The sequence below is a fragment of the Streptomyces sp. NPDC001843 genome (genome assembly GCF_042891955.1).
Taxonomy (GTDB): Bacteria; Actinomycetota; Actinomycetes; order Streptomycetales; family Streptomycetaceae; genus Streptomyces.
Map to the genome: position 1 here is coordinate 55114 of NZ_JBIATQ010000012.1, position 57671 is coordinate 112784.

The following is a 57671-nucleotide window of genomic DNA, read 5'->3' on the forward strand; positions in this document are numbered from 1 at the left end:
GGCACGGCTCCGGCACGCAAGTAGCCACCCTCCGCATCTGCGTGGGCCAGGGCCGCGCTCTCGTCCTCGAACACTAGGACCCCACCATGTCCCTCACCCAGCACGACATCGACCAGGAGATCGCGGCCGAGCACGCCGCGTACGAGAAGCGTGTCGCCGACGGGGCGCCTGTGGAGCACCACCCGCGCCGCGACTACGCGCCGTACCGCTCCTCCGTCCTGCGCCACCCGAAGCAGCCGCCGGTCACCATCGACGTGACCAACGACCCGGAGCTGGTGGAGCTGCACTCCCCCGCCTTCGGGGAGCGCGACATCACGGAGATCGACAACGACCTCACCCGGCAGCACACCGGCGAGCCGATCGGCGAGCGCATCACCGTCTCCGGCCGCCTCCTCGACCGCGACGGCCGCCCGGTACGCGCCCAGCTGATCGAGATCTGGCAGGCCAACTCGGCCGGCCGCTACGCCCACCAGCGGGAACAACACGACGCCCCGCTCGATCCGAACTTCACCGGCGTCGGCCGCACGATCACCGACGCGGAGGGCCGCTACCACTTCACGACCATCCAGCCGGGCCCCTATCCCTGGCGCAACCACCTCAACGCCTGGCGTCCGGCGCACATCCACTTCTCGATGTTCGGCACGGCGTTCACGCAGCGGCTGGTGACGCAGATGTACTTTCCGAGCGACCCGCTGTTCCCGTACGACCCCATCATCCAGTCGGTGACGGACGACGCGGCACGGCAGCGGCTGGTCGCCACCTACGACCACGGTCTGTCCGTACCGGAGTTCTCGATGGGCTACCACTGGGACATCGTGCTGGACGGCCCGAACGCCACCTGGATCGAGGAAGGGCGCTGACCCGCCATGACGAAGACCGACACCAGCAGGCCGGAGAGTGTGCTGCCCACCCCCTCGCACACGGTGGGCCCCTTCTACGGGTACGCGCTGCCCTTCCGCGGCGGCGAGGAGATCGCGCCCCTCGGGCACCCGGACACGATCACGGTGCACGGCTACATCCTCGACGGCGCGGGCAAGCCGCTGCCCGACGCGTTCGTGGAGCTGTGGGGGGCGGACCCCGACGGCAATGTGCCGACCACCGACGGCTCGATCCGGCGTGACCCGGCGACCGGCGGCTATCTGGGCCGCAACGGCGTGGAGTTCACCGGCTGGGGCCGCATCCAGACGGACGCCGACGGCCACTGGTACGCGCGCACGCTGCGGCCGGGTGCCCGGGGGCGGAGTGCGCCGTACATCAGCGTGTGCGTGTTCGCGCGCGGGTTGCTGGTGCATCTGTTCACCCGGATCTACCTGCCGGGCGACGAGGCGGCGCACGCCACCGACCCGCTGCTGTCCCGGCTGACGGACGAGCGACGCGCCACGCTGGTCGCCACCGGCGAGGGCAACGCCACCTACCGTTTCGACATCCGCCTTCAGGGCGAAGGTGAGACGGTCTTCCTGGAGTTCCAGTGACTTCTGCCGGTCCCGACGACCCTGGCCTGCTCGCCCCTGGCTGGGCAGGCTCCCCCGCCGCCTCCGCGACCGGCGACACCGCCCAGCTGCGGGCCCTGCTCGACGCGGAGGCGGCCCTGACCCGCGCCCAGGCCGCGCTGGGCCTCGCCCCTGCCGAGGCCGCGACGGCGGTCACCGAGGCGGCGCGGGCCGACCGCTTCGACGTACGTTCCCTCGCCGAGCGCGCCCGTGCCGGCGGCAACCCGGTCATCCCCCTGGTGGCCGACCTGACGAAGGCCGTCGGCGAGGAGTACGGCCCCTACGTCCACCGGGGCGCGACCAGCCAGGACATCATGGACACCGCGACGATGCTGGTCGCCTCGCGCACCCTGGAGCTGATCCTGGCCGACCTGGCGCGCGCGGAGCGGGCGCTGGCCGCGCTGGCCGCGGAGCACCGCGGCACACCGATGCCGGGCCGGACACTGACCCAGCACGCCGTGCCGACGACGTTCGGGCTGAAGGCGGCCGGGTGGCGGTCGCTGGTGCTGGACGCCCGGGACCGGGCGACGGCGGTGCGGAACTCACTGCCGGTTCAACTCGGCGGCGCCGCCGGGACACTGGCGGCCTTCGCGGCCTACGGCGCCCAGGACCCCGTCGCCCTGCCCGCCGCCTATGCGAGGGAGACCGGCCTGCGCGAGCCCCTGCTGCCGTGGCACACCCTGCGCACGCCGATCGCCGACCTCGCCGGGTGCCTGGCCTTCACGGCGGGGGCGCTGGGCAAGATCGCCGCGGATGTGCTCACGCTGTCCCGCACCGAGATCGGCGAGGTCACCGAGGGGGCCGGTGGCGGTTCCTCGGCCATGCCGCACAAGGCGAACCCTGTACGGACGACGATGCTGGCGGCCGTGGGCCGGCGGGCACCGCAGCTCGCGGCCACGTTGTACGGGTCGCTGGCCGCCGGCGACGAGCGGCCGGCCGGGGCGTGGCACGCCGAGTGGGAGCCGCTGCGGGACCTGCTGCGAATGGTGGGCGGCGCCACCCGGGACCTCGCCGAACTGGCCGACGGGCTGCGGGTCCACCCGGAGGCCATGCGTGAACACCTCGGCCTCACCCGCGGGTTGATCGTCTCCGAGCGGCTCTCCGCCGAACTGACCCCGCTCCTCGGCCGGGCCCGCGCGAAGGAACTGCTCACCGAACTCGCCCGCCGTGCGCACGCCGAGGACCGCGACCTTGGCGGTCTTCTCGCCGATCAGCCGGAGCTGAAGGACGCCGACCTCGACGAGCTCACCGACCCCGCCCGTTACACCGGCTCCGCCGGAGCCCTCACCGACCGTGCCCTGGAGCGACGTTGACTGGCGCACTGCTCAACTGCATCGCGGAAGGCCCCGCTTCCGCTCCCCCGCTGCTGCTCGGGCCCTCGCTCGGCACCTCCCACGCCCTGTGGGACGCCCTCGCCCCCGAACTGTCCGTCACCCACCGGGTGGTCCGCTGGGATCTGCCCGGGCACGGCGGTTCGGCGGCCGACCTGATCGGGCCGGGGGCGACCGTCGGCGACCTGGCCGGGCTGGTGCTCGCGCTCGCCGACTCCCTCGGCATCGAGCGGTTCACGTACGCCGGAGTGTCCCTCGGCGGCGCGGTGGGGCTGCACCTCGCCGTGCACCATCCGGAACGACTCACGTCCCTCGCCGTCATCTGCTCCTCGGCCCACTTCGGCGGCGAACAGCCGTGGCGGGAGCGGGCCGAGCGGGTCCGCCGGGAAGGCCTTGAGTGGCTTGCGGAGAACGCCGACGCCCGCTGGTTCACGCCCGGTTTCACGGTACCGCGGCTCGTGGCCGACCACCGCGATGCCGCCCCGGAGGCGTACGCGGCCTGCTGCGACGCGCTGGCCGCCTTCGACCTGCGCGACCGGCTCGCCGACATCGCGGTGCCGACCCTGCTCGTCGCGGGCCGGCAGGATCCGGCCACCCCGCCCGCCCATCTGCGGGAGATCGCGGACGCGGTGCCCGGTGCCACGCTCGTCGAACTCCCCGGCGCCTCCCACCTGGCGCCCGCCGAGTGCCCCGATGCGGTACTGACCGCCCTGCGCGGCCACATCGGTGAGGCGGCCGGGCGAGGCATGGCGGTGCGGCGGGAGGTGCTCGGGGACGCGCACGTGGACCGGGCGCAGGCCCGGCAGACCCCGTTCACGGCGCGGTTCCAGGACTTCATCTCACGCTATGCGTGGGGCGAGATCTGGAGCGACCCGACGCTCTCCCGCCGTGAGCGCAGCATGGTCACGCTCACGGCACTGGTCGCGCACGGCCACTACGAGGAACTCGCCATGCATGTGCGGGCGGCGCGGCGCAACGGGCTCACACCGGAGGAGATCGGTGCGGTGCTGCTGCAGACGGCCGTGTACTGCGGGGTGCCGGCGGCCAACCAGGCGTTCGCCACGGCCCAGCGGGTGCTGGCGGAGGAGGACGGCGCCGCCGGGTGACGCCTGTATGCGAGAAACGTATACAAGGAACGTATGCGGGGACGTATGCGAAAAACGTATACGAAGGTGTATACGAAGGTGTATACGAAAAACGCGTGCAAAAGTCGTATGCAAGATCGTATGCGATCTACCGCAGCCCGCGTCCCGTCTCCAGTACCTCCCGGGCCCGTGCCACCAGCCCGTCCGCCCCGCACGACCGCGCGAGCGCGAGGCCCCGGTTGAGCTCCGCGACCGACCGGGCGGCGATGCCGTACTCGACGCGGGCGGCCGCGTGTTCGTACTGGCAGGGTGAGGCCTCCAGATAGGCGACGGCCTGGGCGGCGAGGCGGACCGCGCGCTGGCCGGTCTCGAGTGCGGCGGCGCAGCGCAGGGCCTCGCCGATGGCGGTGTCCGTGCCGAACCGCTCGGCGTCCCGGCGAGCGTCGGTGGCGAGCCGGGCGGCGCGGGCCGGGTCCTCGGTGGCGAGCGCCCGGGCGAGGTCGACGGCCCACGGGACCATCACGGGGTTGTGGTGGCCGCGGGCGGCGGCCGCCTTCTCGGCGGCCTCCAGCTCGTTGACGCCCTCCTTGGTGCGGCCGACGGCGAGCAGCAGCCGTCCTCGTACGGAGCGCGGGTCGGGCAGCACGATGGTGGACGGGTACGGCGGCGCGAAGCCGTACTGTTCGGCGACCTCCCAGGCCTCCCCGGCATGGCCGCGGGCGAGCAGCGTGTCGACCAGGTTGCAGGTGGCCGACCAGTACAGGGGCAGACCGCGTCCGACGCGTTCGGCGAGGCGCAGCGACTCCCGCAGGGACGCCTCCGCCTCCCTGAGCCGGCCCCGCCTGCGATGGCCGAGGCCGAGGTAGGCGTGGGCCAGGGCGAGGTGGCCGCCGCTCCAGCCGGCGGTCTCGTAGGCGCGCAGGGCGTCCGTGTAGAGGGCCTCGGCGCGGTCGAGGCGGTCGGTGTAGACGTAGGCGTTGGCCAGCATCAGCAGCAGTTCGATGCCCCACTCGGTGTCGGTCCAGCCGAGTCCGGGGGCGAGGCGGCCGTTCACGAGGGCCCGGTCGCACAGTTCGACGACCTCCTCGGCGCTCTCGCCGTGCGTCATGGCGTCGAAGCCGCGCAGGATCAGCAGGGCACGCTCGGAGTTGTCCCGGCCGGTGCAGGTGCGGGCGAGCGCGGCGAGGTTCTCGGAGCGGCCCGGGGTGGCCGCGTCCGATGCGTGGAGCCCCTCCCACATGTAGTGCACGGCCTGCAGCCGCATTTTGGCGGGCCCCGGCTCCTGCCGGGCGGCCTCCGCCTCGACGGTGCGGACGGCCTCCTCCAACTGGTCGTTGTGGAGCAGGGCCTGGGAGAGGCGGACGACGGCGTCGATGCGTTTGTCGCCGTCGAGGCCCGGCATGGCGAGGGCGGCCTGCAGGTGGTCGATGGTGGTCGCGGGCGCCGTCAGAAGGGTGGCGCAGCCCAGTTCGTACAGTACGTGCGCGTGGACGTCGGGCCGGGGCGGCTCCACCAGGGCGCGTTCCAGACAGCGCCGGGCCGCGTCCGGCGCGCCGACGGCAAGGTGTTCGCGGGCGGCTTCGCGCAGCTGCTCGACGAGCTCCTCGTCTTCGTCCGGGTGCACCTCCAGAAGGTGCCGGGAGGCTGCGGCGGCGCCCCGGCCGGTCTCGCTGACGACCTGGGCGGCGATGCCGTGCATCGCGGTGCGCATCGCCGGCGGGATGGAGTTGTAGACGGCGGTCGCGATGAGCGGGTGGACGAACTCCAGCTCGCCGTCGTCGACGCGGGCGGCGGCGGGGTGGGGTTCGGTGAGGATACGGGCGCCCACCAGCTGTTCGGCGCAGCGCCGGGCGTCGTCGTCGCGCATGGTGGCGAGGTGGGCGACCAGGTCGACGGTGATGCCGGTGCCGAGGATGGCGGCCGCCCAGGCGACCTTGGTCGCCTCGACGCCGAGGTCCTCCAGGCGGGCGACGATCCCGCCGCCGCGGGCCGAGCGGTTCAGGGCGCGCAGTTCACCGGCGTGGGTCTCGACCGGTTCGAACTCGCCGTCCCGCACCTTGGCGAGGAGTTCGACCGTCTCGTACGGGTTGCCGCCCGTGACGGCCCAGACCTCCCGGCAGAACGGGGCGTCGGCGTGCCGTCCGAGGGTGGCGCGGGTGAGGCCGGCGGTGGCGTCGGGGGTGAGGGCGCTCAGACTCCTGACGGGGGCGCCCTCGGCCACCGCGTCGAGGTGGCGGGCGCTGTCGCCGCTGACCTCGCCGGGCCGGCGGGCCACGACGACCAGCACGGACAGGTCGTCGAGGCGTTCGGTGAACGCGGCGAGCCAGCGCAGGGTCTCCTGGTCGGCCCAGTGCGCGTCGTCGATCAGCAGGACGAGCGGCCACCAACGCCCGGCGAGCCTGCGGACGGCGGCGACCAGTCCGTCGCACACGCCCTGCGGGTCGGCGTGTCCTTCGCCGGGTTCGGCTATGCCGAGCGCGGGACCGGCGATGCCGTACCAGTCGCCGAGGTACTCGCGGGCCTCCTCGGGCAGCAGCGAGACCAGCGCGGGCTGCAGCAGCTGCCGTAACACGTTGAAGGGGACGGACCTCAGTGTCTCGCCGCCGCGGGTGGACCACACGGTGCAGCCGCGGCGTTCGGCGATGCGGCGGGTCTCGGCCAGCAGCGCCGTCTTGCCGAGGCCCGCCTCGCCGCGGAACACCAGCAGCTTCCCGGAGGACGAACGGTCCGAGCACAGGTCGTCCAGCGCCTGCGTGACGGTGGCGAGCTCCGCGTCGCGCTCCCACAGTGGCGCCGAGGCGACCGCAGGGGGCCGTGCCTCCGTCATCCCGTTACCTCCCCAGTCGCCCGAACGAAGTACAGATCTCGAGCGTAGCCCTCCCGTCGGCCGACCGGAGGCCGGTCGGGACACCTGTTGCCGTGACGAGTGAACTGCGGTGCGGACGGGCGACGTCCACCGGCTCCCACCAGCCACTCCGGAGTGACGGACCGTCAACGGGCGGTAAAGCGAGACCGGTTGTGCAAGGCGGCGAGCCGCCACCCCTGGGACGCCGCCCCCGAGGAGGGACAGCGGCTGCCGCCGTCCGCGCGGCGGGGAGCGGATCGGCCGGGCCGGAGCGGCCGGAGACACGGCCGAAGGGCCGGGCCGAATGTCGGGGGCTCTCATCCCTCTTTCACCGAGGCCTCATACGGTGGGGGCATGACGCAGGTGACTCCTCCCGGGTGGTACCCCGACCCCGGGCAGACAAGTGACGGTCCCGCCACCGAACGCTGGTGGGACGGCAAGGCATGGACGGAGCAGACCCGTCCCGCCGGGTCGGCCGCCGTATGGGGTCCCCCGACACCAGCACCGCCGACAGGCGTGCATCCGGCCTATCAGGCCTACCCGGCCTATCCCGCCCAGCCGCCGGCCCCTCCCCGGCGCGGGCTTCGCACGGGCATAGCCGTCGCGGTGGCGGCCGCGGTACTCACCAGCATCGGGGTCGGCGTGTACGCGCTCTCCGGCGACGGCGGGAGCGGCGGCGACCGGGCCGGCTCACAGCAGGGCCCCGGCGGCCGGGGCGGGCCCGGCGGCCAGGGAGGATCCGAGGGCCAGGGCGGGCCGTTCGGCGGCCCGGGCGGCGGATCCGGCAACGGCGGCGACGGCGGCCCGGGCGGCCAGTCGCCCTCGCCGGGCCAGTCCGAGGCGCCGAAGGTCAAGGGCGGCGGTACGGTCAGCGACCCGATCGACGGTATCAGCATGCCCGTACCGGACGGCTGGACCGGGCAAGCGCTCGAGGCGGGTGCGCAGGTGACCTCGAACGACTCCTACAAGTGCCCCGGCGACACCTCCAAGACCTGCACCACCGGTGGCGCCTTCTCGGCACCCGCGCTGCTCCTCGGCGACAAGGGCGGGACGGCGGAGGAGGTCGCCAAGGCGGACATCGCGGCGAACGCCAAGGAGTCCTACGGCGGTACCACCTACGGCAGCATCACTTCCCACAAGGTGCTTGCCTCCGAGGCGGTCACGGTCGCCGGGCAGAAGGGTTACCTGGTGCGCTGGCGGGCGGTCACCAGCAAGGGCGCCGACGGCTACGTGGAGTCGCTCGCCTTCCCCTCCCCCACCGACCCGAAGCGGATCGTCGTGGTGCGCTTCGGCGTCGACTTCGGGAAGCGGACGTCGGTCGTCGACGAGATCACCAAGGGCATCAAGGTGTCGTCGGGCGGCGGCAACGGGCAGAACGTCTGACCCGCCGGCCCGAACAGGCAGTTGAGCCGGCCGGGTGGGGTGCCCCTCCGCTCCAGAGGAATCCCACCCGGCCGGCGGTGTGCGCCGCCCCCGTCCCCACGGTGCGGCGCGTACAGGTCACCGTCCAGTCATCCCGTGGACGGCGGCCCGGTTCTCAGGTCAGCCCGAGTGCGGGCAGCACGGCGGCCTCCACGAACCGCAGCAGATAGCCGGAGTCGGCGTGCTCGCCGCACAGCACGGGCCGCGCGCGCAGCACGCCGAACATCATCGCGGGCACGTACTCCAGGGCCGGGTGGTCGGCGCGCACCTCTCCCCGCTCGACACCGCGCGCGAGGATCTGCCGGAGCGCGGCGATCTCGGGGTCGATGAGCGTCTCACGCAGTGCCTGCTGCAGTTCGGGGTCCTGCGTGATCGCGTGACCGAGGGCCTGCATCAGCTGGGCGTCCTTGCCGGACCAGTCCCCCGCGGCGCGCGCTGCCCGGCGCAGGTCCTCGGCGAGCGAGCCGGTGTCGATGCCGGCGAAGCGCACCTTGCGATTGGCGCGCAGCGCCGCCGCCACGAACTGGGGCTTGGTCTTCCACTGCCGGTACAGCGTGGACTTGCTGCACCGGGTGCTGGCGGCGACCCCTTCCATGGTGACCGAGTCGTAGCCGCACTCCCGGATCTGTTCGAGCACGGCGTCGAAGAACTCCCGCTCACGCTCGGGCGTGATCTTGGAGCGGCGCGAGGCGGCGACCGTCTCCGGTCCGTCCGCGGCCTGCGACGTCATGTGCTCTTCTCCTCACTCCGGTCCGGATCACGGCGGGGGCCCTCCGCTCGCGTAAGGCGGTCCGTGAACCCCGTCTCCAGTGTGTCCTATGTCAATCGATACGCCAGTGTACCGGTACGCGAACGTATCGGTACACTGGCGTATCGGTACGGAATCGTATCGATGAGTCAGCAACACCGTCAGTGAAGGGGCCGGGGGATGGATGCCCGTACCGAGCCTGCAGAAGCGGAGTCCGGCGCGATAGCGCGACCGCCGCTCGTCCGTGAGCTCCTGCTCGTCGCGGGGCTCTTCCTCGTCTACAAGCTCGGTCGGCAGCTGGCCACCGGTCACACCGGTGAGGCCCTGCGCAACGCCCGCCGCGTATGGGACCTGGAACGGGCGGTGCACCTTCCGGGCGAGGGCGCCGTGCAGTCCGCACTGCTGCACGGCGACACCCTGGTCCATCTGGCGAACACCTACTACGCGACCGTCCACTTCCCGGCCACCGCCGCCTTCCTGGTCTGGCTGTACCTGCGGCGGCCCGCGCACTACGTCTGGGCCCGCCGGGTCCTCGCCGCGGTCACGGCCGCCGCCCTGGTGCTGCCCTTCACGTTCCCGCTCGCCCCGCCGCGCATGCTGGCCGGCACGGGGCTGGTCGACACCGCGCGCGTGTACGGACCTTCTGTATACGGTCCACCGCAGACCGACCACCTCTCCAACCAGTACGCCGCGATGCCGTCGCTGCACTTCGGCTGGGCCCTGATGGTGGCGATCGGCCTGACCGTCGCGACCCGCTCCCGCTGGCGCCTGCTGTGGCTGCTGCACCCCCTCGTGACCCTGCTGGTGATCGTCGGTACGGCGAACCACTACTGGCTCGACGCGATCGTCGCGACGGCCATGCTCGGCGTGGCGCTCGCCCTGATCCATCCGCCGCATCGCACGGAGAGTACGGCGAGCGGGCCCCGACGCGGCCGGCGGAGGCTCGTCTCCCCCGAGCAGCCGGTCCTGGTCGGAGCGGGCCGATGAACGCGGATCTCGTCGCCGTCGCCCTGTCACTCGTCTCGGCCGTCGCCTACGCCGCGGCCGCCGTCGCCCAGGAACGCCTCGCCTCGCGCGACCTGGGCGTGGGCCTGCTGCGGCTGCTCGGCAGCGGTGCGTGGTGGTCGGCGGTCGGACTGAACGCGGGCGCGGCGCTGCTGCACGTCGTGGCCCTCAAGTACGGTCCGCTGACAGCGGTCCAGCCGCTCGGGGCGCTCACTCTGGTGGCGGCCGTGCCGATGGGGGCGCGGGCCGCCGGGCGAAGGGTCAGCCCGGTCGAGTGGCGCGGCACCGCGCTCACGCTGCTGGGGCTCGCCGCTCTATTGGTCACCGCGTCGGGTCCGGCGCCCGAGCGGGCGCTGAGCCTTGCTCAGGCGCTCGCGGTCGCCGGTGCGACGGCGTCGCTTATCGGCGTGCTGGCCCGGCCCGGCGCCCGGCCGGGACTGCGGCACGCGACGGCGTCCGGTGCCGCCTCGGGCGTGGCGTCGGCGCTCACCCAGACGGTGACGGTGGCGGCGACCGGTCACTCCGGGGCCGGGCTCGGCATCGGGGTGGTCGTGGTCGCGCTGCTCGTCGCCGCGTTCGCCACGGGCGGGCTGCTGCTGTCGCAGACGGCCTACCGAGGCGGCCTGGGCGCCCCGCTGGCAGTGGTGACCCTGGCCAACCCGGTCGCGGCCGCGGTGATCGGGATCAGCCTGCTCGGCCAGGGACTGCGGGGCGGTGTGGCCGGTGTCCTGCTCGCCCTGGCCGGGGCGGGGCTGGCGTCCTGGGGTGTGGTGCTGCTGACCCGGGTGACACCGGCGTCTGAATCCGCCCTCGGGACGGCGGAAGAGCACCCCGTAGCGGCCGTTCTGGCGCTGGAGCCGGGAACGGCGTCGCTGGAGCCGGCGCTGGTGCCTCGTCGGTCGCGCTCAGGACGCCTCACTCCGCTGTAGGGCCTCGGACACGAAGGCGGCGGCCGGTGCGTACGGGATTCCGTACACACCGGCCGCCGTTGCCTGCTCGCCGTCGACCGTCTCCTGCATACGTGATCGCATACAGGAGACCGCGGTCACCCCAGTCCGCGCGAGTCCTGCTTCAGCGCCGTGTCGACGGTCAGGGCCGTCGCCACCACGAGGCTCAGCAGCGGCTCGGGCAGCTGGTAGTGGATCTGCAGGACGTAGTTGTCCGCCGTCGTGAACAGCGTCTTGGCGAGGCCTTCCCAGGTCTTGGTGATCCGGGCGACCTCGTTGTCCGCGTGGTCGACGATGGCGAAGTTCCACGCCCGCCAGTTCTCCGCCTTGATGGCACCGACTTTCTGGCCGCCGGCGTTCATCGCGAAGTTGATCTTCCCGATCATGTTCTGCTGGACGATCTCGCCCACCGGTGAGCCGTCCGGGCGCTCCACGATCACCCGGGACTTGAAGATCTTCCCCGGCCGGGTCAGCAGCAGCTGCGGCTGGCCGTAGGCGTCGCGGATCTCCAGCTTGTGCGTCATGAACTGGTCGAGGCTGGAGAGGAGGCGGACGATCTTCTTGATGAAGCTCTGACCGACCTGGACGACCGAGCCGATCTCCCGGCCGTTCTGATCCATGACCTTGTACTCGTTGGTCACCTCGATCAGCTTGGCCTTCTGGTTCACCACCAGCACCGGCTCGGTGAACAGCGTGCCGCCGCCGGGGCCTCCGGCGGCGACTCCGGCCTGCTGCTGCACCTGCCGCTGCACCTTGGCGTCACCGGCCGGCTGCTGCGGGAACGCGGCCGCCTGCGGGGCGGCCTGCTGGGCGCCCTGGTCCGGGTTGGTGTGGTCGGTCCACTGCGCGCCGTCCCAGTAACGGAGCGTCTGGGGCGCACCGTGCGGATCGGGGTACCAACCTGCAGGAGTGTTCGATTGCGTGGTCACCGGGGCACACTACCCTGAGCTGACCGGTACCTGACCAGTCCCCACGATGCGGTATTCATCGTCCGTTTACTCCGTGACGATCGCCGGGTCGCTGACACCGGGACGCCCGTTCTCGACATGTCCGGCGAACCGTCGCAGAAACGCCGGATCGGTGTCGGACGTGACGGTGAGGTCGTACCAACGGCGACTCGCCGAGAGGTCCACGGTGAGCCGGACGTGCGCCCCGGGCCGCACAGTCACCGTCCTCGGCCGTCCGCCGTAGCCGTCGGCCAGCTTCAACCGGGCGGTGCCGGTGCCCCGGTTGGTGAAGGTGAGCTCGACGTCGTCGCCGGTGTGCCGGGCCGTGACCTCGGGACCGGCCGTCTTGCCGCGGCCCTTGAAGACGCGCAGGAAACCGTTCGGACCGTGCACGGTCAGGTCGTGGGTGCCGCCGGACTGCGCCGCGTCCCAGGTGCCGGAGACCGACTTGCCGGCCTCGGTGGTGTAGCTCCAGGGGCCGTCGGCGCGATTGCCGGAGGTGACGAGGAAGGCGGCGCCCGCGTGGGCTCCGGAGGCGAAGGTGAGCGTGAGCCTGCCGGTCGCCGCGTCCGCCGAACCGTCCACCAACGGTGCGTACTTGAGCGGTCGGGTGACCCGGTGCCCGCGCTCCTGCTTGGGCAGCTCCGGGCTCGCGGGAGGGGTCGGCACGTAGTCGGGGTGGCGGTCGTGGTCCGGGGGCCGGTAGCCGTCGGTGTCCGGCAGGGCGGCCGGCCGGGTGTCCGTGCGGGAGAAGTCGAACGCCGAGGTCAGGTCGCCGCAGATGGCGCGCCGCCAGGGCGAGATGTTCGGCTCGTGCACACCGAAGCGGCGCTCCATGAACCGGATGATCGAGGTGTGGTCCAGCGTCTCCGAGCAGACGTAGCCGCCCTTGCTCCACGGGGAGACGACGAGCATCGGCACCCGCTGCCCCAGCCCGTAGGGCCCGGCGACATGACTGCCGTCGCCCTTGAACAGGTCGGGTCCGACGTCGACCGTCGAGCCGCCCTGCGCGGCGGAGGCCGGCGGGAAGGGCGGGACCAGGTGGTCGAAGAAGCCGTCGTTCTCGTCGTAGGTGATGAACAGGGCCGTCTTCGCCCACACCTTCGGGTCCGCCGTGAGAGCGTCCAGGACCTGGGCGACGTACCAGGCACCGTAGTTCGCGGGCCAGTTGGGGTGCTCCGTGAAGGCTTCGGGGGCCACGATCCAGGAGATCTGCGGCAGCTTGCCGCCCTTGACGTCGGCCTTCAGCTGGTCGAAGAAGCCCTCGCCCTTGCGGGCGTCGGTGCCGGTGCGGGCCTTGTCGTACAGCGGGTCGCCGGGCTTCGCGTCCTGGTACTGCTTGAAGTAGAGCAGCGAGTTGTCACCGTAGTTGCCGCGGTAGGCGTCCTGGATCCAGCCCCAGGAGCCGCTCGCGTCGAGGCCGTCGCCGACGTCCTGGTAGATCTTCCACGAGATCCCGGCCTTCTCCAGGCGCTCGGGGTAGGTGGTCCAGCTGTAGCCCACCTCGTCGTTGCCGAGGACCGGGCCGCCGCCCTTTCCGTCGTTGCCGGTGTAACCCGTCCACATGTAGTAGCGGTTCGGGTCGGTCGAGCCGATGAACGAGCAGTGGTACGCGTCGCAGACGGTGAACGAGTCGGCGAGCGCGTAGTGGAAGGGAATGTCCTCACGCGTCAGGTACGCCATGGTCGTGGAGCCCTTGGACGGCACCCACTTGTCGTACTTGCCCTGGTCGAAGGCGGCGTGTCCGTCGTTCCAGCCGTGCGGAAGGTCCTGGATGAACGCGAGCCCGAGGTCGTCGGCGTCGGGGTGGAAGGGCAGCAGGTCCTTCGTGCCGTCCGACTGGTACCACACCGGCTTCCCGTCCTGGCGGGTGACCACCGGACGCGGGTCACCGAACCCGCGGACACCTCTGAGTGAGCCGAAGTAGTGATCGAAGGAACGGTTCTCCTGCATCAGGACGACGATGTGCTCGACATCCTCGATCGACCCGGTGCGATGGTTGGCGGGCAGCGCGGCGGCGCGCTCGATGCTGTTGGACAGTGCGGTGAACGCCGAGGTGACGCCCGCGAGTTGGAGGAATCGACGCCGGTTGACTTCGGGCATGGCTGAGGGACCTCTCATCCTGGCGTACGGGATGTCCGGAACGTGACGGACGAAGCGCGGTGCGAGTGTTCCAAGAGCACCAAACGTCTGGGAAGGGTGCGGTGGCTGTCATGTGACCGGCGACCGTACGCCAGGCCAAGACCTCACCAAGAAAGCCCCGCGCCGTGCTCCGGGCCGGAATTCGGCGGTCGGCCGCAAAGGTCCCCGCCGCGGGAAGTGCCGACCGTCGTCACGCGCCTGCCCCGCCCGTCCGACACGCCGACAACGCCCGGCGGTCGCAACGCACCGTCACGCCGCACCGTCCAGCGCCGAGCCGCTCGGGCGCGACGCCCGCCGTACGATCCATGCCCTGCGTTCATGCGTGCGGCGACGGCCCACACGATTCCGCACGCACGTCGGCAGCCTGCCTCCCACGCGGACCTTCTGCGGAGGTGGCGGTGCTCGCCCGTTCACGGCCGAAAAGGCCTCAGTACGCCCAGGCGTTGCAACTCCACGATGTGTTCCGCTGCTCGTCGGGGCGCGTCGCCGCCGCTCACCAGCACGCCGGCTTCGATGTTGCGCCTGGCCGCGGACTCGGTCAGATTGGCGCTGCCCAGGAAGAGAGTGCGGCGATCGGCGACCGCGAGCTTGGCGTGCTGGCGTGAGCGGGCCTGCCGGGCCGGATCCCGGGCCCAGGCCCACAGTCGCAGTCCGGGCACCGATGCGAACGCGTCGGCGGGCTCCTTCCCCGAGAGGAGTCCGCCGGCGCCGGCCAGGGTCTCGACCACGACGTGCGTCTGCACACCCCTTTCCGCGGCCTCGGTCAGGGCCCGGGTCAGGGCGGGGTACGGACGAGCCGCGTACGTCATGGCCAGCAGTTCGTGCTGGGCCCCGCCTATGACTTCGATGAGCACCTGAGCGGTGGCGCGGGCGGGTACACCGGGCGTCGGGGGACCACTCCACACCGTACGGACACCGACCGTGTCCCGGGCCAGCCGCCGGGCGGCGACGTAGCCGCGCAGGTAGGCAGCCGCCTCGGCCGACGGCACGGACTCCGACTCCATGACGTCACAGAGCCGGGCGACGGCCTCGCCGACTCCCGGTGTCGCCAGTTCGGTCAGTATCCGTTCCCTGGAGCGTCCCCGGACGAGCAGTCCGACGAGGTCCTTGCTGCGGGAGAGACCGAGGGCCGCGACGGCGGCCTCGGCCGCGGCCTCGAACGCGGGGCGGCTCACGGCAGCAGACCGACCGGAGTCAGCACCGGTTCCTTGTCCCCGGCCAGCGGGACGAGGAAACGCCGGTCCAGGAACCGGTTGCCGCGCTCGCACGTCGTCTCCGACACGAACAGGCAGACGTGGCACGCGGCTCCGTGCAGGAAGTCGGCCGGGTCGTTCGGCAGGCGCTCCGCGCAGAGCGGGTCGGCCGAGCAGTGGCCGGCATCGGCCAGGGCCCGGCGCACGATCCGGTCGAACTCGCGCTCCTCGGCGAGGGAGACCAGACCGCCCAGGGTCCCCTCGGAGTCGGGGACGGCGGTGTAGATGAGGATGCCCGTCCTCGGATTCTGTTCGTCTCCCGCGTAGATCCGTTCGGCGAGTGAGGCGGAGTTGTAGCCGCATTCCAGAGCGATGGTGCGGATCAGCAGGTGGGAGAGGGTGTGCAGGGCGATGTAGCGGGCTCCGGGCCAGCCGGAATAGGGATCGAAGTCACTTGTCTTGCGGTCCGACCTCCGGTTGGCGCGGAACCGCGCGTACGCCTCTCTGTGCGCCTCCATCTGCGGGGACTTCTCCATACGGACAGCCCACTCGGCCATCAGGCCGTCCCGCACCCGCAGGAAGACGCCCTCGCCGCGCACCTCACTCGCCGGCACCCAGTTGCGGGCCCCTCGCGACAGTTCGACGCGTGTGGCGATCTCCGGGGACTCCGGGTCTGGCGCGTCGAGCCGGGTGAACCCGATCAGCGCCCGTGCCTCGCGCAGCCGCTCGACCTGCCTCACGTCGGCGAAGAACTCGCTCAGCCGGGCCGGCACCGGGACCTGCCGCAGAGCGAAGTCGTCGCTGGGGGCGGGGACGGGCCCGGAGAGCGCGTCCCATTCCGGTCCGAAGAGGTCGGCCTGGATGTCGGGCGCCGAGGGAGCCGGTCCGGCCGTCCCCTGCTTGCGCGCCGTGATCGACGCGACCACCGCGTCGGCGTCGAACTCCTTCAGGAAGGTGAACTTCGGCATACGCGCCATGAAGTCGAACTGCCCCCGGTCCTCGATGAGTTCCAGGTCCGGCCAGTGGTCGTCGAGCAGCTTGTCGATGTCTCCCCCCGGTGCCTTCGGCAGGGCCAGCGCGCTCAGGGTGAGTGGGAACCACTGGTTGGAGGCGCCCGCCACCATCAGGACCGGCTCCTGCGCGCAGCCGTTCGGCTCGTAGGTCCCGAGATGCGGGTGCCGTCCGCGGCACGAGGGCAGGTTGCGGCGGCCCCGTTCGCCCATGGCCTCCCGGATGTTGCGCTTCACGCCGCAGGCGACGCACTCGATGGTGACGTTGGCGGCCTGGTTGCCGCCGTGGTCCTTCATCCGCAGCTTCGGGCGCGGTGTTTTGCCGCAGGCCTGGCCGTGGTGGACGTACGCGGTGTACGGGAACTCGTCGAGATGGCCGGCCGTGCAGACGAGGGTGAAGCGGGCGGCCACGGCGAGCGGCTTGCCCCGCTTGCAGTCGTGCACGAACTTCGCCTCGTGCGGTGTCCGTGGATTTGAGTTGACGAAGGCGAACTCACCGGAGTCGATGGCGGCCAGCACGTTGCACGCGGTGCAGCGCAGCCATTGCGGGAAGGGCGTGACGGGCACGCCGACGCCCTGGGCCGCCCAGCCCTTCGGGTCCGCGTCGGCGCCCTCGAGCCAGGGAGCGGCACGCAGTTGCTCGACCTGTCCGCGGCCGTAGCGCTGCAGGGAGCGGTTGACGGCGGCGCGGAGCCGGGGCTCGTCGATGTCGTAGTCGGTGACGCCGGAGTGGCTCCAGGAGTCGATTCCCCGGATGAGGACCGAGAAGTTGGGCAGGTCGACCAGTGCGCCGACACCGGCGGTGAACATGAGGTGGCTCGGCCGTACGGCACCGACCCTGCGGTTGCTGCCATGGGTGCTCATCGCTGTGCCTTTCTGACCGTGTCGGCCGTGACGGGCCCGTACTCGTCGCTGTCCACGGTGGTCGCCGTGTCCGGGTCGGTTTCGGAGTCGGTCGCGGGCGTGCCGAAGTTCCAGTCGGGACCGCTGCCCGAGGGCTCTTCCAGGAACGCCCCGCCGCCGGGCAGGAGCAGGTTGATCTCGTTCTCCGTCTCACGCATCGACATGCCGACGGTCAGCTCGGTCCACCGGGATCCGTCCGCCCGCCTCAGCAGTCCGTTCACGACGGTCGTCTTGTGCTTCTCCTTGCGGTAGCCGAGCGCCGAGCTGCTCTCGTCCCGCTTGCGGCGCCATTCGTCCTTCAGTCGGTCAAGGCGTTCGCTCAGGTACTGGCGGGGCCGGTCACCTCCCACTCGCTCCGCCCGTTCCAGGAACCGCCGTTCGACGTCCTGGGCGAGCGGGCCGTCGAGGTCGACGTGGTGGGCGTCGAGGTTTCGGGAGGTGTCGTACGTCGCGTGCCGGAGCGCGGCGACGTAGGTGGCGGCGACGCCCCGGTCGAGGGCGCGGCGGGTGTACGGGGTGACGGAGAGCGCCTCCACCTGGCGGTAGAACGTCGCGTGGTAGTGCTCGAAGTCCTCGTAGTGCGCGAGGTCGCGGGGGCGCGACCAGTTGTAGAGGGTCACCACCAGACCGGGACGCCTGGCGTCACGGCCGACCCGGGAGGACGCCTGGATGTACTCGGCGGTGTTCTTGGGCTGGCCGACGACCAGCATCAGGCCGAAGCGGGAGACGTCGACGCCGACCTGCAGCATGGAGGTGGCGAGGACCACGTCGACGGCCTGCCGGACGGTCGGGGTCATGGAGGCACGTGGCTCTCGCCTCTCCTTCACGGCTGCCGCGTACTCACGAAGGAAGGCTCGTCGTCGTACCGAGGTGTCACGCTCGGGGTCGAACTCGATCTCCAGTCGCTTGAGGGCCGCGCCGATGTCGGCCGATGAGATGCGTGAGGTCAGCTCCTGGATGCTGAGCGTCCCCGCTCTGCTCACGATGCGGTCCGACAGCGTGTCCTGACCCTTGCGGCTGCCGTTGGCCCGCACCCGGGTGGTGATGTCGTCGTCCACGTACCGCCGCATGCCGGCGAGTTCGCGGGTCGCGTTGAAGTAGCCGACGAGGGTCATGTATGGGTCCGCCGGCCTGCCGTAGTCGTCGAAGAGCTGCTGACCCGCGAGCAGCAGGATCTCCGCGACACGGATTTCGGCGGCCTTCAGTCGCGTTCCGTGGGCGCACACGCCGAGATAGCGGCGGCCGGGGTTCTCCCGGCTGAGCTCCACCTGCCGGGAGAAGAACGTGTCGCCGACGTCCAGCACCTGGGGCGGGAAGACGGCGACCTCGCGGCCGAAGACACCGCGCACCTGGTCGGCGGCCCGCTTGGTGGTCGCGGTGGAGGCGACGATCTTGGGGCCGGTTTCCTGGCGCCGTCCGTGGGCGTCGGTGAAGCTCCAGGTGCACAACTGGTCGACGGCGGCTTCGAAGAGGCCCACGGTGGTGCCGAGCGCCCCGGAGATCAGATGCAGCTCGTCCTGGATGATCAGGTCCGGGGGCCGCAGGCGGGCGACGGGCTGGGCGGTGACGCCGGGCAGGTCGCCCCTGGCGTTGTGCCGGCCCCCGCAGCCGGTCTTGGCGTCCAGGTCGTCATGGCGGTAGCCGTGGCGGGGGCAGAGCTCGGTGACCCGGCCGAACAGCAGGCCCGCGTAGCCGTTCCAGGGGAGCTGGGCGAACTTGTCGACGGTGGCGATCAGCAGCGAGGGCGCCAGCCGGTAGATCTCTTCGTCGACGGTGAGTACCGGGATGCCCTCGCCGAGCGCTTCTCGGCGAGAGAAGGGACAGCGGTCCTCCCCCTCGGCGCGCGGGCAGTACAGCAGGATCCGGCGGCGTGCTTCGTCGTACTCCATGTTCGAGCGGGCGGTCAGTCCGCTGCCGCACCACGGGCAGGTGAGCACCTGCAGGACGCGGGCGTGCTTGTCGCTGGCGCTCTCCTTGGCCTCGGCGATCTGCTCTTTCGCCTCCTCGAACCAGTTCGGCGAGACGGAGGTGCCCACCCAGAGCCCGATGCGGAACGGAGTGGAGCCCCAGCGCCGGTCCCGCGTGAACTCCTCGCGGCGCAGGACCTCACAGGCGCTCACCAGGGCGGCGGCGCGCTGGAACTGCTGGGCGGTCAGCAGCCGCAGGGTGTAGCGCATGAGCACGCCCACCCCGGCCTCGCCGCTGCGGGCCTCGGCTCCCGAGCCGATCGTGCCCTGCAGGCGCCGGAGCGCGAAGGTGTAGGCGGCGAGGCCCAGGTACGCCTCGGTCTTGCCACCGCCGGTCGGGAAGAACAGCAGGTCGACGAGGGCTTTGCGGCCGGTGCCGCGATGCGGGTGTCCTGGCTGGGTGAGGGAGGCGATGTTCAGCAGGACGAAGGCGAGCTGGAACGGACGCCAGCTGGCCGCCGCCTTGCCCTTGCCGTGGATCTCCTCCTGCGCCTCCCGGTAGGAGAGGGGGTCGTTCTCACGACCGGCGCGGGCGGCCGCGACGGCGGTGTTGCGCCGCTGCAGGGCCATGGCCCGGTTGGCGAACCGGAAGGCCGTCAGGGCCGTGTCGTCGGCTACGAGCCGGTCGATGCCGAGGGTGATGCGGTCGCAGACCTCGAGCGCCTGCTCGATGGCGACCTCGGCGGATGCGCGCAGGTCGTCGGGGAGCGAGCGGGCGGCCCGGCGCTGCTGCTCCAGCCAGCTGCCGTACCCGTCGGCCAGCGGAGCGAGGACGGCGCTGAGTTCGGTCCGGCGCTCGGGCACGGCGAGCGCGGCCAGTTCGTCCATGCCCAGCTCCAGTCCCTGGAGCAGGTCCTGTTCCTCGAGTGCCGGAGCGGTGGTGGCCCGCACGTCGTACTCGGGGAGCCAGACGGTGCTCAGGCGGTGGGCGTTGCGTTCGCCGTCGCGGACGCGGGCGTGGACGGCGACGTTGCGGCCCTTGGCGTGGCTGAGGCTGTCCCGGTAGAGCAGGCGCAGCCGCCGCTCCTCGGCGTCCTCGGGCGCGTTGCCGTGGCTCGCCGTGTCGAGGGGATCGTCGACGGGCAGGAAGACCGCGGCCTGGTCGTCGGGGAAAGCGGTGACGTCGATCTCGGTCTGGAAGAGCCAGTGGGCGTCGCGTGCGTCCCGGCTGTCCGGCTGCCGGTTGATCAGGGCCAGCTCGACTATGCGCAGGTCCTCGGCGCCCGTACGGGTGGTGTGCCGGCGCACCTGTACGTCGAGGACGACGGCCTCGCCGTCGAGTTCGACGGTCCGCTCGGCCCCGCCGGTCACGTCGATGTCCACCAGGTGCTCGACGGGCTCACGCGACCAGACCCTGCGGGTCGTCCCCCGGTCGGTGGCTTCCTCCGACTGCGTGTAGCGCCCCCAGCGGACGGTGGCGCTGAGTGTCCCGACGGAGGCCGGTACGGTGAAGGCGAGTCCCATGGACGACGCCCAGATGTGACCGGCGGCCTGTGGGCTCAGCCGGTCCTGCAGGTCACTGTCGTCACCTTCCTGCTCGTCGCCCGACTCCGCGTCCGCGCTCTGGGCGGCCGCGCGGGCGATCCGGTCCGTGGTGACGGATTCGGGTCGCGGGCCGAGCATCCCGACGAGGTACCGGTCGCGTGGCCCGGAGGAGGCGCTCGGCAGGGTTTCCGTCTCCCCGTCCCAGGGCCCCAGCAGATCCCGGCGGATGTAGGTGACGAGTGCGTCCCGGACCACGTAGGAGTCCCCCGCGCGGAACGTCTGGGGGACCTCGTCGAGCGGGTGGGGGACAGCGGCCTGGGCAGGCTGGGCCGGCATGCGGTGGGTCCTTTCGGACAGGTCCGTTGGAGCACGGTCGTGCGGCGATGGGGTGACAGCAACAGAAATATAGATCGTTGACTCAGTTCACACAACGAATATGGGGAGCTTCGTCGCTCAGCATCCCGATCGGTCTCTAGGCTGTTGCTCGCCCACCGCCCGCCCGCGACCCGAGGACGCCCATGCCCCGTCTCGCCCTCTCCGACGACTTCGTCGCGGATTTGATCTCCTTGCAGAGACCGGTCCAGAAGGAGGTCAACGACGCCATCCAGATGTTCCGGAGCCTGACCGTCCCGCAGCTGCACGCCAGCAAGGGAATGCACCTGGAGAAGCTCGAAAGGGCGCGCGACCCCCGGATCCGTACGATCCGGATCACCAGGTTCTACCGGGGAGTTCTCCTCGCCCCGGACGACGGGAGCGAGCTGTACACGCTGCTGCGGGTCGCTCCGCACGACGAGGCGATCAACTGGGCCTGCAAGCGCGCCTACTCGGTCAACGGCGCCACCGGCGGCCTGGAGGTCCGCAATGTCGAGGCCCTCGAACAGATGGAGACCTACTTCGAGACGAAGGCGGTCGAGACCCCGGCGCGTCTCTTCGCCCGGCACTCCGACACCGTGCTGCGCGATCTGGGCATCGACGAGCAGGTGCTGCGGCTGGCGCGCGTGTGCGTCACGGCCGACGACCTGACGGTCATGGCGCCGCCCATGATGCCCGCCGACCAGTACGAGGTGCTGGAGTACCTGGCGGCCGACTACTCGCCCGAGGACGTCTGGGAGCAGCTGATCGCCCCGCGCGGGCAGACGGTCCGCACGGCCGAGGACCGGCCGGCCGTCACCCTCAGCGAGGCGATCCTCAACACGCCCGACCGCATCGTCGAGGTCACCGGCCCCGGTGAGCTGGAGCGCATCCTCACCGAGGACTTCACCCGCTGGCGCGTCTTCCTGCACCCCGCCCAGCGGCGGTACGCCTACCATCCCGGCTTCAACGGACCGGCCCAGGTGACAGGTGGTCCCGGCACCGGCAAGACCGTCGTCGCGCTGCACCGGGTGCGGCATCTGCTGCGTGGCGGAGGCGAAGGCGACCGGATCCTGCTCACCACCTTCACCAACGCCATGGCGGCCACGCTGCGCGACAGCCTGGCCCTCCTGCTCGGCGACGCCGACGCCCACCTGCTCGACCGGGTGGACGTCACGACGGTGGACTCGCTCGCCGCCCGGGTCATACGGGAGGCGCGGGGCAGCTCACCGAAGCCGTTGACGGCGGCGGCCGAGAAGAGCGCCTGGACCCGTGCCGCCGCACGCGAGGACCTGCCCTGGTCGGAGCGCTTCCTCGCCCAGGAGTTCCGAGGCGTCGTCCTCGCTCAGGGGCTGCGGACGCCCGAGGAGTACCTGCGATGTGTGCGCAGGGGGCGCGGCACGCAGGTCGGACGGGTGCAACGGGCGCGGCTGTGGCGGGTCATGGAACGGTTCACGGGGGACCTGGCCGCGCGCGACTCGGCGACGTACACCATGCTGTGCGACCAGGCCGCCCGGATCCTGGCCGAGAAGGGGCCGCGCTACCGTCACGTCGTGGTGGACGAGGCACAGGACCTGCACCCGGCCCAGTGGCGGGTGCTGCGCGCCTGCGTCGCCGAGCAGGCCGACGACCTGTTCCTCGTCGGCGATCCGCACCAGCGCATCTACGACTCCCGGGTGTCGCTCCGCTCGTTGGGCATCAATGTGCGGGGGCGCACGTCCCGGCTGCGCGTCAACTACCGCAGCACGGAGGAGATCCTGCGCTGGTCGGCGTCGCTGCTGGAGGGGCAGCCCGTGCACCGGCTCGGTGAGGACGACGACGATGACGGCGGGCGCGACTCGCTGCGGGGCTACCGGTCCGAGCTGCACGGCCGCGTTCCGGTGGCCCGCGGCCACGCCAGTCAGGACGACGAGCTGCGTACGCTGGTGGAGCAGATCCGGGTCTGGGTGGACCAGGACGGGGTCAAGCCGTCCGAAGTGGCGGTGTGTGCCCGGTTCAACACGCTGGTCGACGCCGTCATCGCACGTCTGCGCCGGGAGGGCGTCCCGGCGGTCGCGGTCAAGGACGACCCGGGGCCCGAGGTGTCGGGTGTGCGCGTGGCGACGATGCACGGGATGAAAGGACTGGAATTCCGCTGCGTGGCCGTCGTGGGTGTGACCTCGAGCGTGCTTCCCTTCGCTCCGCAGGTGACGCCGGCCGACGAGGACGCCGTACAGCACCGTTCTGATCTGCTGGCCGAGCACTGTCTGCTCTTCGTGGCCTGTACGCGGGCGCGGGACGCGCTGGCGATCTCCTGGAGCGGTGAGCGGAGCCGTCTGCTGGACCCGGTCGCCGGCTGAGACGCGCAGGGGCCCTGTCACCCGTACCGTGCGGTACGGGTGACAGGGCCGGCTGCCGGACTTCTCAGACCCGGATCTCCCGCACGACGACCGTGCGCGCCCTGCCCTGGGACGCGTCGTACGAGATCTCCCGTCCGGCGGGCTGCCACATCAGCGCATGTCCGAGGGGAGACGACGGGGAGACGATGTCCGCCTCTTCGGTGGGCAGTTCGGCGACGGTGTACAGCGTGTCCTCGTCGACCTCGCCGTCGAACTCCAGGACCAGCAAGGCACCGGGGATCACGACGTCCGGGACGACCGGTTCCCGCCCGACGCCGACGGCGTCGAGGAACGTCCGCAGGAAGGCGAGGCGTTTCGCGCGCCGGTCACGCTGGTCGGCGTGCGTCTTCCTGAGGAAGACGAGCTGCGCCGCGTCCGCCCCGTCGGGGATCTCGTGGGGAGCGTCCAGGGCCGCCTGCAGCTGCTGCACCTCGTGCACCAGCCGTTGGAAGGCCGCGGCGGGGATCTCCGGGACCGGAAGCGGGCCACGGGCGTGCGAGGTCGGTGCCGCCTCGGCCTCCGCCGGGCGGCCCGGTCCCTTGGGGGATCCGGTGACGGCTCGGTGCTCCGCAGGCTCCGTACGCGGCTTCGGCGGAGCCGGCGTCGTCAGGGCCGGACCACACAGCGACTCGCGCGGATCCGCCGGCGCCGGCACGGTCACCGCGTCAGTGACGGCGACGGTCTCGGTAGCCGGTTCCGTACCGCCCGTTTCCTCACTGTGTTCGCCGCGCGGCTCGGCCTCCTCCCGCACCGGCACGATGCCCAGGCGTTCCAGCTCGGCCCACAGCGGCGCCAGCGCCTGTCGGCGGTCGAGGTGGAACCGGCTGCCCCGGATCCGGACGAACGTCCAGTCGACGCGTTCCAGGTCGCGCTGTCTGGCCGCCGCGGTGGAGGCGTCCTCGCCGTCGGCGAAGGCGTCCCCGTCGCAGGCGACCGCGAGCCGGCGCGTCCCGCCCTCGACGACCAGGTCCAGGGTGTGGCGGCCCACCTTGTATCCGGGGCGGACCCGGTAGCCCCGTCCCGTCAGTTCCAGGTACACCTTCTGCTGGAACAGACTGTCGAACGCTTCGTGCCTGACGTCGGACAGTACCTCGCCCTCTATTGCGGCGGCGTCCTCCTCCGTGGGTCGAGTGAGGTGGTCGAGCCACCTCCGGCGCAGATCGTTCTCATGGAACTGCTCCACGCGCGCACTGTGGAACACCCAGACCTGGTCCTGGGCGCGGGAGGCCGCCACGTTGATCCGCTGCTCGTAGGTCTTGCCGTTGAAGCCGCCCGGTACCGATCCGGCGGCGGTGGACGGCGAGTTCACGCACGAGACGAACATGACGTGCCGTTCGTCGCCCTGGAAGTCCTCGGCGTCGCCGACCCGGATGCGCCGCTCCTCGCGCTGCTCGTAGTCGAGACGCTCGGCGAGCAGGTTCTCCAGCTCCGTCAGGTGTCCCTTGCCGGCACGGAGGCTGATGACTCCCATGGTCTTGCCGTCGTAGGCAGGGTCGGCGCAGCAGCGCACGATCGCGTCGACGAGGGCCTCGGCCTCGGCGGTGTTGGTCAGCCGGGAGCCCGCGCCGACGGCTTCGCCGTGCTCGACGTGCACGGTGCGGACCGGGGGCAGCCGGTCGGCGCCGTACTGCCGCAGGGGCAGCAGATCCCCGTTGTAGCAGAGGTCGTTGGAGAAGGAGATGATCTCCGGCATGCACCGGAAGTGTTCCTTGAGCATCAGCGTGCCGCGGCCCGCCGAGAGCGCTTCGGTGAGGTCGAAGAAGCTGGAATCGGGGCCGAACAGGCTGCGCACGTCGGGCTCCAGCGCGGTGAGCAGCCGGTCCCTGAGGTGGAAGTACTCGTCCTGCTTGAGGCCGACGTTGGACGGGCTGACCTGCTTGCTGTCGCCGACGACGACCATACGGTCGGCGAGCCAGCTCAGCAGCATGGCCTCCAGGCCGGACTGGCTGGCCTCGTCGACGATGACGACGTCGAACATGCCGGGCCGGTCCATGGGAACCGTCTCGGCGACCTGGTGCAACGGCATGATCCAGGCCGGCACCGCCGTCTGCGCCTTACGCAGGGCGGCCTGCGCGTCGCGCCGGTAGCGGTGCTGGTACTTGCCCTTGATGCGCCGGGCGGCCTGCTGGTAGGCGCTGAGGGCACGGGACTGGTCGCCGGTGAGCAGGCCGAGGCAGCGGTGCCAGGCGCGGGCGGCGGCGAGCCGCGCGAGCATGATGCGCGCTTCGTCGTCGGCCTCCGTGAGCCGCTTGCGCAGGGCGCGTTCGGCCTCGGGGTCGGTCAGCCGCTCCATGCGCTCGCGCCACGCGGACCAGGCCCAGGCCTCGGTGAGAGAGGGCAGCCGGGTGTCCCAGGCGGTGTCCTCGTGCGTGCCGGTGATCCGCTCGGCGAGGGCCGGAAAGGCTTCGCGGACACGGGCGAGCGCCGCGTCCTGTGCGGCCCGCAGCCGGGCGGCCTCGCGCACCTCGGCCATCTCGTCGCCGAACGTGCGGTAGCCGTCGGGGTCACGGTCGCGCACGGCGTCGAGGGCACGGACGACCGCGGGTGCGACACCGGGCCGGTCGCTCCAGCCCCGCAGCAGTTCCTCGGTGGCCGCGATGACCTTGCGGGACTGTTCGGCTGCGCGCAGCGTCGTCGCGGCGCGCAGCAGAGTGCGTACGGCGTTCTCGACGGACGCGTCCTGCCAGGTGGCGACCGCGAGTGCCGGCGAGGTGGCCGCGGCGGTCAGGACGTCGGTACGGGCTGCGGCGACGTTGAGCAGCGCGTCGAGCACCTCCGCGTCCTGCCGCAGCCGGGCGAGGCGGGACCCGTGTCCCTGCCAGGCGGCGACGGGAGTGCCCCACTCGGACTCCACCTGCGCCAGGCGCAGTTCGAGCTGTACCCGGGCGAGGACGACGGCCGCCGTCGCGGTGTCCTCCGCGGTCCGTCCGTCGACCCGTACCGTCTCGACGAACGCGCCGACCGTTTTCGCCAGCTTCGAGCGCATGCCGAGGGGGCCGCGCAGCTTCTGGCCCTGGCCCAGCCCGTCGTGCAGAGCGGTGGCCTGGGCAACCGCCGTGGCCGGGTCGTACTGCTCCAGGCCACTGACCATGGCCGTGCCCAACGTGGCGAGCGAGGCGTCGACGGCCGCCAGGGTCTCGGTGACGGCTGCCCGGCGGCTGCGTGCCTGCCAGTCCTGGCCGTCCGTCACCTGCTTCAGGAGCGCTGTCGCCCAGTCGCCGGCCGGGGAGGCGAGGGACGCGGCTCGGGCGCGGGCCGCGGAGAACGCGTCGAGCGCCGAGGACAGCCGCCGCTGTCCGGCCTCGCCGAGGCTCTGCACAGCCGTGTCGTACCCCGCGCACAGGGGGTCCAGGCGCGCGGCGGCGTGCGCTTCCTCGGCCGACCGTACGACCCGTACGGCCTCTTCGAAGTCACCGGGGCCGGGCAGTTCTGAGGGTCCGGGCACCTCGGCGGCCAGCGCCTGGTGGTGCGGGGTGTACGCGCGGGTGGTGCGCAGCAGGCACAGGGTCTCGTCGGCGGTCAGCGCCGGCTGTTCCTGCGGGACCGGGCCGAGCCAGTCGTGTCGCCCCGCCTCCGCCGTGAGGCGCTCGGCGATCTCCTGGAGGCTGCCGCTGTAGTCGCCGATCTCCGCCTCGAAGCGGTGGGTCTCCTGCTCGCGCAGCACGGCGAGGTCACGCAACATGGCCTGCTGGGCGGCGCGGGCCTTGGCGAGGCGTGACTGGAGCGTCTTGATCTGCTTCCGGGAGGCCTTCTCGTCGTATCCGGCGTACTCGCTGAGGATCCTGTGCACGGAAGCCTCCAGCTCCCGCTGGGCGGCGGCCCCGTCCTCGGTGCGGCTCACACACAGGTCGCGGACAGACTCCGGCAGCTTGTCCCGCAGCACACGCAGGGCGCGCGGGGTGTGGCTGGTGATGAGGACCCGCTTGCCCTGGGCGAGCAGGTCCGTGACCAGGTTGGCGATGGTGTGCGTCTTGCCGGTGCCGGGCGGGCCCTGGACGACGACGAGCCGGTTGGCGCGCAGGCGTTCGGCGATGGTGCGCTGTTCCTCGTTGGCGGGCAGCGCGAAGTACATCTCGCCACTGTCGTCCGCCGTCCCTTCCTCCGCCGCCGCAGCGAGGTCGGCCGCGGTGAGCGCGCCGTCCCGGCCTGCGATGTAGCCGAGCAGTTCGGTGGGCGGTACGCCGGCGTCGATCTGCCGGGCGATGGCCTTGAGGGCGTCCATGGTCGAGCGGCGGCTCCGCTCGCGCAGGACGAGTGCGGGGGTGAGTCCCACCTGCGGCACATCGAGGGCGCGCGGCTTGGCGCGCTCCACGGTCGGTGTGTAACCGCCTGCGCTGTGCGCGGCGTTGATCCAGCTGCGCAGCGCGGTGTGGACGGCGTCGAGGTGTTCGGGGTCCGTCACGTCCGAGGCGCCTTCCAGTACCTCGACGATCTCCTCCCGCACGGGACCGGGCACGTGCTGGGCCCCTTCGAGCATGCCCTCTTCGAGTTCCAGGCCCGCGCAGGCCGGGTCCGGGGCTGCGGTGAGCGTGCCGGTGGACGGGTCGAGACGGAGGATGGCCCGGTGGGTGACGAGGTGCCGGTCCACCCGTTGCCCGGAGGTCGTCTGCCAGGTCAGCCGGCCGAGACCGAGCACGAGTTCGTAGGCCTCACCGAGGTTGGCGGCGTCCTCGTGCATCTTGTGCAGCCGGTCGTACAGCCTGACCACGGGGTCGATCGCGCGGCGCCGCTCCGCCCAGGTGAGCCACTCCTGTTGCCAGGCGGCGTACAGCTTCTCGATCTTCTCGCGCCGGGGGTGTTCATCCAGCTCGTGGTAGGTCTTGTCGAACGGGATGCCCTGGGACCAGTCGGGAAACTCCGGCTCGACGCGTCGGCGCAGGTGCGGGGCGTGGGTCTGCGTGAAGTCGCGGATGCGGGTCTCGTCCACCCAGGGTGCGAGCAAAGGCTTGGGGTGCGGCGCGTCCTCGCGTTCGGGGCGGGCGACGGTCAGCCAGGCCGGCTCGTCGGTGCCGAGCACGCCGTCGGTCATCACCTCGACGCCGTCGTGCGGCAGTTCGTCGAACCACACGGTGCCGGCCGCGCCGTCGAGCGTGCGCACGGGGCGCGTCTTCGACTCCTCCGCCTCGGCGAGGAACCGGAAGATCTGCCGCACGCGTGCGGCGTCGAGCTCGTCGGCGGAGAGCTGCGGTGCGGGTGACTGCGGGGCCGTGCGCCAGGGGCCGGTCGGCTGGGCCGGGACGGCGTCGAGTGTTCCGTCGGTGGGATCGCCGAGGTCACGCACGGGCTCTGCCTCCGAGCTGCCGTCCAGGAACACGGACGCGGCGCCCGTGACGGTGCCGGTGTCGGTACCGGTGCCGGTGCTGAGCGAGGCCGACACGGCGGCCGCGGCCGTGGTGAAGGTGACACTCTCCCGGTCGTGCGCACCCCGGAAGCGGACCTCGATGTCCAGATCGCCGGCGGTACCGGCCGGAATGCTGTACGCCCACGTCGCGGAGGCCCTGCGTCCCGCACGCAGGGTGCCCTCCAGCTCGTCGTCGAGCACGTCACTGCGGTAGTCCTGCACCTGACGGCCCGTCTTGCCGTACGGCCCGCCGCGCACCAGCAGGGTGATGCCGTCCATGTCGACGGGCCGCCCGGTGCCGTTGCTCACGTGCAGGGTGCAGCGCACCAGGTCGTCGCCCGCCCGGTACCCGTGGCTGTCGTCGGCGTCGGCCAGTTCGTACGGCACGACATCGTCCACGCGTACGTACAGGCCGTCGATGTACTGGTAGACGGAACCGACCGGCCGCGGACCGCCGCCCGGCCCGCGCTCTTCCTGACTCACACGCCCCACCCCCACTGGTGCCGAGGGCCATCCTGTGGCCCGTTCGGTGACAAATCGCCCGGCCACCTCAAGACGGCCGCAAGGCACCCCCCGGCGGCGCGGACTTGAGTGTGAACTGAGCACACGCGGCGAGCGTATCAGCAAAGACCGAAACAGCACCCCAGGAGGCGCACTGGCACACAACACACCTGGTGAGTGGCCCATCGGCGACCCCTGGCCGCCTTCGGCGTCACCATAAAGGCAACAACCTCTACGTGAAAGTCATTGACTCAGTTCACAGTTACACGACAAGATGTCAACCGCGTCACTCGTGTGAGCTCCGTGACGCCGGTCCCGGAGGAGGGCAATCGCGCCATGCACATGCAAGTGGTCGACGTCTCGCCGCAGTTGGCGGCAGAATGGCTCACCCGCAACACCAACAACCGGCCGCTCAGCAAGAGCACGGTGCAGCAGCTGGCCGGCCAGATCCAGCGCGGTGAGTGGCAGTTGACCCACCAGGGCATCGCCTTCGACGAGGACGGTGTTCTCATCGACGGGCAGCACCGCCTGGCGGCCATCGTCAAGGCGGGCGTCACCGTGCGGTTGACCGTCACGCACGGTGTGCCGCGCACGGCGTTCACCGTGATGGACACGGGCCGCAAGCGCACCGGCCGCGACGCGCTCGCCCTTGCGGGTGAGACCAACGCGACCCACCTGGCGGCGGCCCTGCGAGGCCTGCACCTCTACCGCAACGCCCCCAACTCCTCGTGGAGCGGCGGATCGTCGGTCACGAGCAACGACCAGCTCCTGGACCTGCTCGACAAGCACCCCGGTGTCCGCGGCGCCCTGCAGCACGGCATCGCGTTGAACCGCGGCTGCCGCATCACCGTCACAGCGGCGACGATCGGCTGGTACGTCACCAGCGAGGCCCGGCCCGACGTCGACCAGTCCGCATGGGAGGAAGGAGTCGTCACCGGCGCGCGCCTGGAGCCGGGCGACCCCCGTCTCACGCTGCGCAACACCATGCTCAACCTGGCCCTCGGCAACGCGCACCGGCGCCGCGACGACTCGCGCGAGCACCTCCTCTACTACCTCAAGGCGTGGAACGCGTGGGTCGAGGGCCGCAGCATCAAGCTGCTGCGCCGCTCCCCCAACGAGACGATGCCGCGCATCTCCAGCCGCTCCGCCCTGACACCGGCGGACAACAACGCCTGAAAAGGCATAGATTCAACGGACAGCCGATCCTGGGAAAGGAGGCGCATGCGCGCCCAGGAGATCACCTTCCTCAAGCTCGTCCAAGGGGACAAGCAGTTCCAGGTGCCGCTCTACCAGCGCACCTACAGCTGGGGCAGGGAGCAGCTCCAGCGGCTGTGGGAGGACGTCGGGGAACTCGTCGAGCAGCACCTGGCCGGGGAGACGGCGGCCCCGCACTTCCTCGGTTCCGTGGTGCTCGCACCGGGCCAGATCCAGGCGGGCGGGGTGCAGCGATGGCTGGTGGTCGACGGGCAGCAGCGCCTGACCACGCTGATGCTGGCCTTCGCGGCGCTCCGTGACCATCTGAAGGAGACCGGTGACGCGCGCGGTGTGGACCGCGTGCACCGTCAGATACTGGTCAACGAGTTCCACGAGGGCGCGGACCACTACCGGTTGCTGCCCACGCAGGCGGACCGTGAGGCGTACACCGCCTGTGTCCGGTCCCGGGCCGACGCCGGCGGAGGCGACAACATCGGGGCTGCCTACCGGTTCTTCCGGGGCGCTCTCGCCGAGGGGCACGAGGCGGGCGACGAACGGTGGACCGCCACGGTCGAGACGGTCCTCAAGGACCTGCTGTCCATCGTGGAGATCACCGCCGAGTCCGGCGACAACGTCTACCGGATCTTCGAGTCGATCAACAACACGGGTGTCGGGCTCAGCCAGAGCGACCTGTTGCGCAACTACGTGTTCATGCTGCTGCCCAGGCGAGGCGAGCGGATCTACCAGGAACTGTGGCTGCCCATGCAGCAGAGCCTCGGTCCCAAGAACCTCGAACTCCTGGTCTGGCTGGACCTGGTGGTGCGCGGCCACTACAAGACCAAGCAGAGTGAGATCTACCGGGAGCAGCAGAAACGGCTCCAGCCGCTTGCCGGTGACGAGGACGCGCTGCAGCACGAGATCGAGCAACTGGCCGAGCGCGCCGGGAGGTTCCTGCGCATCGTCGACCCCGCCCGTGAGCAGTCCCCCGCCCTTCGCGCGGTCCTGGAGCGCCTGGCCTCCTGGGGCGGCCAGACGCACTACCCGCTCGCGCTGCACCTGCTGGACCTCGTGGCGGCCGGCAGGACGACGCCCGACGACGCGGCCCAGGCGCTGGGCTACGTCGAGTCCTATCTGGTACGGCGCCTGATCTGCCAGACGCCGACGACCGGCCTCAACCGGATCTTCATGGAGGCGCCGAAGGAGCTGGAGACCGACCGGCCGGCCGCCGAGGCGGTACGGCGGTTCCTGTCCGGCCGGCGCCGTCGCTGGCCGAGCGACGAGGAGCTGCGCGAGGCGATCCGCACCAAGCCCTTCTACTGGAGCGGACGTCCTCCGCAGCGCAGCTACATCCTGCGCCGTCTGGAGGAGAGCTACCGTGCCTCCGAGCCCGTGGACTTCGCCAAGGCGTCCCTCAGTGTGGAGCACGTCCTGCCGCAGCGTCCCGCTCCGGCGTGGTTCGACCTGCTGGCCGAGGAGACGGAGCCGAACCAGACGCCGCAGGAACTCCACGACCTGCTGGTCCACACGCTCGGCAACCTCACGCTGACCGGTGACAACTCCAAGTTGTCCAATCATCCCTTCGAGCGCAAGCAGCAGATCCTCGACTCCAGCGCCCTGCGCATGAACCTGGAGATCTCCTCGGCGCAGCGCTGGGGCAAGGCGGAGATCCTGGAGCGGGCCGATCGTCTGGCCCTGCGCGCGGTGCAGCTGTGGCCCGGCCCGATCGGCGGCGTCAAGCCCGCCGGTGAGGAGTCTCCCGGCTGGGCCGAGCTGCGGGCCGCGCTGGTGGCGATGCCGAGCGGCACGTGGACGACGTACGGCGATGTCGCCGAGCTGATCGGCAGCCATCCGGTGGCCGTGGGCGCCTACCTGGGCGCCAACCCGACGGTGATCGGTGCCTACCGGGTCCTCACCGCGGAGGGCAAGATCTCGCCCTCCTTCCGCTGGGCGGACGGCGACGACCGGCAGCCACCGCAGGAGTTGCTCACGAGCGAAGGGGTGCGCTTCGACTCCTGGGGCCGGGCGCATCGCTCACAACGCCTGACCGCCGCGGAACTGGCCACGTTGCTGGGCAAGGACGTCGCACAGCAGGTCTCGCACGACCCGCTTCCCGAGGGGGAGGACGCGGCGGCGGCCGAGCGCTTCCGGTCACAGTTGCAGGAGCATTGGCCGGACGCGTACCCCGGCGTCATCGCGGCCCTCGACTTCTGGCGCCGGCAGGGCGGTTACGTCACCTACGGCCGGTACGAGGAGACGAGCTGTTTCCCGATGCTGGACGCCGGTACGAGCCGTAGCCCGCACCTGCTCTGGCCGGTCGGGATCTATCCCGTGAGCGGCACGGTCGAGGTGGTCTTCCAGTACCTGAAGTCCCGCACCCCCTTCGACGACACGGAACAGCGCAGGGAGTTGCTGAACCGGCTGAACAAGATCGACGGCATCGACCTGCCGGAGGCGAAGCTGGAGCTGCGTCCGTCCTTCCCCGTGAGTGTCTTCGCGGAGCACGGCGAAGAGGTCTGCGAGGTTCTGGACTGGTTCGTGGGGGTGGCGGCGCTGGACCTGGCGCGGCGCGACTGACGGTCACTTCGTCGACGCGGTCCAGGACGCCGTCGGCACTCGGCGGCAGCGGACGGGGCGGGTTCGCGTGCGCGCGTTCCCGCTCCGCGGCGCCGGACGGCCCTGGACTCAGGTGCCGCCCCCGGATTTTTCGGCACGGTGCCAGGCGTCAGAAGGACGTCCGCCGCCCAAAGCACTCCCGCGTCGGTGGTGTCGCCGCGCGGCGAGCCATCACTGATACCCCCACGCCGTCAGTCGTCAAGGCTTCGGTGACTGGAGCGCCAGGCTCGGTGTCGAAGAGCCGGCCTCATGACCCCCAGTCACCAGTACTTGGCCTTCACCGCCTCCAGTTCCCGCGCTGTCCCGCCCAGTTCGGCCAGAATCTCGGCAGCACTCGATCTGAGAGCCTGTTGCTCCAGCTTCGAGGGTCTGGGGGGAACCGCAGAGTCCGTGGTGGCCAACTTCAGCCACACGCGGGCTCGGTGCACAGTCCGGCGTGCCTTCTTGCTCTCGGGCAACGCACTGCCGAGGACGGACATCTTCCTCTCGACGCGATCGGTCGCCTCACTGACCCGCCGCCGTTCCCCGGCGGTGGAGGCCTGCGGCTTGGCACCTGTCAGGTCATGCCTGGCCTTGTGCTGCTGGATGCGTCTGATGGACGCGTCCACTTCCTTCCGCTGCTTCCTGGTCAGCGTCCGAGCGGACTTGGCAACGGGTATGCCCTTGCGGGGGCCCACTGCGCGGGGCGGCTTCGCGTACATCGCGATGCCACGCGCCCTCTCCCGGTCCGCCCATGTGCGCAAGGCGGGCGAGTCGGCCGACAGCGCCTCGGCTCCCTCGATGCCGAGTCTCTCCAGCACGGCGGGCAGACATGGCAGAAGCCCGACGTCCTCGCGAAGGAGCGCGGACAGGACCGGTTTGCTGTCCCAGAGCGGACGGTCGACCTCTACGAGGAAGGCGATGCGGTCTCGCTCCGACATGCTGACGAGAGGTTCGCCGAGTTGCGAGGCCAGTGTGGACCAGAGCAGCGTACGTCCTCGGGGGACGCCTTCCCGCAGGATCTCCCGGACACGGACGACGGCCCGGTCCCGGATGGATGTCGTGGTCTTCGCCGCGGGGTGTCGCTGGGACGCCGCCGGGCGTTCCGCCTTGACGGGCCCGGCAGGGTGCGACAGGTGGTCCGGCTGCCGCGTACGGGGGACGGGAACCGGCTTCGTCCCAGGCGGCTCGGAGAATGCCGGTCCCAGGCCCGTGCGGGCCGCCTCGTGTGCGTCAAGACGGATGAAACGGTCCAGGTGGACGACCCATCCGCCGCCTTCACCAACCAGCAGGCGCACGCGGTCGACAGCGCGGTAGACGTACCCCGCCGGAGGCAGTGCGGTGTCGTTCGGCAGAGACAGCACCGCCCGCACGATGGGGTTGCCGGCCGGTTTGACGTCCGCCATGACCAGGCGGCGCCCCTCGGCGGTGAACGGCGAGTCGCCGGGGACGAGGGCTTCCTTGTCCAGGGCGAAGACGATGGGGCCGTCGATGGGGAACGCGAAAGGCTCCGGGGGTTGGACGGGTACGCGTAGGGCCTCCGCGGAGGGTGTCAGCAGTCCTGTCCGCTCGAACCGGCAGTCCTCCAGAGCGTCCCAGTGGACGGAGGGTGCGGCGTGGGTCTGGGTGCCGATGTACACGCGGCGCTCACCGGCCACCGTCTCCAGGCGGAAGCGCAGACTGTAGCCGTTGCGGGCGAGGAGTTCCTCGGTGAGCGGGCCGTCCGTGCCGAAGAGCCAGTCGACGTCGTCGGCATCGCCGCTGAGGGCGATGTTCGCCGTGCGCCAGTCTCGGTAGTCGAGGGGCGAGAGCTGGAACCGGAGCCTGCGGCGGGCGGCGGGCAGATGCAGGTCCACGGCGTCGCCGGGCCCCGAGCCGAGGTCATGGGTCCGCACCTCGCCCCGCTGCCCGTGTTTGCTCAGCAGATCCCGCAGGCCCCGCTTGATGAACAGGTGGTCGGCGCTGGATTCGCCGGTGGCGGCGCGGCCGCAGGTGGGACCACCGGCCACATGGGCGAAGTGGCATACCTTGTCGTGATACAGCCGGTCCATCAACTTGCCCCCGCAACCTCCGAGTTCGTAGCCGCACCAGTAGGTGTGGTCGGGGTGGCGCCTGCGCCAGGCCTCCAGCTCCGCGGCGTCCATGGGGAGGATCACCGGGTGATCGGAGTCCGAGTTACCGATCACGGCGGTCTGCACGAGACGGTGGTCGAGCATGGGACCTCACAACAGGACGCCGGAACTGATCACCGGCCGGAGAAACAGGTGGCACTGAGGCCATCAGTATGCGATCCATGCACTGAGTTCACAAGAAAATGTCCGCGGAGATCGCCGATCTGGCTGTCCAGGGGTACTCAAGACGCATAGGCTCGCGCTCGCACACGTCGACGGCCGGGGAGGGGACCGCGATGCGGAGAGGCAGTGTCGAGTACGAGCAGGTGTTGCACGCCGTGGTCGAGATTCTGCGAGACCGGGCGTGCCGGGGAGCGGAAACCGTGGAATACGGCCGGCTCTGTGCCGAGCTGGAGCGCCTCGGTCATCATGTGCCGCCCCACGAGGGCCCGATGCCCTACCTGCTCGAGGACGCCTCCGCCGAGTGCAGCCCGGACGGCTCCCTTCCACTGCTGTCGGGGCTGGTTGTGCTGAAGGAGACCGGCACACCGTCGAAGGGCTTCTTCCGGCTGGCTCGCCGTGCCCCGTATCACCGTTCCGGTGATGACACCGAGCTGTGGGTCAACGAGCTGAAGGAACTGGCGAGGATCTACGCCGGCCTTTGACGCCCTTGCCTCGGCGACCGAGCCGGACGGTGACGACCCCGACCGGCTCCCTTCGCCATTCGGCGAATCACTTGATGCCCCATCACATGCTGGAGGCCCGTTCCGGGCCTTCTCCCAGTTCAAGGAAGTACTCGTGAGCGCAATCGGCTCCGGTGGAAGAGTCCAGCCGGCCCGTCCCGGCGACCCCTCCCGCATAGGCCCCTATCGCATCGTCGGCCGTCTCGGTGCGGGCGGTATGGGCACCGTCCACGCCGGAGTCACCAGGGACGGAATGCGCGTGGCGGTCAAGGTGATTCATCCCGAGCAGGCCCAGGAGCCGGAGTTCAGGGCTCGTTTCCGGCGCGAGGTGGAACTGTCGTCCCGCGTCACCGGTCCGCACCTCGTCCCCCTGCTCGCCGCCGACCCCGACGCGCCGACGCCGTGGCTGGCCACCGCCTACGTTCCGGGGCCGACGCTGAACGAGCACATACTCGCCCACGGGCCGCTGACGGGCGGGAGCCTGTACGCCTTCGCGGCCGCCACGGCACAGGCGCTGGCCGCGATCCACGCGGTGGGAGTGGTGCACCGTGACGTGAAACCGCAGAACGTCCTCCTCACCCCCGCCGGCCCCCGTGTGCTGGACTTCGGCATCGCTCACGCCGCCGACGGCACCAGTGTGACCCGGACCGGGGTCATGACCGGAACCCCCGGCTGGATCAGTCCCGAGCAGTACCGCCAGGGCGGCGCGGGTCCGGCGAGTGACATGTTCGCGTGGGGAGCGCTCGTGGCCTACGCGGCCACCGGACGGCTGCCCTTCGGAGTCGGCGCACCCGACGTGGTGGCCTTCCGCGTGATGTCGGGCGAGGCCGACCTCGACGGTGTCCCCGCGGCGCTGCGCCGGACCGTGGAGAAGGCACTGGCCCAGGAACCGGGTGACCGCCCGACGGCGGCCGGGGCCGCCGAGGAGTGCGGGGTGCTGCTGGCCTCCCAGGTCACGCAGGTCGCGAGCGCCGAGGCGGTGCCGGCGACGGCCGTCGACCTGATCACGGCCGTCTGGGATGTACCACCCGCTGAGGACCCCACGTGGCAGTTGCCCAGGGACCGAGGCCGTTCGAAGAAGCAGCTGGCCGGTACCCTCGTCCTCGCGGCAGGCGTCGTCGGCGGACTGGCCGGCGGAGTGGCGGCGCTGCTGCCCGGCGACAGCGGAAACCGCCACCATCCGTCCTCGTCCGCTGCGTCACCGCTTGCGTCGAAGGGGTCCGCACACGCCTCCGCGAGCACCGCGAAAACGGACCCGGCGGCGAAGCAACAGGTCTCCGACGGCGACAAGGCGAGCACGGCGAGCTGGCAGGAGGCCCGAGCGGCGCAGGGCGCGGGTGAGCACGACGTGGCGCGCGCGGTCCTGCACGACGAGGGCGTGGAGGCCCAGGACCTCAGCGACGGCGCCGACTTCACACCGGAGACCGTGCGGTTCCACGAGTCGCGGCGCGAGGTCTACCTCTCGTACCGGCTGACCTCCGACGAACAGGGGGCGATCTACGCGGAGACGGAGATCGCCAGGTCGATGTGTCTGACGCTGCGGGACGTCGTACTGCGCCTGCACCCCGACCTGCCGTACCGCACGTACGTCATGGTGAAAGAGGAGCAGGGCAAGGACCCCCAGGTGACATGGCAGGACGACTTCGTCACCAACGCCGACTGCCAGTCGGCCGCCGACAACGGCACCGGGCAGGACACGGACGGTTCGCAGGACTGGCAGCCGGACGAGAACGGCCTGGGACAGGCGATGATCCCCAGCACCGACAGGGCGGAGATCCGGGTCGCGGACGGTGCCGCCAGGAAGATCATCGCGGGCACGAACGGGATGCGTCAGACGCTCGGAACGGATCGCATGCTCGGCAACGCGGAGATCAAGGTGGGCTTCGATCCCGCCGACTCGGCGATGTACGTCTGGTCGGACTACGTGCAGTGGAACGAGCAGCAGGTCGAATCCTGGGCGGGCCTGGCCGCCGCTGAGGCGTGCCGGGCTCTCGTGAGCGAGCGGGAGAGCGCGGGAAGCGGCTGGCCCTACTCCCGCTACGCCGTGGCCGAGATCGGTGGGTCCGGGTATCTGATGATCCGTTGGGGCGCGGCCACCACGCGGGCCGACTGCCCGGCCTGAGTGGCATCGCGACCGTGACCGAGGTTGACCCTCGACCTTGTCGAGGGATCAGAGTTCCGGGTGTGGAGAGCGAGATGCGCAGCATCGGTGAGATGGCGCGGGACAGTGGACTGGGCGTGAGTGCGCTCCGGTTCTACGACCGTGCCGGTGTGCTGGTCCCTGCCTGGGTGGACCCGGTCAGTGGCTACCGGTGGTACGAGCACGGGCAGTTGGAAGAGGCCCGGTTGCTGGCCCGGTTGCGCCGGGCCGGCATGCCCTTGGCGGACATCCGGCTGGTACTGGCCGGCTGGTCCAGCGCGGACACGGACCTGGTGCGCGGGTTGCTCCAGACGCACCTGCACCGCCTCGAACGGGGCCTGGCCGACGCCCGCGGTGAGTTCTCCACGCTCCGAGCACTACTCGACCACAGGGAGAATCCCATGTCTTCGCTCAGCACCGCCACCGTCGAACTGTCCGTTCCCGCCACCGAACTGGCCGCCGCACTGGACGCGGTCCGTTTCGCGGCCGGTTCGGACCCGGACCTGCCGATGCTGGCCGGTGTCCTGTTCGACGCCGAGGGCGCGGCGCTGAGCGTGGCTGCCACCGACCGCTACCGGATGGCCGTCGCCCAGGCCGCCACCACCGGGTACGACGGACCCCGCGTGCAGGCCGTCGTGCCGCTGCCCCTCGCCGATGCGATGCGGGCGCTGCTGCGGGGCGAGGACCCGGTGCGGCTCGCCGTTGAGGGCGACCGCGTGTCGCTGGAGTGCGGCGACCGTCAAACGGCCGGCCAGTGCCTCGGCCACGACTTCCCCGACTACCGCCGCCTGGTGCAGCTCCCGGCCGGCCGCCGGGTCCGCGTCGACACGGCGTCCTTCCAGGAGGCACTGAAGACCGGCCCGGTCCGCGCGAGTGGACCGCGCGACCAGGAGGGCGAGCGCTGCGACGTCAGTGTGCTCAGGGTGGCGGACGACGGCACGGTGACACTCTGCGAGGACGGTGACGACGGCCAGGACAACATCGGCGTCAACCGGGACTTCCTCCTGGACGCGCTCGCCGCCGGGGATCGTGACGAGCTGATCCTGGAGCTCGGCGCCGCCACGGCACCGATCGCGATCCGCCGGCCCGACGAGGAGCCGGCCTTCTCGATCCTGATGCCGGTCCGTCTGGAGGACTAGCCCATCGCGGACACGGCTGTCGAGGGCCCGCCGAGCCACGGCGGGCCCTCGCCTTCGCCCACGGCTGTGTCGTAGGGGCGCACCGCCCCCTCCGCTGAACTCCTGTACGCGCCCTCCCATTTGACATGCCTCTGTCTCATACTTCGCGAAGAGGCAATGGTCCCGTACGTCGTCCGGGGCCTGGGGGGCTCGGGGGGAACGATCGATGGGTGACGCACGTCTTCAGTGGCTCCAAGAGGCCGTTTCCGCCTTCGGCGCCGAATGCAAGCGAAACCTCACGGGCCCCGGTGACCGCGAGGCAGCCATTCGCGGTCCCTTGGAGCAACTGTTCCGCACCATGGCCGCGCACCACGCGATGCACGAGGTCAGCTGGCACCCGGAAACCCGCATCCCCCACCTTGGAGTGCGCCCGGACTACGCCGTACGCGTCAACACGGACGTGACGGGCTACATCGAGGTGAAGCGACCGGGAAAGAGCATCGACCCCGACTCCTTCACGGGCCACGACAAGAGGCAGTGGGAGCGGCTGCGCGACCTCCCCAACCTGCTCTACACCAACGGAACCCACTGGCGGGTCTTCCAGTACGGCGCTCAAGTCGGTGAGGAGGTCGTCCTCTCGGGCGCCCTGAAGAGCGCCGGGGAGAAGCTGACGGCAGGCAACCTCGCCGCCTTCGACGCGCTCGCCCAGGCCGTGCTCTGCTGGGAGCCTCCGAAGATCCGGCGCGTTTCGGTACTCGTCCAGCACATCGCCCCGCTGTGCCGCCTGCTGCGGGAGGCCGTACGGGAACAACTGCGGGCCGAGGCCGGGCTCGACGCGGCCGACTCCACGGCCGACCACCCCTTCACCGGTCTCAGAAGCGACTGGCGCCGGCTCCTGTTCCCCACCGCCGACGACGCCACCTTCGCCGACGGCTACGCCCAGACGGTCACCTTCGCGCTGCTCCTCGCCCGAACGGAGCGCATCCCGGTCACCGGCAGCAGCTTCCACGAGATCGGCCGTCGCCTCAACGCCGGCCACGCTTTGATGGGCAAGGCTCTCCAACTCCTGACCGACAACGTCAACGAGCGGTTCGAGGTGACCCTCAACCTCCTGGCCCGTACCGTCGCGGCCGTCGAGTGGGACATCATCCGCCAGGGCAACCGGGACGCCTATCTCCATCTCTACGAGTCGTTCCTCTCCGTCTACGACGACAATCTCCGTCAGCGCAGCGGTTCCTACTACACCCCGCACCAGGTGGTGGAGGAGATGGTCCGCCTCGCCGAAGAGGTGCTGCGCACCCGGCTGGGCAAGGCGCGCGGCTACGGCGACGAGAGCGTGCACATCGTCGACCCCGCGATGGGCACCGGCACCTACCTGCACACCGTCATCGAACGGGTGGCGCGACAGGCGGCCGAGCGGCACGGCGAGGCCATGGCACCCGACGCGATCGGCCGACTCACCGAACGCCTGTACGGCTTCGAGCTCCAGATGGGCCCGTTCGCCGTCGCCGAGCTCCGCGCGGCCGACCTGCTGAAGAAGCACGGGGCCCAGCTCCCGCCGGGTGGCCTCAACCTCCACGTCACGGACACGCTCGACGACCCGTACGTCCAGGAGGAGCAGCTCGCCTCGACGTACGCGGCCCTGTCGGTGTCACGTGCCCGCGCCAATCACGTCAAGGCCAACGTCCCCGTCACCGTGGTCATTTCGAACCCGCCGTACGACGACAAGGCCGAGAACCGCGGTGGTTGGATCGAGAAGCGGGTGAAGGGCCAGGGCAGACCTCCCCTGGACGACTTCCGGCATCCGGGCAACGGCCGCTACGAGCACGCGCTGAAGAACATGTACGTCTACTTCTGGCGCTGGGCCACCTGGAAGGTCTTCGACGCCCATGCGGACGACCGGCACGGTGTCGTCTGCTTCATCACCCCGTCCGCGTTCGCCACCGGGCCCGCCGGGCGTGGCATGCGCGACTATTTACGCCGGACCTGCGACGAGGGGTGGGTCATCAACTTGTCCCCGGAGGGGCAACGGTCGGACGTTGCCACCCGCGTGTTCCCGCACGTCGCCCAGCCGTTGTCGATCTGCCTCTTCGTACGGCGGGCGGATCACGACTCCGACGCGCCTGCGCGCATCCATTACCGGGCTCTGCAGGGGAAGCGGGCGGAGAAGTTCGAGCAGCTTCGGGCGGTGCGGCTGGATGACGGGGGCTGGCGGGATGCGCACGCGCGGGGGGTGCGGCCTTTTACTCCGGCGACCTTGTCGGGGTGGGATGACTACCCGGCCCTTGAGGACCTGTTCCCGTGGGGAAGTCCTGGCAACAAGACCAATCGGTCGTGGGTGACTTCCCCGTCCGAGGGCATTCTGCGGCGGCGGTGGGCGCGGCTCGTCGGCGAGGCGGATCCAGAGGTGAAAGCCCTTCTCTTCAAGACAACCGACAGCCGCAGTCTCGATTCGCGGCCGCCCGGCCTGCCGGGGTTCCCGCACCCCGACCAGGACATGTGGAACGAACCGAACGGCAGCCCCCGGCTCCTACGAATCGGACTGCGCAGTTTCGACCGCCAGTGGCTCATCGCGGACAACCGCGTCATCGACCGGCCGCGGGCCGAACTGTGGGAGGCTTTACAACCAGGCCAGTTGTTCCTCAACCAGCAAAGCAGCCACGAAATCAACAGCGGTCCGGCTCTGGTGGTGACCGCGCTGCTACCGGACACGCACCACTTCAACGGTCGAGGCGGAAGGGTGCATCCAGTTCTCCACCCCGACGGAAGCGCCAACGTGCCCACGGGCCTGCTCCGGTACCTGGCCGGCGCCCTCGGTCTGGATCAGGTGACCGCGCACGACCTCGCCGCATACGCCGTAACTGTCGCCGGACACAGCGCCTTCACCGAGCAGTTCACCGAGGAACTGCTGACTCCCGGCGTCCGGTTACCTCTCACCCGCGACCCAGAACTGTGGGGGGAGGCGGTCCGCCTCGGACGCGATTTCCTGTGGGCGGCGACCTACGGCGAGGTCGGCCCCCCGCCCGATGTCCCGGCGTCCGGACAGGACGGTGTCGGTTTCCCGTCGGGAGACCCACGGCAGGTGCGGTATGCGACAGGAATCGGCTCCACCGTGCCCGACACGCTCAGCTACGACAAGGAGACCGGCACTCTGCACGTGGGACCGGGCACCTTCACAGGCGTCCCGCCCGAAGTCTGGCAGTACGAAGTCGGCGGCATGCACGTCATCAAGAAGTGGTTCGGCTACCGGAAGGCCTCACCCACCAGCAGGAAGACCAGTCCGCTCGACGACATCCACGTCACGACCTGGCCGCGCGAGTGGACCGAGGACCTGATCGACTTGTTGTCCGTCCTTCGGCGGCTGGTCGACCTCGCACCCGCGCAGCAGGCGCTCACCGCGAAGATCGTGAGTTCGCCGGTCATCACCGTCGCCGACCTCACGTCCGCCGGCGTTCTCCCTCCGCAGCCCGGGGCGGCGCGTGCCCGGCGTCGTGTCGTCCTGGACTTCGACCAGTCGGGCGAGTCATGAGAGGTCGGCGCCGCCCGCCTCCCCCGTGCGGACGTACAACTCCGCCTGCTCCAGGGTCCATGTTCCCTCCGCGAGCTGTTTCAGCGCGTGCCCGGCAGGACGGGACGGCGCGCCTCGGGACACGGTGTCGGCGAAGGACGCCACCGCGCTCAGACGGGCCGTCAGCTCGTCGCACTCCGCCTCGCGCAGTGCCGCCGCGCCGAGAGGGGTGAGCCGGAGGGTGCCCTGGTCGCCACCGCGCTGTTCGACCAGCCCGGACCACAGCAGGGTCGGCAGGGCGTCCCGGACCTCGTCCGTGTCGAGGTCCCGGGCCGCGTAGGACTCCGGAGCCGTCTCGGGCGCCGGGAGGTCACACAGATCGATTTCCCGCAACAAGTGTTGCTGGAGCGGCGACAGTTGACCGCTGGGAACAAGCATGGCTCCAGTATGGCGCGCGGCGGGCGCCGCGGCGCCCCGACACCGAGAGGTTGATACGCCGATGCAGCACACTCAGAGCATGACGGCGGCCAGGATGAACGTGATATCCACCGTGACTGCCGTCCCTGACCGTGGCGAGGTGCTCGGCCAAGCGATTCCGTTCGACCGGGCTCGTTGGCTGCCTCTTCTGCCCAGCGCCGACTGGTGGCCGCCGGAACTCGACGACTGCCCGACGGTGGCCGGTCGGCCGAGAGTCGACCGTAAAACGGTGTTCGAAGTCGCCCGCCGATGGGACACCGTCGAAGGCCGTCGCCATCTGCTGATCGCCGCGCTCGTCTGGGGCACGGGTACCAAGGCTCGGTCGGTCGCGCGTCGCGCAGACATCTTCACGGCGGCCTCCGCCAGGGACATCGATGCCCGCCTGGAGGCCGGGTTGGGCGCGCTGCGGGAGGAGGGCCCCGTGGCGGCGTACTACGCCTTCAACAACGACCAGCACATCAAGTTCCTGGGCCAGGCGTTCTTCACGAAGGTGATCTACTTCACCGGTCATGAGCAGTGTGCGTGGGCATGGCGTCCGCTGATCCTGGACCGTTTCGTCGCCCTGGCACTGCGGGCCGCCGATACCGGTGACAGATGGCCCACAAGCGGGTGGAAGACGCCGTGGTACCGGCGGTACCTGTTCCTCGCGCACGAGCACGCGCAGCGAGCGGGTGTCCTCCCGGACCAGGTCGAGGCCGCATTGTTCGTCCGCGGCAAGCGACGCGACGAGATTCGCCCCAAGATGCGTTCCTCACTGGCCACTGGCCGGGCAGTGGCCGATGCCGCGGTTCCGCCCCCAGGAGCCCCGTAAGGTCCAGCGGTATGACCGACGAGCAGATACGAGTCGAGCAGACCCTGGACGCATGGGAACGTATCGAGTCCTGGCTGCGGGAGCATGCGCCGAGCTCCTACGCGGCCCTCCCGCCGGCGGCCGAGCCTTCGGCCGTCCAGGAGGCGGAGAACACCATGGGGCCCCTGCCGCCCGAGCTGCGAGCCTTGTGGGAGATCCACGACGGCACCAGCCAGGGCCTTCTGCGCGGCTACGACCTGTTCTCCGTGGCGGGGTGCACGGCCTCCCGGTCGATGATGGAGATCGTCCTCGACGATCTGGCCGGCGAGAGACCGCCATGGGTCCAGGCGCTCGCGACGGACACGACCGACCCCTTCCCCAGGGACTTCCACTTCATCGACGTCCGCACGGGCCGTCTCGGCTGGTACTCGCGGGAGAACATGTTCATCCCCCCCGAGGAATCGGAGCAGACGCTGTCCGACCGGCTGGAAGACGTTGCCGAGCAGCTGGAAGCCGGCGGAACACAAGCGGTATCGGACGGTCGGCTCACCTGGTAGAGCAGCCGGCCACCCACTGCGCGCGGGTGGCCGGCTGATCAGTGGTGTCCGGTCAGGACATGGAGCACTTCACCGTGTCCCTGCTCGGGTCGCACGACTCGAAGCCGGGAACCTGAACCCAGAACTCGTCCTGGTCCAGGATCCGGTACTTGCTGTTGAAGCCGGGAAGGGCCGCTGCCGATCCGGAGTTCATCCAGCCGGAGATCGCCGACCGACCGCACTCCTCGTTCCAGGTCGGAACATGCTTGCGCTCGTCGCTGTAGAACTTCCAGGCTCCGCCTCCGTTCGCACCGAGCCGGGTCGCGTACGTCTGGAGACACTCGGCACCGGATCCGACCGGGTTGGTGCCCTTCATGTTCGCGGGCATCCCACCGGACTGGTAGGTCGACGCGAACGCCATCTCGTCACAGTTGATCTTGTCGGTCTTGCCTTCGACGAGGCCCTTGGCGGCATCCGGATGCGGATCCCAGCCGGAGTTCGATCCGCAGATCACCTGGCGGTTCTTGTCCGGGTCCCGACCGTACTCGTTGCGGTCACCGGCCTTGCCGTTGGGTACCTTGTCCGGCAGGAACTTCAACGGATGGTCGAACGCCCCCCAGTGGCCGGGCAGCTTGTTCTGGTACAGCCACGCATGGGCGGCGGCTTCCGGGTACTTCCTGGAGTTGAAGACATAGCCGGGCCGGTAGTCCGGGAAGACGCAGCCAGGCGTCGCGTACACGGAGTCGCAGCGCGCCTTGAGCGGGGCGAGACCGGTGTCCTCCTCCTCGAACGTGTGGGACTTGTCGACGGTCACGACCTTCGCCGTGTAGGACCAGGACATCTCCAACTGCTCGGAGTTGAGGGAGTCCTTCGTGTCCTCACCGGTGAACTGCGACACCCATTCCATGGGCATCGTGCCCGTGATCGAGTGGTCGTCTGGAGTGGGCTGCACGGCAGACGTCCACAGCGTAGGGCCGTCCCACGAGAACTTCTTGTCCTGCCAGCACCCGAGCTGTGGTCCGACACAATAGGGGAAGACCTCGAACTCGACGGCGGAGACAGCTCCGTCGAAGGACGTCTTCTCGATCTTGACGCTCTGCGTCATCTTCCGCGACTTGGCGTCGAGCTGAACCGCGGCCCTGACGAGGAACACCGACTTGCTCCAGATGCCATCGGTGTCCAGGGTGGAGAGCGTGACCTCCTCCGGGGCTACGCACGCCTCGGTACGGGTGAACGTCCCGACCACGCCAATCTGGTCGACGGGGCCGTCGAAGCGCTGGTCGTAGGTCGCGGCGCGGAGAGCCCGGCCGAGCTGCGGCTTGTTCGGGTCGATCTTCGCCACGAGGTCCGTCCTGCGCTTCGTCTTCACGCAGTACGTCGCGTCACCGTCCTTGTGGCACTTCTCCCTGCCTTCGGCACTGCGTGAGGCCGCGGGATCCTGTGTCACAGAAGAGATCAGAATCGGCCCGTCCTGATGCGCCGGCTGCTTCACCGACTCGTCCGGCGCGTCCAGGGTGATGTCCGCCTTGGGGCCGGAACCAGAGGTGCCGTCGCCCGTGAACCTGACCGTGACCGGATCCGAACTGCCGCTGTCGTTGGCGGTACGCACGTTCAGCGTGTGGTCGCCGGACACCCGGGCTATGGAGCGCAGGCCGGTGTCGATCGTGACCGACGTCTGCCCAGCGGCGTCGACACGCTTCCAGGCCGCGCCGTCGAGCTGCCACTCGACCCACTTCGCCGTGTGCCCGGAAGGCAGGGTGACGGTGAACTGTCCGGGCTTGCCGTTGTTCACCACACTCTTCGGCTTCGCCGGCGTGGCCGGCTTCGGAACGCTGATCTTGAACGTCGAATACGGAGATCAGTCGCTCTCGTACGTCTTGCTTGTGGCGTCGTACCCCGAGGAGCGGACCGCGTACGTCACGCCGTTCTTCAGCTTCCCCGAGGGGACCTTCACCGAGGTCGGCTGGCCCGCTGTGACCTCACCGGATACGAGGACGCCCCACTTGTTGTCGTCCGTGAGCTTCACGACCGTGCCGCTCGGCTTGCCGTGGCTGTCGGTGGTGTGGACCTCGAACGTGGAGGTCGTCTTGTGCCCGCTGGGTGCGGTGACGGTGTTCCGCAGCGTCGGTGTGGTGCTGTCGGCCTGCCACACGCTGCCGGACTGCTTGAACGGCGGCCCCACTTCAGGACCGTTGGGCGTGTTCGGAGCAGCCGCCGCAACAGCCCGTTTCTGGGGGCCGTGCACGGGCGGCGGTAAGTCGGAGGGAGCCGCGTAGCTGGTGGTGGCGGCGGCCCCGGATCCGAGGACGACCGCGAGGGCCGCGGCGATGGCTGTACGGCTGCTGGGGAGGGTCAACCTATGACCTTCCTGTGAGACAACTGTTCGATCCACCCCAACAGGTTCACAGCAAGGGAACTATGCCCAGAGTCACGGTTTACGCAGGAGCCTCAAGGAATCAGCCAACCGCCCTGAAGCAGACCGGAGTAGAGAGATGAAGCGGGCCCATCACCCACGAGCACGCACAGGGGGCTGGGCTGGCAGCGACATCCAGTCCATGTACTCAGTTCACAAGAATTCTGCATGGAAATCATGGATTTGACTGCCCATGGGGCGGCGGGGCGCGTACGCTCACATAGCCACACATCGACGGCCGGGGAGGGGACCGTGATGCGGAAGGCGCCGGGGGCGGTCGACTTCAGGAGCCGGGAGAAGCAACACCTGCACTCACGCCGTGCAGGCTGGTACCCACCCGCACCGTCACGGATGGCTTGAGGCTTGGCCGTGTGTCGACGCCCTCGAGGCGCTCGCGACGAGAGGAACGAACCCGATGAGCAAGGCCGATGACGTCAAGGGCCTGATCCAGCAGCGTCTCGACAAGGCGCTGGTCGCCCAGCAGCCGCTGGCGAGGAAGAACGTCGAGCGCCTGCGGCGGGTGAACCCCGGTGACACTCCCCAGGAGTTGATCCGCCGGTTGGACCGTTACTACCTCGCCGGCGTCACCGCATCCGGAGGAGCGTCGGGAGCGGCGGGGATCGTGCCCGGCGCCGGGGTCCCGACGGCCCTGGCCGATGTCATGCTCTTCACCGAGGCGTCAGTGCTCTACACGTTGTCGCTGGCCGAGGTTCACGGTATGCATCCTGAGGACTTCGAGCGCCGCAAGCTCCTGGTCCTGACCGTGCTCCTCGGCGACAGCGCGGTGGGTGCTCTGGACAAAGTCGTCGGGCGCACGGGCCCCTATTGGGCTCGGCGCATCGTCAACGCGATCCCGATGAGCGCGATCAACCGGGTCAACAAGGTGCTGGGCCCGCGGTTCATCACCAAGTTCGGGACGAAGCAAGGGGTCCTGGTGCTGGGCAAGCAGGTGCCACTCGGCATCGGTGCCGCGCTCGGCGCCGGCGGCAACCATGTCCTCGGGCGACTGACGATCAAGTCCGCACGAAGCATCTTCGGACCGCCCCCGACGAGCTGGGCCGACGATGATCGTGAGGCGGAGGTACCCCTCGGTCTCGACGACCACTGATCACTCTTCCGGAGCTTCGTCCGGCCGACACACCTCCGCCCAAACCGTCTTCGTGTACGCGTCACGGATGTCACAACCCCAGCGGTCCGCGTACGCCTGGACGAGTAGCAGCCCACGTCCCGACGTCTCGTCGGCGGACGGTGGTGCCGTGCGCGACGGCAGGCGCTCCGGGCGGGTGTCCGTCACCTCGATCCGGAAGCTGCGGGGCAGGAGGAGCAGCGCGAGACGGAAGGGCGGCTGTGACTCGCCGGTGAGCTGATGCTGTGTCACGGTGTCAGGGTGGGTGCGCGAGGGGTCCGCTGACCGGATACGACGGCCGTACGTCGGTCTCGTCGTACGGGGCGGGCGGCTGACCGTTCATCTTGGTTGTACGGGGCTCGTACGGGCGTTGTACGGGTTGCCCTCGTGCCTCCGTCACTCCGGGGGCCGTTGGTCAACCGGCTTACCGCAGGCATGCGCCTGACCTGCGGATAAGATCAGACGATGAAGATCGATCCGCCCCAGCGTGTGAACCGAACGTGGCCAGTACTGACCATGTGGGTGGCGGTGGGCGCGGACGGCCGAGCGGTCGTCTCCCTGAAGAGGATCGCCGCGGGTGTGGCGGTACAGGTGCCCCTGCCGGAGAACATGACGGCTCTGCGACGTCTGGCCTCCAACGCGCGTAAGGGCACACGGGCGCCGGGCCTGAAGGTGCGGGTCACAGGAACTCCACACGCTCCCGAAGTCACCCTTCTCACGGCGAGCAACGCGGTCGGCACCCTGGTCGTCGGCGCCCTGGCCACATCGTTCAAGGCACGCCTGGCCGACAGCGCGGAGCGAGCCTTGCTCCTCCTTCGCAGCCGCGAGGAGGAGCGCCGCCGCCAAGAGCACTCCTATCTTGGCCCTCTCGACGCGCAGCGGTCCGACGAGTTCGGATCCGCCGCCGGTCTTCGCACCGTCTCAGGAGGGCTCCCGACTCTTGGCCGCCGTCGCTGAACCGTTCACCCGGACGAAGCTCGAAGCCTCCGGGAACAGCGAAGGCCCCCTGTGTAGGAGTTGGTGAGACTCCGGGGGCCTTCGCGTGAGAGGAGAGAGTGCTCAGGAGCACGCCCTCATGATCATCATACATGCGACGGTTCGGTGGAGGAACGTGGCGCGACGGGAAGGCACGGACTGGCTCTACCTCAACCGGGTCCGCCCGGCCCTGCCGGAATGGTCGAACCCTTACGACCACCTGCGCGAAGTGACCCGCGACGACGTCATCACTTACATCAAGACACTGCACGGCCACCAGCGCCACGACCAACTCGCCTGCCCGCGCTCGCTGTTGACCCGGGCCAAGCGGAACGGACTGATCTTCCAACACGACCGGCCGAGCCAGCAACCACTGGATCAGTGCTGCGATGCGCGGCCAGGACGCGACCCCGGAGCGACTCCGCGTCGACCGCCAGCTCGAAGAGGCCAAGGTCAAGGGGCCTGACCCGCTCCATCTCGCCGAGGTGTTCGGGCTCGACGAGAGAGCCGCGATGCGCTACGCGGACTCCGCACGGGTGCTACTGGAGCAGGCTGCCGAAACCGACCCCGTGAAGGTGGAATCCTGAGGAGTACACCGGAGCCGCCCGCGACCGGCGGCGTCACAGACGGTCGGGGTGTGGGGTGCCCGCGCCGCGGAGCAGTGTGTCCACGACGAGCATCGCGAGGGCGTCGGTGTCCTTCTCGTTCTCGTTCTGTGCGGCCTCGTGGATGAGGGCGTAGTAGACGCGGCGGGTCCACGGAATGTCGACGTCGGCGCGCAGGACGCCTGCCTCCCGGGCCCGGCGGAACAGCTGTTCGCACGTGTCCCGTACATCGCTGTGGACGCGCGCCACCTCCGGGTTGGCTGAGGAGGCATGGCTCATCGCAAATCCCCAGCTGAGCTTGACGCTTAGGACGTTCGCCGTCGTCTGGTAGAGGGCGACCAGCGGCGGAGCCGTGTCCGGGTGGGCGGCGCCCACCGCCGCGGCGAACCGTTGGGTGGCCCACATCGCCAGGGCGTCGATGAGTGCTTCGCGGGTGGCGAAGCGCCGGTGCACGGTGGTGCGGGCGACACCGGCGGCTTCAGCGATCTGTTCCATCGTGGCAGCGGGGTCGCGGCTGAGGGTTCGTTCGGCCGCCTCCAGGATCGCCGTCATCGTCCGCTCGGCGTCCGCGCGCAGCGGCCGGCTGCTGGCGGGGGTCGACTGCCTCTGCGTCTTCATGGAGAAAGCATACGACAACGTCACCGTTCATCGCAGAGTTGCATCATCGGTGTAGCAAGTTATAGCTTCACTGCATCCAGCTTGATGCGACTAGAGACGCCTCCTGAAAGGTTTTGAGCACATGGAGTACACCCGCCTCGGCCGCAGCGGCCTCTCGGTGTCCCGACTCGTCCTCGGCACCATGAACTTCGGGTCGCGAACGTCCGAAGAGGACAGTCACGCGATCATGGACCGTGCGCACGAGTACGGCATCAACTTCTTCGACACGGCCGACTCCTACGGCGCGCAGCAAGGCGAAGGCCTCACCGAGCAGATCCTCGGCCGGTGGTTCGCCCAGGGCGGCGGCCGGCGCGACAAGACCATCCTCGCCACCAAGGCCTACCAACCGACGGGGGACGGGCCCAACGAGAACGGGCTGTCCGCGCTACACATCCGGCGCGCGGTCGACGCGTCACTGAAACGGCTGCAGACCGACTACATCGACCTGTACCAGATGCACCACATCGACCGGAACACTCCGTGGGAAGAGATCTGGGAGGCATTCAGCGTCCTACGCCAGCAGGGCAAGGTCCTCTATTTCGGCTCGTCCAACTTCGCCGGCTGGCACATCGCGCAGGCGCAGGAGGCCGCGCGGTCGCGGCACTTCCTCGGACTGGTCACCGAGCAGTCGATCTACAACCTCATGACCCGCTGGGCAGAGCTGGAGGTGCTGCCCGCCGCACGGCACTACGGGCTGGGAGTGATCCCGTATTCGCCGCTGCAGGGCGGAATGCTCAGCGGTGTCCTGCGCAAGCAGCGTGAAGGGCTCGCCGTCCGCAGCGGCTCCGGAATCTGGGCCGCCGCCTTCGCCGAGCAGCGAGAAGCCGTCGAGGCATACGAGAAGTTGTGCGCCGAGATCGGACAGGACCCCGCCCACGTCGGACTGGCGTGGCTGCTCGCGCAGGACGGGGTGACCGGGCCGATCGTCGGGCCACGGACAGCCGAGCAGCTCGACGGCACACTGCGCGCACTGCAGATCACGCTCGACGGCGACACTCTCGCCAAGCTGGACGAGATCTTCCCCTCTCCCGCACCCAACGGCGCCAAGCCCGCTCCCGAGGCGTACGCCTGGTGAAGGTCTGATCGTTGACGGGACGCCCTCTTCGGGGAACGAACACTCCGCGGACAGGAAACGATCACGGGAAGAGACCTGTCCGCGCGGGCCAACGATGACCGCTGTACCGATGTTCATGCGCGGGCAGTGGCAGCACCTGATCGAGGTGGGGTCTTTGCGCAACGTCGAGGTTCAGGTCATGCCCGCTGAGTCCGGCTTCCACTCGGGCCTGAACGGCCCGTTCGTGGTGTTGGAGACCAAGGAGCAGCAGCACCTCGGGTACATCGAATCCCAGGAAGTCGGGCGCGTCGTCCGCGACCCAGCAGAGGGGAACGCCTTCGGGTTGCGGTATGGCGAGCTGCGATCACAGGCTCTGAACGGTGTCGAGTCTGCGCGGCTCAGCGAACGGCTGGTGGGAGAGACATGAGCGTGGGGCAGGGATCCGAGAACGTGGACGGTCTGCGCTGGTTCAAGAGCAGCTAAGCGGGTCGGGGGTGCGGCGACTGCGTGGAGGTGGCCGCCGACCCGGACGCCGTGTATGTGCGGGACTCGAAGGCTGCCGGGAACGGGCCGGTTTTGCGAATCACCCGACGCGAGTGGGCGGCGTTCGTGGCGGCGAAGTAGAGCCAAGTAGAGTTTTTTGGCGGAACAACGGGCTCTCTCACGTCACTTGGGGTGACGTGAGAGAGCCCGTTGTCATGCCGCCGGCTCAGAACAGGGCGCCCTCAGCGCCCTCCCCGAAATTCGACCCACCTCGCGCCGCAAGTTGCTCCTTGCGCTTCCGAATGGCTTCGGGAGACGGCGGGGGAAGGTCGGGGTGCTTCTCCCTCGCCTTCTTTTCGGTCACACCCTTGTGCAACCCGAGGTGAACCTCGTCGGCGTATGCCTGGTGGTTCAGCTGCCGCAAGCGATCGATGATCTCGGTTCGGGCAAGGAGACCGATGGTGTAGCGGGTGCCCTGGTCGGTCTCGTGGAAGCCATGATCGAGCGGGAACGTCTCGTGGGTCGGGTCAGCGGACGGAGTCCCAGTGTCGTCCAGGAGGTCGTCCCAGCCGTATGCCTCGATGGTAGCTCTGTCGATTTCCTCGTGGATACGACGGAGTTCGATGATGCGTTCGTCCTGACACTCAGGCCTGTGAAGCAGATTGTAGGTCTCCGTGAGACCCAGACCAAGGGCGACCATCAAGTCGCTGCGGTACTCGGAAAGGCGAGCTCCCGCCGCGCGGAGGCGTGCGGTGACCGGAGGGCGGACGAGTGTTTCAAAGACGTCAGTCGGCGAGTAGCGCAGATCACCTTTGATGGTGGAACCATTTTCAATGGCCCACCAGTAGTGGGGAGCACTACTCAGCACACCCAGCGAACCGAAATCATCCGAAGCCACCACCACCAGCGCTTCGGAGAAAACGTGACCGGTGGCAACCATCACGGGCATGACCGTATGGGTGTGCCGGGTGATGGCGATGCACTGATCGAGCTGAGCAATCACCCCGTACAGGCCAGGGCGCGCGTTCCAGAACTTCCACCACTCATGAACCATGCGAGGATACTTCTCAGCATCCTTGGTGCGTCGCTCGGGCCACACCAGTTCCCTTACCTGACGATAAGCCAGAGGGTATTCCTTGGCCTGCTCCTCAGTCATCTCACCAAAGTTGATGACCCACCGATCCGTATCATGCGTAGGACTCCCATTGACATCCTGCCCGTTCAGGTAGGGGCACAGCACTTTCACATACCTTGGATCCGCAGAGATCCAAGATTGCGCTTCCTCTCGAGGCAGGGTGAAACCCAACCCCAAAACGATTGTCCCCTGAAAAGAGGTGGCGGCATTGCACTGCAACCCCTCCACCCAAGACGCCTGGCGTGTCTTCAGGTTGAGCGACGTCGAGATGCCATTTGGCGCCGGCACCCGTCCCAGCACTCGCTCGGCACCCACCTCCAGACTCACCTTGCTTGTCCACACTGCGCAATACTCAAGCGCTGCTGAACTAGATGGCCACGGAGCGCTTTTGACAGCCCGGCGAATATCGACGCCACGTTGTGCCAATACATCCAGACTGACCTCACGCGATTCCCCTTGCGCGAGAGAGTTGGTGGCAATGATGCCGGACTGCCCAGAGGGGTGGAGGAGTTGATGCACTCGCAATTCGAAATAAGCCACTAGATCCGCATTGCCTCGCGACCCGTCGGCCACATTTTCCACCAAATATTCACGGTAGGCCTGACCCTGGGCTGGTGTGATCTTCTTCCCTCCCAGGAAAGGTGGGTTTCCGATGATCGAGTCGAACCCTCCCTTCCGCGAGAAGACCTCCGGAAACACCAGCGGCCAATGCACCGGCCGCCGCTCCAGCCCTCCCTGCGGTAGCTCGGCCTCCAGCCACTCCTCCGCCGTAGCCCGAGCCTCCCGCACCACCCCGGATTCGTCCTCGACCCCGTTCTCCACGATCTGCCGCACGATCCACGCAGCCCGCGGAAACAGGTCCCGAACCCGCTCCCCGCCGTCCTCCTCGTACCAAGGCACCCGCCCCGAAGCACAAGTGGCCAGTGCAGCACCGGCAATAAGATCCCCCACCAGCCGCAGCCGCCGCGAATGCCGGTTCACGGCCTCCAACCGCTCCCGCTTCTTCCGCAGTGCAGGCAGGTCAACACCCTTGATCGCGGTGATCGCCAACCGCTCACGCGTCAGCTGGTCCACCAACTGCCGTGCCTGCTCGGCCAGAATGTCGGTCTGCTGCCCCGGCTTCATGTGCACGGACTGGATCTGCTCCATGCTGTGCACACCGAGCAGCGAGTCCCCGCACACCAACCGGTCGTCCAGGAACGTGAACGGCCGCCCCGGGTCCATGGACACCAGCCACAGCGACAGCTTGGCCATCTCCACGGCCATGGGGTTGATGTCGACGCCGTACAGGCAATGCTCAATCACCTGGCGCCGTGCCTCGACCACCACGGGATCCTGCTCCGCGTCAGCCGCCGTCACCGCGTCCACGGCCCGCCCCGCCCGGTACGTCATCGCATCCGCGCGGCCCTCGGACTCCCAGGCCTCGATCAGCCGGTCCGCCAGGTAACGGCACGCAGCCACCAGGAACGCCGCCGAACCCATCGCGATGTCCGCGACCTTCAGGTCGAGGATCTGCTCGGAGGACTTCAGCCGCCACTCCCCCGTGTCCGCCGTCTGAAGCGGACCCGGCTCGTACACCAGCGGCTCCAGCGCGTGCAGCACGACCTCCTCCGCCAGGAAGCGGGGCGTGTAGTGCGTCCCCGTGTTCTTCCTCAGGGAGGACTCCGTCACGTACAGCGCACCGTTCGGGATCACCGTCGGCAGGCCACGCAGGTCGTCCCGCAAGATGCCCGCGAACGGCAGCAACCGCTCCGTGAGCCCCGGGTCCTTCGTCACCGCGTTCAGCCGGCGCCGGGCCTCGGCCGCGTCCTCCGTACCCAGCGGGGCAAGCTTCTTCTCCAACTGACCGGCCGTCGCCGGGGGCTTCGGGTCCTTCCACTTGTCGTGGATCGACTTGGCCAGCGTCTTCACCGACGCGCCCGACTTCGCCGCCAGCGACTCCAACTCCCCCAGTGGCACCTCGTGTTCCAGGCCCTCGGGGCCGATCAGCCCCACCATGTGCTCAGTGGCCCGGCGGCCGTCGAACGACAGCAGGCCCTCATACACGTAACCGATCTGCTCGACGTCCAGCGCCCGGAAGCTGAGCGTGCGGACCTCGCGGTCCTTGCCCTTGCCGACGCGGACCTCCTGCACGGCCTGGAGCATGTGCAGGACCGTGCGGTCGTCGATCGGGAGGAGCGGGGTCGTGCGCTCCAACCACGGGTACTTCTCCGGGTCGAAGATCGAACCGTCGTACGCCGGGAGGTGGAAACCTGAACCCGGGTGGTCCACTCCTCCGTGCACCGCGTGGAACAGGGCGATCAGGCGGTGCCAGGCCGACGTCGTGTGCTCCAGCGACGTCTCGCCCTCCTCGTCCGCCCGCGCCTTCAGCTCGTCCCGGAGGAAACGAGCCGAGTACGAGCGCGCGTACACCTCGTTGTCCGCCGGCAGCAGACCACGTTCCTCCGCGAACAGCAGGAAGACGACGCGCATCATCACCGCGACCGCGCCCCGGTACACCTCCCCCGCGCTCACGCCGGACGCGTGCAGGCCCGGCGCCCCGTGCTCGACCGCCCGGACGTCCGCCCGCCCTATGGCATCCACCAGCAACTCGACCGCCTGCCGGACCTGGATGCCCAGCGCCTCGGTGACGTCCTCGCCCGCCGCCAGGCTGGCCTTCAGCAGGCCCACCAGCGTCTCGGCGTCGTCGTACTCGAAGAACCGGCTGCGGCGCAGCAGTGACACGAACGCGCGCACGACGTTCCGTTCCGCCGCCTCGTTCCAGCCGATCGAGTCGAAGACGGCCGTGGTCGTGACGCCGCCCAGCGGGGCCCAGACCAGGCACCACCAGCGGCCGTCGGTCACCAGGCCGAGCGGTACGCCGTGGTGGCGCAGGAGGCGGGCCAGGCGGTCGGCGGGGGCCGCGGACCAGTCGCCGCCACCGCCGAGGCGGGCCGTGGGCGCCGTACCGGCCGGGACGGTCATGCCCAACAGCCGTACCCGCTTCGCCGCCGACTCCACGTCCGGCTCGGCCGCCAGCTCCGCGCCGGGTTCGACCAGCGCGAAGTCGGGGCGCACCTCGGTGTTGTGCTCCGCGACCCGCAGGGCCAGGCGGTCCAGGCCGTGGTGCTCCGACTCGCCCTGGCGGAAGGCCAGGGCGTCGCCCCACTCCAGGAGGCGGCCGAGCACGTACGCCACCCATTCGTCGCGGCCCGCCGTCGTGTCCGTTTGCCAGTCGGCGTGGCGGGCGCGCAGCCTCGGCCGCTCCTCCTTCTCCAGGGCGTCCAGCTGGGGCCAGGCGCGCAGCAGGACCGGCATGGTCAGGAACGGGCCCGAGACCTCGGTCAGGTCCAGCCACTCCTGGTGCTGCCTGCGGCCGTCGGTGGCCTGGGCCTTGGCGGCGGCTGCTCCACGGCTCATGGTGCGGCGGGGGCTCATCGGCGGGCTTCCTTTGCGGGGATCACGAAGACGACTGCGGCGGGGAAGAGGTGGGAGCGGGGTTCGCGGTAGCGGGCGGCGATGGCGGCGAGTTCGCGCTCCCGCTCGGCGGGCAGGCCCTCCAGGCGCTCCTGCCAGCGGCGGCGGTCGTCCTCGAACTGGCGGCGTTCGTGGCCCGTCAGCTCGTGGGTCGACAGCAGGGCAAGCTGCTCGCCCTCCCCGTCGCCCTCCTCCTTGAGCTTGGCGCGCAGGGTGGCCTCGAAGCGGTCGAGGGTGGCCGTGATGCGGCGCTCCTCCTCCGCCCGGCGGTCGGCGAGCCTGCTCTCCAGCTGGCGGCCGAGTTCGCCGGCCCGTGCCTCCAGGGAGCGGTAAAGGGGGTCGCGGAGCCTCGGCCAGGCCTCCGTCAGCTCCTTGCGGAGGTGCGGCGCCGCCTCTATGCCCTCGGTGAGCGCTTGGGACAGGACCCTGCCCTGCTCACCCACCGACTCCCAACGGCGGAAGCGGCCCGTGTCGCCGAACCAGCCGCCCGCGTACAGGACTTCCTCGTGCAGACGGGTGCCGTCGGTGCCGACGAGGACGTAGCGCGCGTACGCGGAGACCAGGGTCGTCGTCACGGCCGGGTCGTCGGAGACGACAGCGGTGACACGGTTGAGGCCGATCAGATCGGCGTTCCAGACCGCCGCGGTCAGCAGGCGTGTGGAGAGGGCCACCAGCGGATGCTTGAGGTGGGCGAGGACCACGTCGTCCTTGGCCTGCGCCGCCACCACCGGGGAGAACGTGAGCGGCCGCTGCTCGCCCTCGCGGAGCTTGTGCGCGAGGCCCCGGGTCGCCCGCTCCCAGCTTCCCGACAGGGGCTGGACCTCGAACAGGTCGCCCGGCTCGAAGTCCTCCGCCCGCAGGGACGACGGCAGGAGCGGCGGCTGGTTGTCCAGTGCCAGGGCCGTGTCGACGACCCGCTTGACGTTGGTCGGCGTGAGCCCCAGCGCCGTCACCGTCTCGTCGTACTGGTCGGCGAGCCGCTTCGTCTGCGCGGTGACGTTCTGCTCCGGCGCCACCTCACCGCCGGTGCGGCGGCCCTTGATCGGCTTGGGCTTGGCGTTCTCGATGTCGACCGGTGCCGTGTCGCCGGTCATCCGGCGCTGTACCGCGTCGGCGAGGACGGCGTTGACGGAGCCGAGGTCGTGCTCCATGCGCGCGACCTTCTTGGCCACGCGGGAGAGGAACTCGAGGTCGGCCTCGTAGGAGCCGGCCTGCGCCTGCTGCCAGCCGGAGCCGATGAAGTGGGTGATCTCGGGGTCGTGCTTCTGGCCCCAGCGGTCGATGCGGCCGATGCGCTGTTCGAGCTTGTTGGGGTTGAAGGGGATGTCGTAGTTGATCAGGCGGTGGCAGTGGTTCTGGAGGTCGATGCCCTCGCCGGCGGCGTCGGTGGCCAGGAGGATTCGGACCTTGCCCTCCTCGCGGGACGGGTCGGTCTGGAAGCCGAGGCGGATGCGCTCGCGCTCCTCCGCCGACAGACCGCCGTGCAGGCGCTCGACGCGTCCGCCGTCGGTGAGTTCCTCCTGCTGG

The 57671-nt window shown here is 70.1% G+C and carries 37 protein-coding genes and 1 pseudogene (1 of these 38 running past the window's edge); 22 read left to right on the forward strand and 16 right to left on the reverse strand.

Annotated elements, in window-relative coordinates; all coding sequences use genetic code 11:
• The first annotated feature begins 86 nt into the window (after positions 1-86).
• The 4 genes from pcaH to pcaD are packed head-to-tail and all read left to right on the forward strand — an operon-like array spanning position 87 to position 3927.
• Positions 87-860 (forward strand): protocatechuate 3,4-dioxygenase subunit beta, encoded by a 774-nt coding sequence (gene pcaH / locus ACFYZQ_RS27985; protein ID WP_389153250.1) that lies wholly within the window; start codon positions 87-89, stop codon positions 858-860.
• 6 nt (positions 861-866) lie between these two features.
• Entirely contained in the window at positions 867-1472 is a 606-nt protein-coding gene (gene pcaG / locus ACFYZQ_RS27990) for a protocatechuate 3,4-dioxygenase subunit alpha (protein ID WP_389153253.1), read from the forward strand.
• Entirely contained in the window at positions 1469-2803 is a 1335-nt protein-coding gene (pcaB, locus tag ACFYZQ_RS27995) for a 3-carboxy-cis,cis-muconate cycloisomerase (protein WP_389153256.1), read from the forward strand. Before pcaG ends, pcaB begins: the two co-directional genes overlap by 4 nt.
• The gene (gene pcaD, locus ACFYZQ_RS28000) at positions 2800-3927 is read left to right on the forward strand and encodes a 3-oxoadipate enol-lactonase (RefSeq protein WP_389153259.1); all 1128 of its coding nucleotides are present in this window, start codon (positions 2800-2802) and stop codon (positions 3925-3927) included. The genes pcaB and pcaD overlap by 4 nt, the downstream gene beginning before the upstream one ends.
• A gap of 127 nt (positions 3928-4054) precedes the next feature.
• Here the strand turns inward: pcaD and ACFYZQ_RS28005 are convergent, their stop codons facing one another.
• Complete coding sequence (locus tag ACFYZQ_RS28005) at positions 4055-6733, reverse strand: ATP-binding protein (RefSeq protein WP_389153262.1); 2679 nt, start codon at positions 6731-6733, stop codon at positions 4055-4057.
• Between the two features lie 372 nt (positions 6734-7105).
• Between ACFYZQ_RS28005 and ACFYZQ_RS28010 the strand changes: the two genes are divergently transcribed.
• A complete protein-coding gene (locus tag ACFYZQ_RS28010; protein WP_389153265.1) occupies positions 7106-8134 on the forward strand; it encodes a DUF2510 domain-containing protein in 1029 nt (342 codons plus the stop codon).
• A 154-nt stretch (positions 8135-8288) separates the two neighbouring features.
• Here the strand turns inward: ACFYZQ_RS28010 and ACFYZQ_RS28015 are convergent, their stop codons facing one another.
• Positions 8289-8903: a TetR/AcrR family transcriptional regulator C-terminal ligand-binding domain-containing protein gene (locus ACFYZQ_RS28015; protein ID WP_389153268.1), complete on the reverse strand. Its 615-nt coding sequence runs from the start codon at positions 8901-8903 to the stop codon at positions 8289-8291.
• 198 nt (positions 8904-9101) lie between these two features.
• Between ACFYZQ_RS28015 and ACFYZQ_RS28020 the strand changes: the two genes are divergently transcribed.
• Both ACFYZQ_RS28020 and ACFYZQ_RS28025 read left to right on the forward strand, forming a co-directional pair.
• Positions 9102-9908 carry a phosphatase PAP2 family protein gene (locus ACFYZQ_RS28020; protein WP_389153271.1) on the forward strand — a complete coding sequence of 269 codons (807 nt, stop codon included), beginning with the start codon at positions 9102-9104 and terminating at the stop codon, positions 9906-9908.
• The gene (locus tag ACFYZQ_RS28025; RefSeq protein ID WP_389153274.1) at positions 9905-10855 is read left to right on the forward strand and encodes a hypothetical protein; all 951 of its coding nucleotides are present in this window, start codon (positions 9905-9907) and stop codon (positions 10853-10855) included. Before ACFYZQ_RS28020 ends, ACFYZQ_RS28025 begins: the two co-directional genes overlap by 4 nt.
• A 116-nt stretch (positions 10856-10971) precedes the next feature.
• Here ACFYZQ_RS28025 and ACFYZQ_RS28030 read toward each other — a convergent pair whose 3' ends face one another.
• The 5 genes from ACFYZQ_RS28030 to drmA form a co-directional block, all read right to left on the reverse strand.
• A complete protein-coding gene (locus tag ACFYZQ_RS28030) occupies positions 10972-11802 on the reverse strand; it encodes a phospholipid scramblase-related protein (RefSeq protein ID WP_389153277.1) in 831 nt (276 codons plus the stop codon).
• A gap of 66 nt (positions 11803-11868) precedes the next feature.
• Positions 11869-13923 (reverse strand): phosphocholine-specific phospholipase C, encoded by a 2055-nt coding sequence (locus ACFYZQ_RS28035; protein WP_389153280.1) that lies wholly within the window; start codon positions 13921-13923, stop codon positions 11869-11871.
• A gap of 449 nt (positions 13924-14372) precedes the next feature.
• Positions 14373-15137 (reverse strand): DISARM system phospholipase D-like protein DrmC, encoded by a 765-nt coding sequence (drmC, locus tag ACFYZQ_RS28040; protein WP_389153282.1) that lies wholly within the window; start codon positions 15135-15137, stop codon positions 14373-14375.
• Positions 15134-17029: a DrmB family protein gene (drmB, locus tag ACFYZQ_RS28045; protein ID WP_389153285.1), complete on the reverse strand. Its 1896-nt coding sequence runs from the start codon at positions 17027-17029 to the stop codon at positions 15134-15136. The genes drmC and drmB overlap by 4 nt, the downstream gene beginning before the upstream one ends.
• Positions 17026-20856, reverse strand: a complete 3831-nt coding sequence (gene drmA / locus ACFYZQ_RS28050) for a DISARM system helicase DrmA (RefSeq protein ID WP_389153288.1) — start codon at positions 20854-20856, stop codon at positions 17026-17028. Before drmA ends, drmB begins: the two co-directional genes overlap by 4 nt.
• 182 nt (positions 20857-21038) lie before the next feature.
• Here drmA and ACFYZQ_RS28055 point away from each other — a divergent pair, with 182 nt between their 5' ends.
• Complete coding sequence (locus ACFYZQ_RS28055) at positions 21039-23210, forward strand: UvrD-helicase domain-containing protein (protein WP_389153291.1); 2172 nt, start codon at positions 21039-21041, stop codon at positions 23208-23210.
• A 64-nt stretch (positions 23211-23274) separates the two neighbouring features.
• On the opposite strand, the gene ACFYZQ_RS28060 is transcribed toward ACFYZQ_RS28055, so the two are convergent.
• On the reverse strand, positions 23275-29073 hold the full coding sequence (locus tag ACFYZQ_RS28060) for an AAA domain-containing protein (protein WP_389153294.1): 5799 nt from the start codon (positions 29071-29073) through the stop codon (positions 23275-23277).
• 354 nt (positions 29074-29427) lie between these two features.
• Here ACFYZQ_RS28060 and ACFYZQ_RS28065 point away from each other — a divergent pair, with 354 nt between their 5' ends.
• Together ACFYZQ_RS28065 and ACFYZQ_RS28070 are read left to right on the forward strand one after the other, a co-directional pair.
• Positions 29428-30267 carry a hypothetical protein gene (locus tag ACFYZQ_RS28065; RefSeq protein ID WP_389153297.1) on the forward strand — a complete coding sequence of 280 codons (840 nt, stop codon included), beginning with the start codon at positions 29428-29430 and terminating at the stop codon, positions 30265-30267.
• Positions 30268-30312: 45 nt separating this feature from the next.
• Positions 30313-32859, forward strand: coding sequence for a DUF262 domain-containing protein (locus ACFYZQ_RS28070; protein ID WP_389153300.1), 2547 nt, complete (start codon positions 30313-30315; stop codon positions 32857-32859).
• Between the two features lie 299 nt (positions 32860-33158).
• Here ACFYZQ_RS28070 and ACFYZQ_RS28075 read toward each other — a convergent pair whose 3' ends face one another.
• Positions 33159-35093: a hypothetical protein gene (locus ACFYZQ_RS28075; protein WP_389153303.1), complete on the reverse strand. Its 1935-nt coding sequence runs from the start codon at positions 35091-35093 to the stop codon at positions 33159-33161.
• Positions 35094-35284: 191 nt separating this feature from the next.
• Here ACFYZQ_RS28075 and ACFYZQ_RS28080 point away from each other — a divergent pair, with 191 nt between their 5' ends.
• The 4 genes from ACFYZQ_RS28080 to ACFYZQ_RS28095 all read left to right on the forward strand — a co-directional run bounded on the left by ACFYZQ_RS28080 (position 35285) and on the right by ACFYZQ_RS28095 (position 42458).
• Positions 35285-35653 carry a hypothetical protein gene (locus tag ACFYZQ_RS28080; RefSeq protein WP_389153306.1) on the forward strand — a complete coding sequence of 123 codons (369 nt, stop codon included), beginning with the start codon at positions 35285-35287 and terminating at the stop codon, positions 35651-35653.
• 133 nt (positions 35654-35786) lie between these two features.
• A complete protein-coding gene (locus tag ACFYZQ_RS28085) occupies positions 35787-37793 on the forward strand; it encodes a serine/threonine-protein kinase (protein WP_389153309.1) in 2007 nt (668 codons plus the stop codon).
• 74 nt (positions 37794-37867) lie between these two features.
• Positions 37868-38950 (forward strand): MerR family transcriptional regulator, encoded by a 1083-nt coding sequence (locus ACFYZQ_RS28090; protein WP_389153312.1) that lies wholly within the window; start codon positions 37868-37870, stop codon positions 38948-38950.
• A gap of 316 nt (positions 38951-39266) precedes the next feature.
• Positions 39267-42458 (forward strand): type ISP restriction/modification enzyme, encoded by a 3192-nt coding sequence (locus ACFYZQ_RS28095; RefSeq protein WP_389153314.1) that lies wholly within the window; start codon positions 39267-39269, stop codon positions 42456-42458.
• Here ACFYZQ_RS28095 and ACFYZQ_RS28100 read toward each other — a convergent pair.
• Complete coding sequence (locus ACFYZQ_RS28100) at positions 42453-42875, reverse strand: hypothetical protein (protein WP_389153317.1); 423 nt, start codon at positions 42873-42875, stop codon at positions 42453-42455. The two genes, ACFYZQ_RS28095 and ACFYZQ_RS28100, sit on opposite strands and share 6 nt — an antisense overlap.
• Before the next feature lie 79 nt (positions 42876-42954).
• On the opposite strand from ACFYZQ_RS28100, the gene ACFYZQ_RS28105 reads away from it, so the two are divergent.
• Positions 42955-43725: a hypothetical protein gene (locus tag ACFYZQ_RS28105; RefSeq protein ID WP_389153320.1), complete on the forward strand. Its 771-nt coding sequence runs from the start codon at positions 42955-42957 to the stop codon at positions 43723-43725.
• An 11-nt stretch (positions 43726-43736) separates the two neighbouring features.
• Positions 43737-44261: a hypothetical protein gene (locus tag ACFYZQ_RS28110; protein ID WP_389153323.1), complete on the forward strand. Its 525-nt coding sequence runs from the start codon at positions 43737-43739 to the stop codon at positions 44259-44261.
• 52 nt (positions 44262-44313) lie between these two features.
• Here ACFYZQ_RS28110 and ACFYZQ_RS28115 read toward each other — a convergent pair whose 3' ends face one another.
• Positions 44314-46032, reverse strand: a complete 1719-nt coding sequence (locus tag ACFYZQ_RS28115; protein ID WP_389153325.1) for a hypothetical protein — start codon at positions 46030-46032, stop codon at positions 44314-44316.
• A gap of 66 nt (positions 46033-46098) precedes the next feature.
• Positions 46099-46596 (reverse strand): hypothetical protein, encoded by a 498-nt coding sequence (locus ACFYZQ_RS28120; RefSeq protein WP_389153328.1) that lies wholly within the window; start codon positions 46594-46596, stop codon positions 46099-46101.
• Positions 46597-47068: 472 nt separating this feature from the next.
• On the opposite strand from ACFYZQ_RS28120, the gene ACFYZQ_RS28125 reads away from it, so the two are divergent.
• Entirely contained in the window at positions 47069-47761 is a 693-nt protein-coding gene (locus tag ACFYZQ_RS28125) for a hypothetical protein (RefSeq protein WP_389153331.1), read from the forward strand.
• Here the strand turns inward: ACFYZQ_RS28125 and ACFYZQ_RS28130 are convergent, their stop codons facing one another.
• On the reverse strand, positions 47762-48031 hold the full coding sequence (locus tag ACFYZQ_RS28130) for an ATP-binding protein (protein ID WP_389153334.1): 270 nt from the start codon (positions 48029-48031) through the stop codon (positions 47762-47764). It lies immediately after the preceding gene.
• A 213-nt stretch (positions 48032-48244) separates the two neighbouring features.
• Here ACFYZQ_RS28130 and ACFYZQ_RS28135 point away from each other — a divergent pair, with 213 nt between their 5' ends.
• Both ACFYZQ_RS28135 and ACFYZQ_RS28140 read left to right on the forward strand, forming a co-directional pair.
• Entirely contained in the window at positions 48245-48736 is a 492-nt protein-coding gene (locus ACFYZQ_RS28135) for a hypothetical protein (RefSeq protein ID WP_389153337.1), read from the forward strand.
• A 407-nt stretch (positions 48737-49143) separates the two neighbouring features.
• Entirely contained in the window at positions 49144-49341 is a 198-nt protein-coding gene (locus tag ACFYZQ_RS28140; protein ID WP_389153340.1) for a hypothetical protein, read from the forward strand.
• A gap of 33 nt (positions 49342-49374) precedes the next feature.
• Here the strand turns inward: ACFYZQ_RS28140 and ACFYZQ_RS28145 are convergent, their stop codons facing one another.
• The gene (locus ACFYZQ_RS28145) at positions 49375-49977 is read right to left on the reverse strand and encodes a TetR/AcrR family transcriptional regulator (RefSeq protein ID WP_389153342.1); all 603 of its coding nucleotides are present in this window, start codon (positions 49975-49977) and stop codon (positions 49375-49377) included.
• A gap of 121 nt (positions 49978-50098) precedes the next feature.
• Between ACFYZQ_RS28145 and ACFYZQ_RS28150 the strand changes: the two genes are divergently transcribed.
• From ACFYZQ_RS28150 to ACFYZQ_RS28160, 3 genes and pseudogenes are all read left to right on the forward strand, one after another.
• Complete coding sequence (locus ACFYZQ_RS28150) at positions 50099-51091, forward strand: aldo/keto reductase (RefSeq protein WP_389153345.1); 993 nt, start codon at positions 50099-50101, stop codon at positions 51089-51091.
• 94 nt (positions 51092-51185) lie between these two features.
• On the forward strand, positions 51186-51497 hold the full coding sequence (locus tag ACFYZQ_RS28155) for a Scr1 family TA system antitoxin-like transcriptional regulator (RefSeq protein WP_389153348.1): 312 nt from the start codon (positions 51186-51188) through the stop codon (positions 51495-51497).
• 74 nt (positions 51498-51571) lie between these two features.
• Positions 51572-51694: pseudogene (locus tag ACFYZQ_RS28160) on the forward strand (DUF397 domain-containing protein); the annotation flags it as partial.
• An 85-nt stretch (positions 51695-51779) separates the two neighbouring features.
• Here the strand turns inward: ACFYZQ_RS28160 and ACFYZQ_RS28165 are convergent.
• Positions 51780-56105: an Eco57I restriction-modification methylase domain-containing protein gene (locus ACFYZQ_RS28165; protein WP_389153351.1), complete on the reverse strand. Its 4326-nt coding sequence runs from the start codon at positions 56103-56105 to the stop codon at positions 51780-51782.
• On the reverse strand, positions 56102-57671 hold the 3' portion of the coding sequence (gene drmD / locus ACFYZQ_RS28170; RefSeq protein WP_389153354.1) for a DISARM system SNF2-like helicase DrmD. Its footprint extends 1676 nt past the window's final position; 1570 of the gene's 3246 nt are visible here — the last part of the coding sequence; its start codon lies beyond the right edge, outside the window — the gene reads right to left on this strand; its stop codon occupies positions 56102-56104. Before drmD ends, ACFYZQ_RS28165 begins: the two co-directional genes overlap by 4 nt.

Excerpts from the sequence above, each read along its gene's own strand:
- ACFYZQ_RS28165 (WP_389153351.1), bottom strand. The coding sequence starts at position 56,105 with ATGAGCCCCCGCCGCACCATGAGCCGTGGAGCAGCCGCCGCCAAGGCC.
- ACFYZQ_RS28150 (WP_389153345.1), top strand. The coding sequence starts at position 50,099 with ATGGAGTACACCCGCCTCGGCCGCAGCGGCCTCTCGGTGTCCCGACTC.
- ACFYZQ_RS28080 (WP_389153306.1), top strand. The coding sequence starts at position 35,285 with ATGCGGAGAGGCAGTGTCGAGTACGAGCAGGTGTTGCACGCCGTGGTC.
- ACFYZQ_RS28070 (WP_389153300.1), top strand. The coding sequence starts at position 30,313 with ATGCGCGCCCAGGAGATCACCTTCCTCAAGCTCGTCCAAGGGGACAAG.
- ACFYZQ_RS28140 (WP_389153340.1), top strand. The coding sequence starts at position 49,144 with ATGCGCGGCCAGGACGCGACCCCGGAGCGACTCCGCGTCGACCGCCAG.
- ACFYZQ_RS28110 (WP_389153323.1), top strand. The coding sequence starts at position 43,737 with ATGACCGACGAGCAGATACGAGTCGAGCAGACCCTGGACGCATGGGAA.
- drmB (WP_389153285.1), bottom strand. The coding sequence starts at position 17,029 with ATGAGCACCCATGGCAGCAACCGCAGGGTCGGTGCCGTACGGCCGAGC.
- ACFYZQ_RS28010 (WP_389153265.1), top strand. The coding sequence starts at position 7,106 with ATGACGCAGGTGACTCCTCCCGGGTGGTACCCCGACCCCGGGCAGACA.
- ACFYZQ_RS28055 (WP_389153291.1), top strand. The coding sequence starts at position 21,039 with ATGCCCCGTCTCGCCCTCTCCGACGACTTCGTCGCGGATTTGATCTCC.
- ACFYZQ_RS28075 (WP_389153303.1), bottom strand. The coding sequence starts at position 35,093 with ATGCTCGACCACCGTCTCGTGCAGACCGCCGTGATCGGTAACTCGGAC.
- pcaH (WP_389153250.1), top strand. The coding sequence starts at position 87 with ATGTCCCTCACCCAGCACGACATCGACCAGGAGATCGCGGCCGAGCAC.
- ACFYZQ_RS28025 (WP_389153274.1), top strand. The coding sequence starts at position 9,905 with ATGAACGCGGATCTCGTCGCCGTCGCCCTGTCACTCGTCTCGGCCGTC.
- ACFYZQ_RS28135 (WP_389153337.1), top strand. The coding sequence starts at position 48,245 with ATGAAGATCGATCCGCCCCAGCGTGTGAACCGAACGTGGCCAGTACTG.
- ACFYZQ_RS28100 (WP_389153317.1), bottom strand. The coding sequence starts at position 42,875 with ATGCTTGTTCCCAGCGGTCAACTGTCGCCGCTCCAGCAACACTTGTTG.
- ACFYZQ_RS28155 (WP_389153348.1), top strand. The coding sequence starts at position 51,186 with ATGACCGCTGTACCGATGTTCATGCGCGGGCAGTGGCAGCACCTGATC.
- ACFYZQ_RS28105 (WP_389153320.1), top strand. The coding sequence starts at position 42,955 with ATGACGGCGGCCAGGATGAACGTGATATCCACCGTGACTGCCGTCCCT.
- ACFYZQ_RS28020 (WP_389153271.1), top strand. The coding sequence starts at position 9,102 with ATGGATGCCCGTACCGAGCCTGCAGAAGCGGAGTCCGGCGCGATAGCG.
- ACFYZQ_RS28065 (WP_389153297.1), top strand. The coding sequence starts at position 29,428 with ATGCACATGCAAGTGGTCGACGTCTCGCCGCAGTTGGCGGCAGAATGG.
- ACFYZQ_RS28125 (WP_389153331.1), top strand. The coding sequence starts at position 47,069 with ATGAGCAAGGCCGATGACGTCAAGGGCCTGATCCAGCAGCGTCTCGAC.
- ACFYZQ_RS28145 (WP_389153342.1), bottom strand. The coding sequence starts at position 49,977 with ATGAAGACGCAGAGGCAGTCGACCCCCGCCAGCAGCCGGCCGCTGCGC.
- ACFYZQ_RS28035 (WP_389153280.1), bottom strand. The coding sequence starts at position 13,923 with ATGCCCGAAGTCAACCGGCGTCGATTCCTCCAACTCGCGGGCGTCACC.
- pcaG (WP_389153253.1), top strand. The coding sequence starts at position 867 with ATGACGAAGACCGACACCAGCAGGCCGGAGAGTGTGCTGCCCACCCCC.
- drmA (WP_389153288.1), bottom strand. The coding sequence starts at position 20,856 with ATGCCGGCCCAGCCTGCCCAGGCCGCTGTCCCCCACCCGCTCGACGAG.
- ACFYZQ_RS28015 (WP_389153268.1), bottom strand. The coding sequence starts at position 8,903 with ATGACGTCGCAGGCCGCGGACGGACCGGAGACGGTCGCCGCCTCGCGC.
- ACFYZQ_RS28005 (WP_389153262.1), bottom strand. The coding sequence starts at position 6,733 with ATGACGGAGGCACGGCCCCCTGCGGTCGCCTCGGCGCCACTGTGGGAG.
- ACFYZQ_RS28090 (WP_389153312.1), top strand. The coding sequence starts at position 37,868 with ATGCGCAGCATCGGTGAGATGGCGCGGGACAGTGGACTGGGCGTGAGT.